Source organism: Polaribacter sp. HL-MS24 (assembly GCF_032758595.1).
Lineage (GTDB): Bacteria > Bacteroidota > Bacteroidia > Flavobacteriales > Flavobacteriaceae > Polaribacter.
Genome location: NZ_CP136415.1, coordinates 1,408,431 through 1,466,101 on the forward strand (window position 1 = coordinate 1,408,431; position 57,671 = coordinate 1,466,101).

The 57,671-nt window shown below is 36.6% G+C and carries 53 protein-coding genes, 1 tRNA gene and 3 pseudogenes (2 of these 57 cut by a window edge); 29 read left to right on the forward strand and 28 right to left on the reverse strand.

The window, feature by feature from the left end:
- On the reverse strand, nt 1-21 hold the 5' end (the start) of the coding sequence (locus RRF69_RS06640) for a hypothetical protein (RefSeq protein ID WP_316939060.1). Its footprint begins 648 nt before the window's first position; the window shows 21 of its 669 coding nt (coding positions 1-21); the start codon lies at nt 19-21; its stop codon lies beyond the left edge, outside the window.
- Nucleotides 22-568: 547 nt separating this feature from the next.
- Here RRF69_RS06640 and proS point away from each other — a divergent pair.
- The 3 genes and pseudogenes from proS (at nt 569) to rpsT (ending at nt 2,492) form a co-directional block, all read left to right on the forward strand.
- Nucleotides 569-2,046, forward strand: a pseudogene (gene proS / locus RRF69_RS06645) (proline--tRNA ligase).
- An 87-nt stretch (nt 2,047-2,133) separates the two neighbouring features.
- Nucleotides 2,134-2,205, forward strand: a tRNA-Glu gene (locus RRF69_RS06650).
- 35 nt (nt 2,206-2,240) lie between these two features.
- The gene (gene rpsT, locus RRF69_RS06655) at nt 2,241-2,492 is read left to right on the forward strand and encodes a 30S ribosomal protein S20 (RefSeq protein WP_316939061.1); all 252 of its coding nucleotides are present in this window, start codon (nt 2,241-2,243) and stop codon (nt 2,490-2,492) included.
- A 74-nt stretch (nt 2,493-2,566) separates the two neighbouring features.
- On the opposite strand, the gene rodA is transcribed toward rpsT, so the two are convergent.
- From rodA to RRF69_RS06690, 7 genes are all read right to left on the reverse strand, one after another.
- A complete protein-coding gene (rodA, locus tag RRF69_RS06660; RefSeq protein ID WP_316939062.1) occupies nt 2,567-3,847 on the reverse strand; it encodes a rod shape-determining protein RodA in 1,281 nt (426 codons plus the stop codon).
- Entirely contained in the window at nt 3,828-5,714 is a 1,887-nt protein-coding gene (gene mrdA / locus RRF69_RS06665; protein ID WP_316939063.1) for a penicillin-binding protein 2, read from the reverse strand. The genes rodA and mrdA overlap by 20 nt, the downstream gene beginning before the upstream one ends.
- Nucleotides 5,714-6,217, reverse strand: coding sequence for a hypothetical protein (locus tag RRF69_RS06670; RefSeq protein WP_316939064.1), 504 nt, complete (start codon nt 6,215-6,217; stop codon nt 5,714-5,716). Before RRF69_RS06670 ends, mrdA begins: the two co-directional genes overlap by 1 nt.
- Nucleotides 6,210-6,980, reverse strand: coding sequence for a rod shape-determining protein MreC (gene mreC, locus RRF69_RS06675; protein ID WP_316939065.1), 771 nt, complete (start codon nt 6,978-6,980; stop codon nt 6,210-6,212). The genes RRF69_RS06670 and mreC overlap by 8 nt, the downstream gene beginning before the upstream one ends.
- Before the next feature lie 75 nt (nt 6,981-7,055).
- Nucleotides 7,056-8,084, reverse strand: a complete 1,029-nt coding sequence (locus RRF69_RS06680; RefSeq protein ID WP_316939066.1) for a rod shape-determining protein — start codon at nt 8,082-8,084, stop codon at nt 7,056-7,058.
- Between the two features lie 82 nt (nt 8,085-8,166).
- A complete protein-coding gene (gene purH / locus RRF69_RS06685) occupies nt 8,167-9,693 on the reverse strand; it encodes a bifunctional phosphoribosylaminoimidazolecarboxamide formyltransferase/IMP cyclohydrolase (protein ID WP_316939067.1) in 1,527 nt (508 codons plus the stop codon).
- A gap of 159 nt (nt 9,694-9,852) precedes the next feature.
- Nucleotides 9,853-10,305 (reverse strand): GAF domain-containing protein, encoded by a 453-nt coding sequence (locus RRF69_RS06690; protein WP_316939068.1) that lies wholly within the window; start codon nt 10,303-10,305, stop codon nt 9,853-9,855.
- Between the two features lie 184 nt (nt 10,306-10,489).
- Between RRF69_RS06690 and RRF69_RS06695 the strand changes: the two genes are divergently transcribed.
- The 3 genes from RRF69_RS06695 to RRF69_RS06705 all read left to right on the forward strand — a co-directional run bounded on the left by RRF69_RS06695 (nt 10,490) and on the right by RRF69_RS06705 (nt 13,605).
- The gene (locus tag RRF69_RS06695) at nt 10,490-10,894 is read left to right on the forward strand and encodes an HYC_CC_PP family protein (RefSeq protein ID WP_316939069.1); all 405 of its coding nucleotides are present in this window, start codon (nt 10,490-10,492) and stop codon (nt 10,892-10,894) included.
- 68 nt (nt 10,895-10,962) lie between these two features.
- Complete coding sequence (locus tag RRF69_RS06700; RefSeq protein ID WP_316939070.1) at nt 10,963-13,206, forward strand: TonB-dependent receptor domain-containing protein; 2,244 nt, start codon at nt 10,963-10,965, stop codon at nt 13,204-13,206.
- Between the two features lie 3 nt (nt 13,207-13,209).
- Nucleotides 13,210-13,605 (forward strand): heavy-metal-associated domain-containing protein, encoded by a 396-nt coding sequence (locus tag RRF69_RS06705; protein ID WP_316939071.1) that lies wholly within the window; start codon nt 13,210-13,212, stop codon nt 13,603-13,605.
- 129 nt (nt 13,606-13,734) lie between these two features.
- Here RRF69_RS06705 and RRF69_RS06710 read toward each other — a convergent pair whose 3' ends face one another.
- Together RRF69_RS06710 and pruA are read right to left on the reverse strand one after the other, a co-directional pair.
- Complete coding sequence (locus tag RRF69_RS06710; RefSeq protein WP_316939072.1) at nt 13,735-16,227, reverse strand: zinc-dependent metalloprotease; 2,493 nt, start codon at nt 16,225-16,227, stop codon at nt 13,735-13,737.
- 185 nt (nt 16,228-16,412) lie between these two features.
- The gene (pruA, locus tag RRF69_RS06715; RefSeq protein ID WP_316939073.1) at nt 16,413-18,041 is read right to left on the reverse strand and encodes an L-glutamate gamma-semialdehyde dehydrogenase; all 1,629 of its coding nucleotides are present in this window, start codon (nt 18,039-18,041) and stop codon (nt 16,413-16,415) included.
- A 104-nt stretch (nt 18,042-18,145) separates the two neighbouring features.
- Here pruA and RRF69_RS06720 point away from each other — a divergent pair, with 104 nt between their 5' ends.
- Nucleotides 18,146-18,871, forward strand: coding sequence for an NRDE family protein (locus RRF69_RS06720; protein WP_316939074.1), 726 nt, complete (start codon nt 18,146-18,148; stop codon nt 18,869-18,871).
- Here RRF69_RS06720 and RRF69_RS06725 read toward each other — a convergent pair.
- The 3 genes from RRF69_RS06725 to RRF69_RS06735 all read right to left on the reverse strand — a co-directional run bounded on the left by RRF69_RS06725 (nt 18,849) and on the right by RRF69_RS06735 (nt 21,556).
- Complete coding sequence (locus tag RRF69_RS06725) at nt 18,849-19,757, reverse strand: DUF3667 domain-containing protein (protein WP_316939075.1); 909 nt, start codon at nt 19,755-19,757, stop codon at nt 18,849-18,851. The genes RRF69_RS06720 and RRF69_RS06725 overlap by 23 nt on opposite strands.
- Before the next feature lie 140 nt (nt 19,758-19,897).
- Complete coding sequence (gene apaG, locus RRF69_RS06730) at nt 19,898-20,284, reverse strand: Co2+/Mg2+ efflux protein ApaG (RefSeq protein WP_316939076.1); 387 nt, start codon at nt 20,282-20,284, stop codon at nt 19,898-19,900.
- 54 nt (nt 20,285-20,338) lie between these two features.
- Nucleotides 20,339-21,556, reverse strand: a complete 1,218-nt coding sequence (locus RRF69_RS06735; protein ID WP_316939077.1) for a DUF5103 domain-containing protein — start codon at nt 21,554-21,556, stop codon at nt 20,339-20,341.
- Between the two features lie 231 nt (nt 21,557-21,787).
- Between RRF69_RS06735 and RRF69_RS06740 the strand changes: the two genes are divergently transcribed.
- The 12 genes and pseudogenes from RRF69_RS06740 (at nt 21,788) to RRF69_RS06795 (ending at nt 31,954) form a co-directional block, all read left to right on the forward strand.
- On the forward strand, nt 21,788-23,137 hold the full coding sequence (locus RRF69_RS06740) for a Na(+)-translocating NADH-quinone reductase subunit A (RefSeq protein WP_316939078.1): 1,350 nt from the start codon (nt 21,788-21,790) through the stop codon (nt 23,135-23,137).
- 4 nt (nt 23,138-23,141) lie between these two features.
- Nucleotides 23,142-24,353 (forward strand): NADH:ubiquinone reductase (Na(+)-transporting) subunit B, encoded by a 1,212-nt coding sequence (locus tag RRF69_RS06745; protein WP_316939079.1) that lies wholly within the window; start codon nt 23,142-23,144, stop codon nt 24,351-24,353.
- Between the two features lie 2 nt (nt 24,354-24,355).
- Entirely contained in the window at nt 24,356-25,114 is a 759-nt protein-coding gene (locus RRF69_RS06750; RefSeq protein WP_316939080.1) for a Na(+)-translocating NADH-quinone reductase subunit C, read from the forward strand.
- Nucleotides 25,115-25,137: 23 nt separating this feature from the next.
- Complete coding sequence (locus RRF69_RS06755; protein ID WP_316939081.1) at nt 25,138-25,296, forward strand: hypothetical protein; 159 nt, start codon at nt 25,138-25,140, stop codon at nt 25,294-25,296.
- A gap of 103 nt (nt 25,297-25,399) precedes the next feature.
- The gene (locus tag RRF69_RS06760; RefSeq protein ID WP_316939082.1) at nt 25,400-26,053 is read left to right on the forward strand and encodes an NADH:ubiquinone reductase (Na(+)-transporting) subunit D; all 654 of its coding nucleotides are present in this window, start codon (nt 25,400-25,402) and stop codon (nt 26,051-26,053) included.
- 76 nt (nt 26,054-26,129) lie between these two features.
- Nucleotides 26,130-26,876, forward strand: coding sequence for an NADH:ubiquinone reductase (Na(+)-transporting) subunit E (gene nqrE / locus RRF69_RS06765; protein WP_316939083.1), 747 nt, complete (start codon nt 26,130-26,132; stop codon nt 26,874-26,876).
- 1 nt (nt 26,877) lies between these two features.
- The gene (nqrF, locus tag RRF69_RS06770; RefSeq protein WP_316939084.1) at nt 26,878-28,188 is read left to right on the forward strand and encodes an NADH:ubiquinone reductase (Na(+)-transporting) subunit F; all 1,311 of its coding nucleotides are present in this window, start codon (nt 26,878-26,880) and stop codon (nt 28,186-28,188) included.
- Between the two features lie 93 nt (nt 28,189-28,281).
- Nucleotides 28,282-29,076 (forward strand): alpha/beta hydrolase, encoded by a 795-nt coding sequence (locus tag RRF69_RS06775; protein ID WP_316939085.1) that lies wholly within the window; start codon nt 28,282-28,284, stop codon nt 29,074-29,076.
- A gap of 38 nt (nt 29,077-29,114) precedes the next feature.
- Nucleotides 29,115-29,629, forward strand: a pseudogene (locus RRF69_RS06780) (DEAD/DEAH box helicase); the annotation flags it as partial.
- A gap of 39 nt (nt 29,630-29,668) precedes the next feature.
- Nucleotides 29,669-30,466 (forward strand): helicase C-terminal domain-containing protein, encoded by a 798-nt coding sequence (locus tag RRF69_RS06785; protein WP_316941117.1) that lies wholly within the window; start codon nt 29,669-29,671, stop codon nt 30,464-30,466.
- Between the two features lie 3 nt (nt 30,467-30,469).
- Nucleotides 30,470-30,835 carry a Na(+)-translocating NADH-quinone reductase subunit F gene (locus RRF69_RS06790; RefSeq protein ID WP_316939086.1) on the forward strand — a complete coding sequence of 122 codons (366 nt, stop codon included), beginning with the start codon at nt 30,470-30,472 and terminating at the stop codon, nt 30,833-30,835.
- 48 nt (nt 30,836-30,883) lie between these two features.
- Nucleotides 30,884-31,954, forward strand: coding sequence for a methyltransferase (locus tag RRF69_RS06795; protein WP_316939087.1), 1,071 nt, complete (start codon nt 30,884-30,886; stop codon nt 31,952-31,954).
- Nucleotides 31,955-32,026: 72 nt separating this feature from the next.
- Here the strand turns inward: RRF69_RS06795 and RRF69_RS06800 are convergent, their stop codons facing one another.
- Nucleotides 32,027-32,872, reverse strand: coding sequence for a flagellar motor protein MotB (locus RRF69_RS06800; RefSeq protein ID WP_316939088.1), 846 nt, complete (start codon nt 32,870-32,872; stop codon nt 32,027-32,029).
- A 116-nt stretch (nt 32,873-32,988) separates the two neighbouring features.
- On the opposite strand from RRF69_RS06800, the gene RRF69_RS06805 reads away from it, so the two are divergent.
- Nucleotides 32,989-33,975: an FAD:protein FMN transferase gene (locus tag RRF69_RS06805; protein WP_316939089.1), complete on the forward strand. Its 987-nt coding sequence runs from the start codon at nt 32,989-32,991 to the stop codon at nt 33,973-33,975.
- On the opposite strand, the gene RRF69_RS06810 is transcribed toward RRF69_RS06805, so the two are convergent.
- The 4 genes and pseudogenes from RRF69_RS06810 to gpmI all read right to left on the reverse strand — a co-directional run bounded on the left by RRF69_RS06810 (nt 33,957) and on the right by gpmI (nt 37,945).
- Complete coding sequence (locus tag RRF69_RS06810) at nt 33,957-34,733, reverse strand: class I SAM-dependent methyltransferase (RefSeq protein WP_316939090.1); 777 nt, start codon at nt 34,731-34,733, stop codon at nt 33,957-33,959. The two genes, RRF69_RS06805 and RRF69_RS06810, sit on opposite strands and share 19 nt — an antisense overlap.
- A gap of 261 nt (nt 34,734-34,994) precedes the next feature.
- Nucleotides 34,995-35,798: pseudogene (gene map / locus RRF69_RS06815) on the reverse strand (type I methionyl aminopeptidase).
- 85 nt (nt 35,799-35,883) lie between these two features.
- On the reverse strand, nt 35,884-36,411 hold the full coding sequence (locus RRF69_RS06820; RefSeq protein WP_316939091.1) for a thioredoxin family protein: 528 nt from the start codon (nt 36,409-36,411) through the stop codon (nt 35,884-35,886).
- 16 nt (nt 36,412-36,427) lie between these two features.
- Complete coding sequence (gpmI, locus tag RRF69_RS06825) at nt 36,428-37,945, reverse strand: 2,3-bisphosphoglycerate-independent phosphoglycerate mutase (protein WP_316939092.1); 1,518 nt, start codon at nt 37,943-37,945, stop codon at nt 36,428-36,430.
- Nucleotides 37,946-38,259: 314 nt separating this feature from the next.
- Here gpmI and RRF69_RS06830 point away from each other — a divergent pair, with 314 nt between their 5' ends.
- Nucleotides 38,260-40,011 (forward strand): aromatic amino acid hydroxylase, encoded by a 1,752-nt coding sequence (locus RRF69_RS06830; RefSeq protein WP_316939093.1) that lies wholly within the window; start codon nt 38,260-38,262, stop codon nt 40,009-40,011.
- Nucleotides 40,012-40,023: 12 nt separating this feature from the next.
- Nucleotides 40,024-40,335 (forward strand): rhodanese-like domain-containing protein, encoded by a 312-nt coding sequence (locus tag RRF69_RS06835; protein WP_316939094.1) that lies wholly within the window; start codon nt 40,024-40,026, stop codon nt 40,333-40,335.
- Here the strand turns inward: RRF69_RS06835 and RRF69_RS06840 are convergent.
- Together RRF69_RS06840 and alaS are read right to left on the reverse strand one after the other, a co-directional pair.
- Complete coding sequence (locus tag RRF69_RS06840; RefSeq protein ID WP_316939095.1) at nt 40,332-41,330, reverse strand: GSCFA domain-containing protein; 999 nt, start codon at nt 41,328-41,330, stop codon at nt 40,332-40,334. The two genes, RRF69_RS06835 and RRF69_RS06840, sit on opposite strands and share 4 nt — an antisense overlap.
- A 6-nt stretch (nt 41,331-41,336) precedes the next feature.
- Nucleotides 41,337-43,955, reverse strand: coding sequence for an alanine--tRNA ligase (gene alaS / locus RRF69_RS06845; protein ID WP_316939096.1), 2,619 nt, complete (start codon nt 43,953-43,955; stop codon nt 41,337-41,339).
- Between the two features lie 149 nt (nt 43,956-44,104).
- Between alaS and RRF69_RS06850 the strand changes: the two genes are divergently transcribed.
- From RRF69_RS06850 to RRF69_RS06880, 7 genes are all read left to right on the forward strand, one after another.
- Entirely contained in the window at nt 44,105-45,073 is a 969-nt protein-coding gene (locus RRF69_RS06850) for a M23 family metallopeptidase (protein ID WP_316939097.1), read from the forward strand.
- A 9-nt stretch (nt 45,074-45,082) separates the two neighbouring features.
- Nucleotides 45,083-45,412, forward strand: coding sequence for a MerR family transcriptional regulator (locus RRF69_RS06855; protein WP_316939098.1), 330 nt, complete (start codon nt 45,083-45,085; stop codon nt 45,410-45,412).
- A gap of 11 nt (nt 45,413-45,423) precedes the next feature.
- The gene (locus RRF69_RS06860) at nt 45,424-47,238 is read left to right on the forward strand and encodes an acyl-CoA dehydrogenase (protein WP_316939099.1); all 1,815 of its coding nucleotides are present in this window, start codon (nt 45,424-45,426) and stop codon (nt 47,236-47,238) included.
- Nucleotides 47,238-48,014 (forward strand): glucose 1-dehydrogenase, encoded by a 777-nt coding sequence (locus RRF69_RS06865; RefSeq protein ID WP_316939100.1) that lies wholly within the window; start codon nt 47,238-47,240, stop codon nt 48,012-48,014. The genes RRF69_RS06860 and RRF69_RS06865 overlap by 1 nt, the downstream gene beginning before the upstream one ends.
- A 54-nt stretch (nt 48,015-48,068) precedes the next feature.
- Nucleotides 48,069-49,286 carry an acyl-CoA dehydrogenase family protein gene (locus RRF69_RS06870; protein WP_316939101.1) on the forward strand — a complete coding sequence of 406 codons (1,218 nt, stop codon included), beginning with the start codon at nt 48,069-48,071 and terminating at the stop codon, nt 49,284-49,286.
- A gap of 3 nt (nt 49,287-49,289) precedes the next feature.
- A complete protein-coding gene (locus RRF69_RS06875) occupies nt 49,290-50,348 on the forward strand; it encodes a phosphotransferase family protein (RefSeq protein ID WP_316939102.1) in 1,059 nt (352 codons plus the stop codon).
- 82 nt (nt 50,349-50,430) lie between these two features.
- Nucleotides 50,431-51,183: a glucose 1-dehydrogenase gene (locus RRF69_RS06880; RefSeq protein ID WP_316939103.1), complete on the forward strand. Its 753-nt coding sequence runs from the start codon at nt 50,431-50,433 to the stop codon at nt 51,181-51,183.
- Here RRF69_RS06880 and RRF69_RS06885 read toward each other — a convergent pair.
- From RRF69_RS06885 to era, 8 genes are all read right to left on the reverse strand, one after another.
- On the reverse strand, nt 51,180-51,566 hold the full coding sequence (locus tag RRF69_RS06885; RefSeq protein ID WP_316939104.1) for a DUF423 domain-containing protein: 387 nt from the start codon (nt 51,564-51,566) through the stop codon (nt 51,180-51,182). The genes RRF69_RS06880 and RRF69_RS06885 overlap by 4 nt on opposite strands.
- 65 nt (nt 51,567-51,631) lie before the next feature.
- Nucleotides 51,632-52,225 carry a nucleotidyltransferase family protein gene (locus RRF69_RS06890; protein WP_316939105.1) on the reverse strand — a complete coding sequence of 198 codons (594 nt, stop codon included), beginning with the start codon at nt 52,223-52,225 and terminating at the stop codon, nt 51,632-51,634.
- Nucleotides 52,226-52,231: 6 nt separating this feature from the next.
- Nucleotides 52,232-53,251 carry an XdhC family protein gene (locus RRF69_RS06895; RefSeq protein ID WP_316939106.1) on the reverse strand — a complete coding sequence of 340 codons (1,020 nt, stop codon included), beginning with the start codon at nt 53,249-53,251 and terminating at the stop codon, nt 52,232-52,234.
- A gap of 45 nt (nt 53,252-53,296) precedes the next feature.
- Nucleotides 53,297-54,853: a protein adenylyltransferase SelO gene (locus RRF69_RS06900; RefSeq protein WP_316939107.1), complete on the reverse strand. Its 1,557-nt coding sequence runs from the start codon at nt 54,851-54,853 to the stop codon at nt 53,297-53,299.
- 48 nt (nt 54,854-54,901) lie between these two features.
- Nucleotides 54,902-55,444 (reverse strand): peptide-methionine (S)-S-oxide reductase MsrA, encoded by a 543-nt coding sequence (gene msrA / locus RRF69_RS06905; protein WP_316939108.1) that lies wholly within the window; start codon nt 55,442-55,444, stop codon nt 54,902-54,904.
- A 1-nt stretch (nt 55,445) separates the two neighbouring features.
- The gene (msrB, locus tag RRF69_RS06910) at nt 55,446-55,892 is read right to left on the reverse strand and encodes a peptide-methionine (R)-S-oxide reductase MsrB (protein WP_316939109.1); all 447 of its coding nucleotides are present in this window, start codon (nt 55,890-55,892) and stop codon (nt 55,446-55,448) included.
- Between the two features lie 179 nt (nt 55,893-56,071).
- Nucleotides 56,072-57,385, reverse strand: coding sequence for a ribosome biogenesis GTPase Der (der, locus tag RRF69_RS06915; RefSeq protein ID WP_316939110.1), 1,314 nt, complete (start codon nt 57,383-57,385; stop codon nt 56,072-56,074).
- Nucleotides 57,386-57,499: 114 nt separating this feature from the next.
- Nucleotides 57,500-57,671, reverse strand: partial view of a GTPase Era gene (era, locus tag RRF69_RS06920; protein ID WP_316939111.1) — the 3' portion only. The gene runs 713 nt beyond the window's last position; only the last 172 of its 885 coding nucleotides appear in the window; its start codon lies beyond the right edge, outside the window; the stop codon is at nt 57,500-57,502.

Below are 57,671 nucleotides of genomic sequence, written 5' to 3' on the forward strand. Positions count from 1 at the left end.
CCAATAAGGATTTGGATTCATATTGATATTCACTACGACATCGTTGTTTTCACCACTTCCCAGGGTTGATTTGGAGAGTAGTCAATCATGTTTCCGTCTTCAACATATACGGTGTCTATAGAATTGTAATTATCTGCATCTAAAAAAATATCATCATTTTTGAGATCATCTACAAGGGCTAATTCCTCTGCAAAATAATCATTGTCATATTTTGAGTATTCTTTTTGGTTGAGAATGACTACTTTTTTAGTTCTCGAGGCTGTTGATTCATCTTCATAAATTCCATCACCATGAGAAACACCCTAGTAGGTTCCGCAAGAAATAAGAAATACACTACATCCTAAAAAAGTTAAAAATGGATTTAAATTCGATTTTGAATAGAGTGCTTTCATAATTCTATATATTAGGATGAATACTTATTTTCTGAGATTGTTTGGCAAAAAGTTGAAAACTATAACGGGTCTCTAACCATTTTATAGTAATTTTGTATCACTTTTTGAGAAGATCACTATTTGCAAAATTAAATCTCAAACTATAAACTTACAATATTTATGCCAAACTTTTCACTATGAGCAAGAAGTTAACAAAACGAGCAGAGGATTATTCTAAATGGTATAACGAGCTGGTTGTCAAAGCAGACTTAGCAGAAAACTCTGCGGTACGAGGCTGTATGGTGATCAAGCCTTATGGGTATGCGATTTGGGAAAATATGCAAGCAGAATTGGATCGCATGTTTAAAGAGACGGGTCATGAGAATGCATACTTCCCTTTATTTGTTCCAAAGAGTTTGTTTGAAGCCGAAGAGAAAAACGCAGAAGGTTTTGCCAAAGAATGTGCGGTAGTTACTCATTATCGTTTACAAAATGATCCAGATAGACTGGAAAATTGCGGGTAGACCCCGAAGCAAAACTAGAAGAAGAATTGGTGGTTCGGCCAACTTCTGAAGCCATTATATGGAATACCTATAAAGGTTGGATTGAGTCTTACAGAGATTTACCACTCCTAATCAATCAATGGGCAAACGTAGTTCGTTGGGAAATGAGAACCCGTTTATTTTTAAGAACTTCAGAATTTTTATGGCAAGAAGGTCATACTGCACATGCAACAGAATCAGAAGCAATTTTAGAAGCAAAACAAATGCAAGAAGTATATGCTACATTTGCTGAAGAATATATGGCAATGCCAGTAGTTAAAGGTGCAAAATCTGAAAGTGAGCGCTTTGCAGGGGCTATAGAGACTTATACGATTGAAGCATTGATGCAAGATGGAAAAGCCTTACAGGCTGGGACGAGTCATTTTTTAGGACAGAATTTTGCAAAAGCTTTTGATGTCAAATTCACTTCTAAAGAAGGAAAACAAGAACATGTGTGGGCAACTTCTTGGGGAGTATCTACACGCTTGATTGGTGGACTCATCATGACGCATTCCGATGATTTTGGCTTGGTTCTGCCTCCAAAATTAGCTCCAATTCAGGTGGCAATTATCCCAATTTACAAAGGAGATGAGCAATTGGAAGCAATTTCAGAAAAAGTAGATCTCATTGCAAAAGGGTTGCGTAAAAAAGGAATTTCGGTAAAGTATGACAATAGAGATACGTATAGACCTGGAGCTAAATTTGCAGAATATGAGCTAAAAGGAGTTCCTGTACGAATTGCGATTGGAAATAGAGATTTGGAAAATAATACTGTAGAGGTGGCCAGAAGAGATACCTTAACAAAAGAAACCGTCTCTCAAGATACTGTTGTCGATTTTATAGCAAATTTATTAGAGGAAATTCAAGAGCACTTATTTACAAAAGCAAGTAACTTTAGAAAGGAGCATACTACTGCAGTTTCGAATTTTGAAGAATTTAGAGAAGCATTAGAGAAAAAGGGTGGTTTTGTGTCTGCACATTGGGACGGAACCATTGAGACCGAAGAGAAAATAAAAGAATTGACAAAAGCAACCATACGATGCATTCCAAATGATGCAAAAGAAGAGGCTGGAACCTGTGTTTATTCTGGAAAGGCATCAACAAAAAGAGTCCTTTTTGCGAAGGCTTATTAAGTTTTTTAAATTTTTTTAAAAAAAGATTGCATGGTTTCAAAAACGTTGTATATTTGCACCCGCAATTGGAGATAATTTGATTGTTATGGTCCGTTCGTCTAGGGGTTAGGACGCATGGTTTTCATCCATGTAACACGGGTTCGATTCCCGTACGGACTACAAAGTTTTAATTAAAAACGAATAAATTAAGAATTATGGCAAATCATAAGTCAGCATTAAAGAGAATTAGAAGTAACGACGCTAAGAGATTGCGTAATAAATATCAGCACAAAACAACTCGTAATGCGTTGAGAGATATTCGTGCTATAGAAGATAAAACAGAAGCTGAAGGAAAGTTGGCAAATGTAATTTCTATGCTTGACAAATTAGCAAAGAAAAATATTATTCACAAGAATAAAGCTGCAAATTTAAAATCTAAATTAACAAAGCATATCGCTGCGTTATAGATTGTACTTTGTATACAATATAAAAGCTCTGAATGAAAATTCAGAGCTTTTTTTATGACTTATTTTTATGTGCTTTACCAGTCGTAATTTTTGTGTGCGTCCAAACGGATAAAGATAAAGAGGAGTATGGTAAAGCCCCAAAGCGAAGAGCCTCCGTAGCTAAAAAAAGGCAAGGGGATTCCAACCGTAGGCAGCAATCCAATCACCATGCCGATGTTTACAATCATGTGAAAAAATAGAATGGATGCCACTCCATAGCCATACACCCTTCCAAATTTATTATTATGGGTTTCAGCTAGATAAATGATTCTAAACAGCAATAGCATGAAAAGAATGATTACACAGCTGCTCCCAAGAAACCCCCATTCTTCTCCTACAATGCTAAAAATATAATCGGTGTGTTGCTCAGGGACAAAGTCTCCTTGTGTCAAATCTCCTTTCAGAAAACCTTTTCCATTGAAGCCTCCCGAACTGATGGTAAATTCCGATTGATACGAATTGTATCCAATTCCTGTGTTGTCTGTTTTGATTCCTAATAAAATATCAAATCGATCTTTTTGATGGGCGGGTAATACATTTTTGTACACATAATCTGTTCCGATGACAAAGAGCCCAAAAACGAGAAATGCGCACAATATTTTAAACCAATTGAAGCGCAAAAACCGAATTCCAGCTTTTCTTAAGATGACAATGAGATAGAAAGTAAGTAGTACGATTAGGATGGTTAGAATTGGTTTAGGTCCAAAATAGATGGTAAGGATAAAAACAAGAATTGTGATCGCTCCTAAAAGAATATAATTTAAGGTCAACCCTTCTCTATTCAATACAAAAAAGAATGCCAAATAGATTAAAGCAGAACCTGCATCAGGTTGTAGGATGATAAAAACGGAAGGAGTAAAAATAATGATGAATGCCTTGATTTGATTTTTGATCAGTTTAAAATTGTACAGCCGGTCACTAAGCAATTTTGCAATCGCCAATGCTGTAAATGCTTTTACAAATTCTGAGGGTTGTAATCCGATGCCTCCAAAATCATACCAAGAGGTTGCACCATTAATGGTTTTTCCAAAGAGAAAGAGCCCCAGTAGTGATAGCAGCGAGAGTAGGTACAAAATGCCCGAAAAGCGTTCATAAAATTTGGAATTGAAAAACAGAATAAAGATAATGAGTGGCAAAGTGAAACAGATAAATATGAGTTGTTTTCCATATTTTGTTGAAAAGCTGAGTAGGGCTACATCTTCTTCTGTACGAGTTGCTGCATAAATATTGAGCCATCCAAAACCAACTAGAAAGAGGTATAGAAAGACTAAAATCCAGTCGATTCCGGCAAAAATATTATTTCGTTCCTGACGCAAAGGTTTCTGGTTTTTGGATTTGTTGTTCGTAAATATCTTGTAAACTGAGTGCTAGCATTTGTTCTTCTACCCACGGTTTTGAAATTTCATTCCGAAGATATTTTTCAATAATCAAGCTCGATATGGGGGCTGCAATTGTTGAACCAAAGCCTCCGTTTTCCACAAAAACGGCAATGGCAATTTTAGGATTGTCTTTTGGAGCAAAAGCGACCAATAATGAATGATCGGGTGCCTGTGTCTTTATACCGTCAATAATTTTGATTGAATTTTCTATGGTTCCTGTTTTTCCACAAATTTCAATTCCTTTTATTTGACTCCATTTTCCAGTTCCGGATTTAAAAACTTCGTGCATGGCTTCTATAATAGGATCAAAATGTTGGGCATCGATGGTTGTTTTTTTAGGAACCGTGTATTTTGGGTTTTCAATAATAGCCCCATCTATTTTTTTAAGAATATGAGGAGTATAGAAAAACCCCTTGTTAGCAATAGCTGCTGTAAAATTTGCCAATTGGATAGGTGTCGTTTCAATATCACCTTGACCAATTGCATTGGAGATGATCGAGGAGGCATTCCAACGAAAGTTAATCCTCTGATCATAATAGTCACCCGTAGGGATTCTACCAGAAGCACCCGCAGGTAAGTCATATCCTAAGTAATTCCCCAAACCAAAACTTTTTACATGGGTACTCCACGTATTTAGACCGATTGAGGGCTCGTTATCTTTTTCAACAATGCGTTTAAACGTGTTGGAAAAATAACTATTGCACGACTTTGAAATCGCTGTTTTTAAATGAATGGGCTGTCCTACAATTCCGCAATGACAGCCCATAAATTCGTTTTTTCTACTTCCATAGCGAAATCCATTGTAACATTGAAAAGAGCTATTGACAGTGATGACTTTTTCTTGCAAACCAATTAAGGCATTCATAATTTTAAAAGGAGATCCTGGTGCATATTGTGCCATCAAAGCTCTGTCATATGCAGGTTTATCGGGGTTTTTAGGATCCATTAAAAAAACAGAGTTTTTAGAACGTTTCCGACCTACCAGCATATTTGGATCATAAGAAGGAGCAGTTACCAATGCTAAAATTTCTCCTGTTGAAGGTTCAATTGCTACAATGCCCCCCCGTTTTCCGCTCATTAATCGTTCTGCATACTGTTGCAATTCGATATCGATGGTTAGGGTCAAATCCTTTCCGTTGACCGGCAAGGTATCTAAGACTCCGTCTCTATAGGAACCTGTAACTTTATTGAATCGGTTTCTATGGAAGTACTTTTTTCCTTTGGTTCCTCTTAAGAAATTTTCATATTCTTTTTCGATACCTGCTTTTCCTATTAGTTCTCCTTGTTCATAATAAGAGCTATTCTTTGCTTTTTCTTCATCCACTTCGCTGATATAACCAAAGACATTAGCTGCAGCATTTATTGGGTATTCTCGAATGATTCTTTTTTGAATGTAAAAACCAGTAAAGTTGTGCAATTTTTCTTGCAGGTATGCATAGTCCTCTTTTGCCAATTGTTTTAAAAAAACGGAGGGGAGGTAGGAAGCATAGTTTTGCGCTCTTTGAAAACGGGTGATAAAACTATTTTTGTCAATTTTCAACAAAGTACAAAATTCAAGAGTGTCCAGGGGTTCAACTTTGTTGGGTTGAATCATTACATCGTAGGATAGCTGATTTGCGATCACCAGTTTTCCATTTCGATCGTACACATAGCCTCTTTCTGGGTAATCGTATGCTGTTTTTACTGCAGGATTATTTATTGGATCGTAGTTCTGTCCTCTAAGAATTTGAAGTTGAAACAAGCGGCCGATAAAAATAACACCAACGATGGTGATGAAAAAATACAATAAAAAACTTCTTTTCATTATGGTTTTTTTATAAAAATATAGTTTCCAATAAAGAAGAGACTCAGTGTAAAAATACTTGAATACAAAGTATTTAGCAAGATGTCAGAAAAATTTTGAAAGCTAAAGTTAGCCAAAGAAAATAAAAGAAGGTGATGAATTATTGTTAAAGTTACGGTGAAGTTAAAAATTTTGCCAAAAGGCTCTTTTTGAAGATTGAAAAAAGGGTAATCTACTGATGTTTTTCTAAAATACAGTTTGAGAAAGAAAAGGCGCGTGTATGCGATGCATACTGTTGAAAAGGTATGAATTCCTCCAGAATCAGAGAAAATATCAACAACGAATCCCAGTAGAAATGCAGTCCATAAAAAGTAAAAACGATCTTCTTTTATTGGGAAAATGAAAACAAAGGCAATGTAAAGGTAAGGGTTGATGTGTCCGAAAAAAAGAATATTATTGAGTACCAATACCTGTAATAAAACTAAGACCAAACCGATGAATGTATAGTAGATTGTTCTATTCATTTTCTAAAGTTTTTAGTTCGAGCTTGTGCAAGTTTTTTACAATATAAACATGTCTTAAATTACTCATATCGTTAAATAACTGAACACTAATTTGATTGTCAGTACTCGTTCTATTGTCAATTTTCAGAACGGTTCCAACCAAGATTCCTTCAGGAAAAATAGTCGATCTTCCACTGGTTACAATCGTGTCTCCCACCTTAACATTCGCTTGTCTAGGAATATCTGTCAGTTGGACCTGGCGGTAATCTTTACCGTCCCACAATAAGGGGCCGAAATAATTGGAACCATTTTTTAAACGGGCACTAATCCTAGTGTTTTTATTCAGAATAGATTGTACTCGGGTATAATTTTCGGTTGTTTTTTCGGTAATCCCAATGATTCCTTTATGATTAAAAACCGCCATTTCTTTTGAAATTCCACTGAGATTCCCTTTGTTTATGAGCAGGTAATTGAAAGGTTTATGATATTCATTTTTGATGATTTTCCCAGATGTATAGCTAAATTTTTGGTGATAGTGTATAGAATCTGTTTTGGTAATTTCAGGGAGACTATCTTTTTTGCTACTTAGGAATGCGATGTGATTTCGCAAGATTTGGTTTTCTTCAATTAGATCCTGATTTTGGGTAGTAAGTTTAAAGTAATTGGAAAGTTGAGCCGTCTTTTCATAGAGGCTTCCAGTAATAAAGTTGGTTGAATTTAGAAAGGTACTCTTATGAAAGTTGTTGTTTCGAATTGTTAAATGAATAGCAATCGATTGAAGCATTATAAAAAAAAGTAAGTATTTATACTTTTGTATAAACGATATCAGTTGCTGCATTCTTAGAACTCATTTGCGGGATTATTTCATTAAAATATTTTTGTATTTATCAAGTTCTTTTAAGGCAATTCCAGTTCCTCGAACTACCGCTTTCAAAGGGTCTTCTGCAATATAAACTGGTAAATCTGTTTTGCGCGACAAACGCTTGTCTAAACCACGCAACATTGATCCTCCTCCGGCTAAATAGATTCCCGTATTGTAGATGTCTGCAGCCAATTCTGGAGGTGTTTTAGACAATGTTTCCATCACGGCATCTTCAATTCGTAAAATAGATTTGTCCAAAGCTTTTGCAATTTCTCTATAAGAAACTTGAACTTGTTTTGGCTTTCCGCTCAATAAATCTCTTCCTTGCACTAACATATCCTCTGGTGGTGTATCCAAATCTTCCGTAGCAGCTCCGATGGTGATTTTAATTTTTTCAGCAGTGGTTTCTCCAACATGTAAATTGTGTTGGGTTCTCATATAGTACATGATGTCGTTGGTAAATAGATCACCCGCAACTTTTACTGATTGATCACATACTATACCCGCCAATGCAATTACTGCAATTTCTGTAGTACCTCCACCTATGTCAATTATCATGTTTCCTTTTGGTTCCATGATATCAATTCCGACACCAATTGCGGCAGCCATGGGTTCATAGATTAGATAAATTTCTTTGGCATTCATATGGCGAGCAGAATCTTGTACCGCTCGTTTTTCTACTTCTGTAATTCCAGAAGGAATGCAGATAACCATTCTTAATGCTGGTGGAAATAATCGCTTCTTAATAGAAGGAATTTGTTTTACAAATTCTTTGATCATTTCTTCAGAAGCCTGAAAATCTGCAATGACTCCATCTTTTAAGGGTCGAATTGTTTTGATATTTTCGTGTGTTTTTCCTTGCATTAAATTGGCTTGTTTGCCAATTGCAATAATTTTACCCGTAGTTCGATCCCTTGCTACTATAGAAGGACTGTCAATCACCACTTTTCCATTGTGGATAATAAGTGTATTTGCGGTCCCTAAATCGATCGCAATATCTTCGGTCATAAAATCAAAAAAACCCATATATTCTGTTGTTTCCTTTATTCTGGATAAAGTGTTCTTACAAAGCTACTAAAAAACGCTGTGTAAATTACATATTATTATTTTAATGTTTAAAATGCCTTGTACCTGTTAAGACCATAGAAACATTGTGTTGGTTACAGTATTCGATACTCAATTGATCTTTGATAGAACCTCCTGGTTGAATGACGCTTGTTATCCCTGCTTTTTCAGCAATTTCGACACAATCTGGGAATGGGAAAAAAGCATCACTTGCCATAACTGCTCCTTGAAGATCAAATCCAAAATTAGTTGCTTTTTCAATAGCTTGAGTCAAGGCATCAACTCTACTGGTTTGTCCAGTTCCACTTGCTAATAGCTGGTTGTTTTTTACAAATACAATGGTATTCGATTTGGTGTGCTTGCAAATTTTTGAAGCAAAAATCAAATCGACTAACTCACTGTCAGAGGGTTTTGTATTTGTCGCATAAGTAAAATCTTCTATGGCGTCGGTGATACTATCTTTGTCTTGAACTAGCAATCCGTTTAATGCAGTTCTTACATTTTGAATCGGTAAGCTAGTATTTTTTTGGATAAGTAGAACTCTATTTTTCTTCCCTTTTAAGATTGATAACGCTTCTTCACTAAAAGAAGGAGCAATGACTACTTCGCAAAAAAGTGTATGTATTTCTTCTGCAGTTGCTGCATCGATTTCTGTATTCGAGATTAAAACACCCCCAAAAGCAGAAACAGGGTCTCCAGCCAAAGCATCTACATAAGCTTGTTTGATGGTCGCTCTTTGAGCAAAACCACAGGCATTATTGTGTTTTAGAATTGCAAATGTTGGTGCCTCTCCGATGAATTCATTCATTAAGTTGACAGCTGCATCAACATCGAGTAGGTTGTTATAGCTCAATTCTTTCCCATGCAATTTGTCAAACATCGCGTCCAAATCTCCAAAGAAATATCCTTTTTGATGAGGATTCTCTCCATATCGCAAGGTTTTTGAAATGGTTTGGCTTACTTTATAAACAACTTCGTCTTCGTTAAAATAGTTAAAAATTGCGGTATCGTAATGAGATGAAATATTAAAAGATTTTGCAGCAAATTTCTTTCGTTGTTCAATTGAAGTAGTTCCATTATTTGCGGAAAGCACTTCTAAAAATTCTTCATATTGATCCATAGAAGACACCGTAAAAGTATCTTTAAAGTTTTTTGCGGAAGCTCTAATCAAAGAAATTCCACCGATATCTATCTTCTCAACAATATCTTGTTCTGGAGCTCCAGAGGCTACTGTTTTTTCAAACGGATAGAGGTCTACAATAACTAAGTCTATTTGTGGAATATTGTATTCTGCCAATTCTGCAACATCACTTTCGTTGTCTTGTCTGTTTAGGATTCCTCCAAAAACTTTGGGGTGTAGGGTTTTTACTCTTCCTCCAAGAATTGATGGGTACGAGGTGACTTCATCGACTGGGACAACGTCGATTCCTAATTCTTTAATGAATTTTTCTGTTCCTCCTGTAGAGTAGATGGTAACGTTTAATTCGTGAAGCTTTTTTACAATTGGTGCTAAACCATCTTTGTGAAATACCGAAATTAATGCGGATTTGATTGTCTTTGAAGTGCTCATTCTTTGTTGTGTTGTTAAGCTCACAAATTTAGTGAAACTCGGGCTTCATCACAATAAAAAGATAGTAACAAATACGGTAAGTAATTAACAACAAATCAAAAATAACCCGAAGATGAGTTTGATTAGAATTTCAGTGTTTTTGAAAACGGGAGGTGCTGTTTAAAAAAGTTTGGCAACCTCGTGACAGACAAACTCTAAAAGTACTTCATCATCTTTGGTAAAAGGATGTACTGTATGAGAATCAATGTCAATTTGCCCGATGTTTTCTCCATTCACAAAAATTGGAATCACAATTTCAGATTTCACTTTCCATCCACATGAAATGTAGTTTTCTTGCTCTGACACATCTTGAACGATAAAATTTTTGTTACTCAGAGCTACTTGTCCGCAAATTCCTTTACCAAAAGGAATAAGGGTATGCTCGGTTTCCTCCCCCGTATACTGGGCGAGTTTTAATTCTTCTTTATCACCGTTTTTAAAATAGAAGCCTACCCAGTCATAATAGGGTATTGAGGCGGCTAATAATGCAGTAATTTCTTGAAGTTTTGCTGCGATTTCTTGCTCTGATTTTAAAATCGTGAACAGGGCTTCTTTTAAAATGGGACTCTTCATACCTCGAATTTCTTTGGTGCAAAAATAACCTAAAATCGGTTTAAAATGATAAAAAGAGCGGTCATTTTAAGATTGTTTTCTTGCAGAACCATAGGTGTTCAAATACAGATTCATCACAGTTTATATCAATAGATGTTAAATACTATTCAGGTTTTACTAAGATGTTGTAAATTTGTACTTTACAATGAAAAAAACATTCCTACACATCACCTCAATGAGTTTAGCATTTTTAGTGCTATTTTCTACCTTTTCCTTCACGGTAGAAAAGCATTATTGTGGCGATTTTTTAATGGATGTTTCCTATTTGGGGCATGCAGACGGCTGCGGAATGGAAAAAAAGGCATCCTCAAAAATCAATAAAAAATCCTGTTGTAAAGACGAGGTACACCAGATTGAGGGGCAAGACCAATTGCAAAAAAGTGTTGCAGATGTCATCGACTTCAAAGCATTAAATTTACTGATTATTTCCAAAGGATTACTTAAAAAAAACTTTGTAGAAATCAGTTCAAAAAAACTACAATTTATCAATCCTTTTCCGCCAGATATTCGGTATGATTATCAGGTATTATTCCAAAGCTTTTTAATTTGATTTAGTTTTAATAATTCAATTCTAGCTTCTCTTACAGAAGAAATAATTAATTAGTAAATCTACAAATCATGAAAAAATATTTTACGGGTAGCATCTTGATGTTGCTTCCATTGATGCTCTTTTCTCAGAAAGAATTTCGAGGAATGATCATGGATCAGAACAATCCAAAAGATCAATTAGGGGTTTATGGTGTGAACGTTCGTTGGTTAGACACTAATGTTGGAACCACCACAAACGAAAAAGGTTGGTTTTCGATCCCATACAAATCTACATACACAAAACTTATTGTCAGTTATATTGGCTATCAAACTGATACGATTCGTATTCGAAGCTTAGCTCCAATTCATCATGTTTTAACTGAAACAACAGAAACTACAGAAGTGGTGATTCGAAGCAGAAAACGAGCAACTCAAAAGTCTTTTTTTGCTACGACCAATGTGTTTACAGTAAATTCCGATGAGCTTTTAAAAGCTGCCTGCTGTAATTTGGCAGAAAGTTTTGAAACAAATCCTTCCATAGACGTTAGTTTTTCAGACGCGCTTACGGGAACAAAACAAATTAGAATGCTGGGTTTGACCAGTCCATATTTATTGATTTCTCAAGAAAATATTCCTTCTGTAAGAGGAGCCGCTCAAGCTTTTGGTTTGACCTTCACTCCTGGAACTTGGGTTGAGAGTATTCAGATTACCAAAGGAGCAGGGAGTGTGGTCAACGGGTATGAAAGTATTTCTGGGCAAATCAATGCAGAGTTGGTAAAGCCTTTTTCTGACAATCCCTTTTTTTTTAACGCCTACACTTCTCTCAATGGTAGGATAGAAGTAAATACCCATATCAATCAAAGAGTTTCAGAAAAATGGCAAACAGGAGGGTATGTACATGGAAATTACAGAGGACAGAAATTTGACAATAACAAAGATAATTTTTTAGATGCACCCTTAGCGAATCAGATCAATGTGATGAACCGATGGCAGTACACAGATGCTGAAAAAGGCTGGGTAAGTTTCATCAATGTTCGTTATTTGAACGACGAAAAACAGACTGGAGAAATGAATTTTAATCCAGATATCGATAAAGGGACGACTCGCTTTTGGGGAAGCGAGATAGACACACAACGTTTTGAAACTTCGGCAAAGGTGGGGTATGTATTTCCTGAAATTCCCTACCAAAGTTTCGGATTTCAATTGGCGTATAGCAACCATCAACAAGACTCCTATTTTGGGTTGAACAGATATGACATACAGCATGAAAGTGTCTATTCCAACTTGTTATTCAATTCGATTATTGGCGATACAAGAAACAAGTTCAAAACGGGAATCAGTTTTACCTTTGATCGGTATGATGAATTGGTAAATACAACAAACTATGATCGAAAGGAAAAATCGGTGGGTGCTTTTTTTGAGTATGGATTTGACAATCTTGAAGACTTTAGTTTTACGGCGGGTTTGCGAGTAGATTCGCATAATTTATTAGGAAATTTCATCACACCGCGTTTGCATTTGCGTTATGCTCCTTGGGAAGATGGTGTGTTTAGAGCTTCTGCAGGAAGAGGAAAGAGAAGCGCTAATATTTTTGCAGAAAACCAACAGCTATTTGCAAGTTCTAGACAAATCAATATTGACAATTCTGGTGGAAATATTTATGGTTTGAATCCAGAAATTGCATGGAATTATGGAATTTCGTATTTGCATAAATTTAAGATTTTTGAGAACAAAGGAGATCTATCCTTCGATTTTTATAGAACCGATTTTAACAATCAGATAGTTGTAGATTGGGAGAATCCACAAGCAATTTCTTTTTACGATTTGAAAGGAGAAAGTATTGCTAACAGCTTTCAGTTAGAACTCAATTTTGATCTTGCTGAAGGCTTATCTTTTCGCTCAGCATATAAATATTTCGATATTTCAACCGATTATAAAAATGGAAATTTGCAGAAACCAATTCAGCCCAAAAACCGATTCTTTGCAAACCTTTCTTATGAAACGGTAGAAAGTGAAAAGGGATCTCAATGGAAATTTGACCTTACCTTTAATCAGATCGGAAAACAACGGTTACCCGATACGAGTAGGAATCCAACTGCCTACCAGCTCGCTGAATTTTCGAAGGCCTACCAATTGCTGAATTCACAAATTACCAGAGTATTTTCGAATCAATTTGAGATTTATTTTGGAGGTGAAAACCTAACCAATGTGCAACAAAAAAAACCTATTTTAGCAAGTGATGCCCCTTTTGGTGTGCACTTTGATACAACTATTGTGTATGCGCCCGTTTTTGGACGTGCATTGTATGCAGGAATTAGATATAAAATTCAATAAAAAATGAAAAAAATAATCCTTGGAATGAGTTTGTTATTGATGGGAATTTCAACACAAGCACAAACAGTACAAAAGAGTAAAAATGCAAAGATATCTTTTGAAGTAGACGGTATCTGTGGAATGTGTAAAAAGCGAATTGAGACAGCTGCCTTGAAAACAAAAGGGGTGAAGTTTGCGCTCTGGAATGTGAAAACGCATCAACTGAGTTTAATTCTCGATGAACATAAAACAACTGTCACCACGGTTCAAAGAAATATTTTAAAAGTTGGGCACGATGTTATTGGGGTTAAGGCCACAGACGAAGCCTACAATTCGGTTCATCCTTGCTGTAAATATAGAGATGATGAAATTGTTATGGACCACGAAGGAGGGGTCGTAAAGCAACAAAAAAAAGACTAGTTGAGAAGAAATCATTTCTTATCCAAGATGGAACGAAAGAAGTTGAACCACTCAAAGAGCGTGGTAGAAGTTAAAAAATTAAGGCTCCCTGAAAAGGGAGCCTTAATTAATTGTACTAATAAAATTACTTTATTTAGGATTTAAAATTTCTTCAATTCTATCAACAACATCTTGGTAGTGATAGCGAGTAATGGTATTAGGGGCTTTAGCTGCTGCGCTTTTAGCACTGCGTTGTAATCGCTTTAACTCTCCTCTTGCAACCGATTTTATATCCGATTGATTTACATTGATACCACTTTTCTTCAAGTATCCAGCATTGGTTCCTTTTTGATTTTTGGCTTCATGGATTAAGAAATCCAATCGATCCAAATAAGCTCTTTGAAGATTTCTTCTGTAGGTATCTGCTGTTCTTCCGTTGTATACTTCTGTCCAAACACCTTTGCGTAAGTCGCGCATCATTTGAATCAAAGAATAGGCTTTAGCGCCATTCATGGTCTCATTTTCAATCATTCTCGCCATTCTGCCAGCATCCAAAATAGTATTTAATGTTCGGGCCTGTAAACCGCGAACTCTTTCCACAGAACCTGAAAATTCGGTTTTACTAAAGATGTTTTGATCGAGCATCCACTTTGGGGTTTTGAACAGCTCATTGATCACAAATTTTAAAGCTTGCTTTTGAGTTGCTTTGTCTACATGGGTGTACACCGCACCTTCTTGATCGGATGTTTTGTAATATTCATAGACACCACCAATATTAGAAGTTACATGTCCCATATACCTGTTGAACTGACTTAAAAGTTGCCCATACATGGTAGATAATTCACTGTAATTTTCTCCTTTTTCTGAGGTCCATTCTTCCAGTTTTGGTAAAATTCGTTTCAAGTTTTTTATACCGTAGGTCGATGCTTTCATGGCATCATCTCCAAGGTCTTCAGTTTGCGAACTCGGATCTACCACTCCACCTGCTTGCTGGTGACCAAATCGGTACATTGGATCGCCAGCATGTTCCATAATCCAAGAGTCTAAGATTGGCTTTTCAGCTTTTGCATCTTTATCTAAAATAGGTTTGTATCCCCAAGAAATGGCATATGTATCATAGATTCCAATATTTGGCATCAATGCAACTCCTTTGTCTTCGGGTTGTGCAATATAATTGAAACGAGCATAATCCATAATAGAAGGAGCTGTTCCGTATTTTGAAGTAAATGAAGCTGAACGAAGAGAATCTACAGGATAGGCTACAGAACTTCCCATATTGTGAGGCAGTCCAATTGTATGTCCAACTTCATGGGAAGAGACAAATTGCACCAATCGGCCCATGGTTTCTGTTTTGAATTCATTTCCCCTAGCGTCTGGATTGATTGCAGCCGTTTGAATAAAATACCAGTTGTGCAGCAAGGTCATTACATTGTGATACCAATTGATATCTGATTCTAGAATTTCTCCAGATCGTGGATCACTTACATGAGGACCATTGGCATTGGGGATTGGAGACGCTAAATAACGGACTACAGAATACCGCACATCTTCTGGAGACCAATCTGGATCTTCTTCTTTGGTAGGTGGATCTTTAGCAATAATTGCATTCTTAAATCCAGCAGCTTCAAAGGCAACTTGCCAATCGTTAATTCCTTGTTTGATATATGGAACCCATTCTTTAGGTGTCGCTCGATCTACATAATATACAATCTGTTTTTTTGGCTCAACCAATTCTCCTCGTTGAAACTTTTCGAGATCTTCTTCTTTGACTTCTAATCTCCATCGATCTAAATAGGTTAGGGTTTTACTTTTTTGAGCATCTAAGCCATAATCGGTTTGACTCCTTGCAAACCATCCAACACGTTCGTCAAAATAACGACGTTTCATGGGTACTTTGGGAAGTAAGATCATCGAGTTGCTCATTTCAACAGTAATTGAACCGAGTGCCGCATTTGAAGGAGCATTGTTTGCTAAATAGGTTTTTACATGTCTGATTTCTATGTTCTGGGGGTAACTACTGATTCTGTCTATATAGGAGCGATCTTTGTCCATTCGACTAATTTTATAGGTTTTTCTTCTGCGTTCTGGAAATCCTAAAGGCTTCACATCGGTAGTGAAAAGTTCTGTTGCATCGATTACCGTAGCCGTAGAATCGGTGCTAAATGCTTTGATTGGAAACGAAAACAAAATGGGTTCTAAGTTGGAGTTTACCACAGCCTCATGTACGGGTAAAATAGTATCTGCTACCACATCATAAGAAACAACTCTCAACAAAATGTGTTTATTATTTTTCTCCCAGCGCAATACTTGTGTGTTGGTTTTCCCACCTCCAAAACCGATTCCAGCGGCCGTTTTGGCAATTCGAGTTACCATTAATAACTCTCTATTTAGAATAGAATCTGGAATTTCGAAAAGATAAGTATTGTCTTTAGAATGTACTTTAAACAGCCCTTCGTCTGTTAGGTGTTCTTTGGTTACTACTTTATCGTAGGCTTTGATTGCTCCTTTTTTGGGTTTTGGTTTCGAAACAGTATCTACTGGGGTATCTTTCTTTTTCTTTTTCCAGAATTGTGCATTTGCTTCTACGGAATATCCAAAAATTAATGCAAGCAATACTAGTCTTGATAGAATTTTTTTAGTCATTTGAAATGGTTTAATTAAACAGTCATCTAAGTTATGAAAATATCTCTTAAAAGCAACACGGAATGTCAATTTGTAAAAAAAGAAGCAGGGCCTTTGTAGTTTGAAAAAGTTTTCAAAAAAGAGCAAATAAAACGCCACATCATTAGTAGATGTGGCGTTTATAAAAATTGAGAATCGAATTTCGATTATCCTAAGAAAGGATATTTGTAATCTGTAGGAGTTACAAAGGTTTCTTTGATCATTCGAACGGATGTCCAGCGCAATAAATTTTGAGCAGAACCCGCTTTGTCATTGGTTCCTGAAGCACGTGCACCTCCAAAAGGTTGTTGGCCAACCACCGCTCCCGTTGGCTTGTCGTTGATGTAGAAGTTTCCAGCAGCATTTTCCAATGCTTTAGAAGCTTTCTCAACAATGTATCTATCTGTAGAGAAAATTGCTCCCGTTAACGCATATTCGGTAGATTGATCTACTAATTGTAAGGAAGCTTCCCATTCAGCATCTTCGTATACAAAAATGGTCATTACCGGACCAAATAATTCGGTAGTCATTGTTGAATAGGTAGGTGTTTTTGCTAAAATTACAGTAGGTTCAATAAAGTATCCTACGGATTTGTCGTGTCCACCTCCAATAATAATTTCAGCATCTGGGTCTGCTTTTGCAGCATCAATAAAACTTGCAATTTTATCAAAAGAACCTTCGTGAATCACTGCATTTACAAAATTTGAAGGATCTTCTGGAGAGCCTATTTTGATTTCGTTAGATTGTGCTATCAAGTGTCCTTTTACATCTTCCCACATTGAAGCAGGAATATAAGCCCGAGAGGATGCAGAACATTTTTGTCCTTGATATTCAAAAGAACCTCTTGTGATTGCCGTTGCAACTTGTAGCGCATTTGAAGAGTTGTGAGCCCAAATAAAATCTTTTCCACCAGTTTCTCCAACAATTCTTGGATATGTTTTATAGTGATGAATATTGTTTCCGATTTGTTTCCATAAACTTTTGAAAATGTGAGTCGACCCTGTAAAGTGCAATCCAGAGAAATCTGGAGAAGCCAATACCCTATCGGAAATCATTACTGGATCTCCATAAATTACATTAATTACACCGTCTGGTAAACCAGCTTCTTTAAATAGGTCTACAATTACTTGTGCAGAATACGCTTGATGATCGGAAGGTTTCCAAACCACAACATTTCCCATTAAAGCTGCTGCTGCTGGTAAGTTTGCTGCAATAGAAGTAAAGTTGAATGGAGAAATTGCATACACAAATCCTTCTAAAGGTCTATACTCTACTCGGTTCCAGATGCCATAAGGTGCAGAAGCGGGCTGGTCTTTAAAGATGTCGGTCATGTACTCTACGTTGAATCGAAAGAAATCGATCATTTCACAAGCAGCATCAATTTCTGCTTGATATACATTTTTAGATTGAGCAAGCATGGTTGCGGCATTCATTCTCGCTCTATAAGGTCCTGCTAATAATTCTGCAGCTTTTAAAAAGATAGAAGCACGCTCCATCCAGCTTACACTAGACCAAGCCTCTCTAGCTGCTAACGCAGTAGAGATTGCTGCATCTACATGAGCGATATCTGCTGTATGATATTGTCCCACAACATGTTGGTGATCATGAGGAGGGGTGATGTTTTTAGTGTTGCCTGTTCTAACTTCTTCACCATTAATGTGCATGGGCACATCTACATTTCCGTTATACATTTCTTTGTAAGTTGCCAATACCTCTGCTCTTTCTGGAGATCCAGGAGCATATCCTTTTACAGGTTCGTTTACTGCTTTTGGAACATTAAAAAATCCTCTTGCCATTATGTCTATTGTTTAATTTTATTCTATTAATTTTGACAACAAAGTTACAATTTTTAATCAAAGGATTTCTGTGTTGTTGCTTTAAAGAATATAAATTCAAAAGAATGTGTACTGTTACCTATCTTCCTGTTGGAAACAATCAATTTATTTTAACATCCAATCGAGATGAGACTCCGTTGCGAAAAACAATTCCCCCTGCGAATTATGACGAGCATGGTGTTGCATTGATGTATCCTAAAGATGAAATTGCTGGGGGTACTTGGATTGGTTTAAGCGAGAAAAATAGGTTGGTTTGTTTGTTGAATGGTGGATTTGATCTTCATCAAAGAAAAGGGCCTTATACAATGAGTCGCGGATTGATTGTAAAAAAGATTTTATCGGTAGAAAATGCGGTCTCATTTATTAACGATTTTGATTTTGAAAACATTGAGCCTTTTACCCTGATTTTGGTAGATTGGAACCTTCAATTAGCAACTTATGAGTTGGTTTGGGATGGACTTGAAAAGCATTTTCAAGAAATCCCTCAAGAACCTAGAATTTGGTCTTCTTCCACCTTATATACCCAAGAGATGAAGCAATTAAGAAAGAACTGGTTTAGAACATGGTTAAGTGCGAACAACCCGTTTCAGCAAGAGCATATTATCGATTTTCATAGCACTTCAGACAAAGGGACTCCAGAGGTTTCTTTAAAGATGAAACGTAATTTTGTAGAAACCGTAAGCATAACCTCCGTAAAAAAGGAAGACGATATCTCCATGGTCTATCACGACTTTTTAAACGGAAAGACTTATGCAGAAACCCTTTTTTTTAATACAAGGCAAAAGAAATAGCTCCCACAATTACTATTCCAACCATGCTCATAAACAGATAGACGAGGTTTAGGATCATAAATTTAATAGCGGTTTTGAAGTATCCTTGATCGTAGCACTTTTTTAGGGCTAAAAATAAGTAGATCAAAAAGAGGATGAGAAAGATAACGGGTTCAATTCTATTTGTAAAAAAGGAGATTAGATATAGTAAAGAGAGTAGCATAAAAAAGACGGTTTGTGTATGGAACACAAAGATCAAGTGATCGACATAGGTGTGTTTTTTTCGAAAATAAAAGAGTCGTAAAAAAAGAGTAAAAAGCGGGAGAAACACAAATAGTGAAACCGATCCATAAGATAAAAGTTGATTGATGAATTGTTCTTGAGCTCCTTTTTCGCTTCCAATAGCACTAATAGCTTTTGCTCTACTATAAAAAAAACGATTTAAAATTGTTTTTTCTAATTGTAAGCTATCCAAAGCATCGTCAATTTTTGAGTTTGGATACTTTTGGGTGTATTGGATGAATTCTTCTAAATTGACTCCCAAAAATTTAACGCTTCTTATGTTAATCTTGGGTATTGAGTCTTTGTGAAGTACTGGAATAGAATCCGTTTTTGAAGAATCTGGAGGGGTTGTTATTTCTTCAATTTCTTTAAAAAGAGAAATGTTTAGCGTTTCCCTGTCCTCTCCATTTTTGAAGGATTTAAATTTTTCAATATTGTTTGAGACCCCTAATATTAAAAAAAAGAAAATTGAGATGGTTAGATAGAATCGGAAAGGATTCGAATAGCGACTTCGTTTGCCTTCAATATAGTCTTTTGTTACTTTTCCAGGGTTGATTAAAAGCGGAATAATGGTTCTCCAAAATTTGGCATCAAAAGAGAAAAAGCCATTGAAAAGTTCGTACATGAAATTTCCAAAAGTAATTCGATTTCCTTTGTTTGCTTGCCCGCAGTCTGGGCAAAATTTTTCATTCCCAAAAAAGGGATGGCCACAATTTAGGCAAGAGGCATCTTTAACCTGAAGCTTCTTTTTTTTATTTCTATCGATTAGTTTAATAACAACGGAGTTGTGAGTTGAAATGTGGGAATGGCCACTTTGATTTCCTCTAAGGTCTCTTGGTTGACCATGGTATAAAAACCGCTCATGGCCCCAATGCTAGAGTGTAAAAAGCATCCAGAGCTATAGGTATAAGTGTCGTTTGGATGCAGGGTTGGTGTTTGACCAACAACTCCTTCTCCGTCTACAATTTCTGTTTTGTGTAGGGAGTCAAGAATTTTCCAATGTCTATTGGTGAGACGCACCGTTTCATCCGAATTATTTTCGATAGTAATACTATAGGAATAGGCATAATAGAAATGATGGTGACTATGACTAGTACCATTGAAAGTCGTTTTTACAGAAACCTTTATTCCTTTTGTGATTTGGTGAATCATAACCTAGTAAAAGTAACGAAAAGGATTAAAAACCACAACTTTTTTTGTTTTTATCTATCTGTTCTGATCTAAAAAACCGGTGCCCATTCCAATCACTCTTTGGTAAACGGCTCCAAAAGCTTTGTAGTAGACCAATACCGTATATTGGTTTTCGGTCTCATCAAATGAACCGTTCACCTCTCTTAAATTCACCTTATGGTCTTTGCCTACAGTCGCGTAGCTATAATTATAGAACCCTTGTTTTAGTAAAAAATGGGTTTTGTAAGTACTGCTTTCAGGATCAAAATACATTTTGTTTTCATCGGTGATTTCGAAGTTGTTAAATCCTCCAAACACATACACTTCTTTTTCCTCAAAGGGTTGATTCACCGCCAATGTAAAATGCATCATCGCATAATCGGCTTCGGTGTTCGCGTCATTTCCTTCCAGAGTACGAATTAAAAATTGACCATTTATATCTGGAAAATAGGTGTATTTTTTATATGGATTATAGCTTGTTGGGTAAATAAAATGATGGTATACCTCCTTTTTTTGGATGCTTTGAATTCCTAAACTCCTATTTCGAAGGAATTTTGTGTCAAAATTATAATATTCATTGTCTCCCCAAAAATTGGTTTGATTGGTATAGGTATATAAGAGCTGGTTTTGCTTAAAAAATGTAGGTTGTAGGTTGGTGATTTTCTCATTCCAATTTTCGTTTTTTAGAAGAACTATCTGGATTTCTTGTCTGGGATTGTTGATTTGCAAATTGGGATGGCTGACAGAAAACTGAATGGTTTGTTGAGAGTTTACTGTCTTTGTATCTCTGCTTCTTTCCACAGAAACCCCCACAATTGCGTTGTTTTCATAAAGGACAAATTTTCTAGAAAAAATAACGGCATCCATGTCATCTAGAACAGAGAGCAGGTAGTTTCCACTTTTGGTTATGACCGAATTGATATTGGGGATTTGCACACTATAATGTGTATAGCTTTGTAGGGTATTGAAAGAATTGGTCACCTCTAAAATCGTGTTTTGATCAAATCCATCTATATACTGACTGGTAAGCATGCGGCTTTTTTTCCAGTCATGGGTCATGTGTTCAATTTTGTATTGATAGTTTTTGCTGTCAGCCTCCAAATCGTCAAAAGACAGTTCCAATACAGTTCCTAGTGGTACAATTGAAGTAAAAACATTCTCTTGTAAAGGTTTTAATTGAATGGATTTGATTTGCTGAGCCTGCAATGCTGTCGCAATAAAAATGAAAAAGAAGCTTATTTTCAGCTTTGTCATACTCTATGAGTGTTTTGTCAAAAGTAAAAAAAATATATTCAACTCATTGTTGCAAATAGCATGCCCTTTTCGAGGAGATTTCTATAAAGGATTGAGACTTTTGTTTTATTATTTAGAACGCGTATAAATAATAATATTTAACGAATATATAGCAGCTATTATATCCAAAATAAGCTGTAAAACCATTAAATTTGCATGATTTTTTTAGATAACTAAAATTAACAAAAACCTATGTCAAAAGACATCCGTATAAAAAAGGGCTTAAATATTAGCCTTGTAGGCGATGCAAAACAAACGACCACTCAACTTACTACCGGTGGTATGTATGCAATAAAGCCTGCAGATTTTCACGGAATAATCGTTAAACTTATTGCCAAAGAAGGAGCAGAGGTAAAAGCCGGAGATCCACTTTTTTATTCTAAAAGTGATGAACGTGTTTTATTTCCAAGTCCTGTAAGTGGTAAGGTTGTCGAAGTTATTCGTGGAGAAAGAAGAAAAGTTTTGGCGATTCACATTGCCGCAAACGACACACAAGAACACCAAGATTTTGGAGCTAAAGATGCAGCGAATATGTCTGCCGAAGAAGTGAAAAATCACTTGTTAGCTTCAGGTTGTTGGCCATTTGTAAAACAACGTCCTTATGATGTTATTGCAAATCCAGATCAAGCACCCAAAGCAATTTTTGTTTCCGCATATGCAAGTGCACCACTTGCAACCAATTTAGAGTATACTTTAAAAGGGAAAGAAGCAGAATTACAAGCTGCTTTGACAGCTATTGGGAAATTGACTGAAGGGAAACTACATGTTTCTGTTGGGAAAAATGCAGATTCACCATTCAATACTTTAAAAGGAATTGAATTACACAAAGTTTCTGGACCACATCCAATTGGAAACGTTGGAACACAAATTGCACAGATTGATCCAATCAATAAAGGGGAAGTAGTTTGGGTAGTGACTCCTCAAGACGTTTTGGTGATTGGTGAATTGTTGTTGACTGGAAAGTTAAATCTTTCAAGAACCATTGCTTTAACAGGATCTAAATTCAATAATCCTCAGTATGTAACTGCCATAGCAGGGGCTCAGATTGCTGCGATTGTTCAAGACAATTTAGTGAACGATAATACAAGAATCATTAGTGGAAATGTGTTGACTGGTAGTCAGGTAAAAACGGAAGGTTTTATTGGGTATTACGACAATCAAATTACTGCGATTCCTGAAGGGGATGATTATGAATTCTTTGGCTGGAACAAGCCTGTTTTTAATAAAATTTCTACTTCAAGAGCCCTCACTTTTTCTTGGCTTACCCCAAAGAAAAAATATGATTTAAATACGAATACAAACGGAGAACACAGGGCTTTTGTTGTGACGGGTTCTTACGAGAAAGTATTTCCTTTAGACTTGTATCCAATGCAGTTATTAAAAGCCTGTATGTACAAAGATCTAGATGAAATGGAAGCTTTGGGAGCCTATGAAGTTGCTCCAGAAGATTTTGCACTAACGGAATTTATTTGTGTATCTAAACAGCCTCACCAGAAAATAATTCGTGAAGGTTTGGATTTAATGAGAGAAGAATTAGGATAAGATTATGAGCTTAAAACAAAAATTACATACTTTAAAAGAGAAATATAGAGGAACTAAAATGGCACCTGCGTTTAACGCAATCCATACCTTCTTATATTTACCAAACGAAGTGACCCACAACGGAACTCACATCAAAGCAGCAGATGACTTAAAGCGTACAATGAATATTGTTATTATGGCTTTAATACCCTGTTTGCTTTTTGGAATGTTTAATGCAGGATATCAGCATTATGCAGCAATTGACGCAGCAAAAGGAATCGCATCAGAATTTACCGTATTGGGTTCTTTCTTAACGATGGATAATTTTTGGATTGGAATTATTAAAGTGTTACCACTGGTAATCGTTTCTTATGGAGTAGGACTTTTAGTGGAATTTATTTTCGCAGTAATCAAAGGACACGAAGTAGAAGAAGGATATTTGGTAACTGGAATGTTAGTGCCACTTATTGTACCTGTAGATACTCCCTTGTGGATGTTGTCTGTAGCTGTTGTCTTTGGAGTCGTGATCGGAAAAGAAGTGTTTGGAGGTACTGGAATGAATATCTTAAACCCTGCATTAACGATTAGAGCTTTTTTATTCTTTGCATATCCAACATGGATGTCTGGAGATAAAGTTTGGGTGTACGATGCTGTTAACAGAGCAGGAACTGCAGATGCTATTTCTGGTGAAACCATGCTTGGTACCTATGCACAAAATCAGCCAGCAAATTACGATTTATGGGAGGCCTTTTTTGGGTTTATTCCTGGATCTGTAGGAGAAACTTCTGCGTTTTTGATATTGGTTGGTGCTGCAATCTTAATTTTTACAAAAATTGGAAGTTGGAGAATTATTCTTTCTACGTTTATTGGAGCTGCTGTAATGGGCTTTATTTTTAATCAAATTGTCGCTGCAGATATTATTTCAGAATCAAGCAAATTTTATGGCTTGATGAGTACCGATTGGTATGAGCATTTAATCATTGGAGGTTTGGCATTTGGAGCTGTGTTTATGGCAACCGATCCTGTAACAGCATCACAAACAAATAAAGGAAAATGGATATACGGTTTCTTAATTGGTTTTATATCCATTATGATCCGTGTCTTCAACCCTGCCTATCCAGAAGGAGTGTTTTTAGCCATTCTATTAATGAATGTATTTGCTCCAACTATTGACCATTATGTGGTACAAGGAAATGTAAAGAAAAGATTATCACGTACTAAAGTTAAAACTGCCTAATTATGAGTAAGAGAACAGATAGTAATAGTTATACAATGATTTTCGCCATCATTATGGTGTTGGTTGTTGGATCAATATTAGCCTTTTTTGCTTCGTCTTTAAAACCAAACATCGACGAGAACAAAAGAATTGAGAAACAACAGAATATTTTGTATGCATTGGGCATCAACGAAAATGAAGGGACTAGTGCTAAATTTGTATCAACAAATGTTGCTGGAACTGCTTTTTCAGAGTACATCACAAAGCAAATTGAAGTTCAAGGAGGCGGTGCAACTGAGAATTCGAACGCTTACTTAATAGACATCAAAAAAGAACAAACCCTAGCCAAGCAAGGAAAGCAAAGAAGATTGCCTTTGTTTGTAGGAAAAAATAAAACAGGAGACACGCTATATGTTGCACCAATTCGAGGAAAAGGACTTTGGGATGCTATTTGGGGATATGTTGCTATGGATAGAAACATGGTCGTGCAAGGGGCTTATTTTGACCACAAAGGAGAAACACCAGGTTTGGGAGCAAACATCAAGCAGCGTTATTTTATGGACGACTTTATTGGTGAGCACTTATTAGACGAAGCTGGAGATTTTAAAGGAATCAAAGTAGCTAAAGGAAACAACGATCCAAAAAATCTAGAAAAGACAGACTATGAAGTAGATGCAATAGCAGGTGCTACTATTACAGGAGATGGTGTGTCTGCAATGATTAAGAATGACTTGGCTCTCTATGTGCCTTATTTTAAATCATTAAAAACCAAAAGGAATTAAAGTAGAAAGTACTTAGATTTAAAATGCCTTGGACAATTGAAGATTTTACAGAACAATTCGAAAAAAGAACATGGCCTTTTGCAATCGAAACCGATTTTTGGTTAGAAAGAATAGAGTTATTAGATTGGGTAAGTCTAGAAAATAAATCGCTACTATTAGAAAGGAAGCCAAAGATTTACTAGCAATTTTACATCAATAGCAGATAAAATAAATTAATAAAAAAATGTATTCAAAGTTTAATTTTAGACACTTTAAGTACTTAAAAACTATAGACATTTAAAAACTATGAGACTTTTATCAAAAAAAGACGCAGCATTATTAACCGACCCCTTAGCTGATAACAACCCAATTACGATTCAAGTATTAGGAATTTGTTCTGCTTTGGCAATTACAGCTGAGCTTGAAGCTTCTATTGTAATGTCTGTTTCTGTGATGTTTGTATTGGGATTAGGAAATGTGGTAATTTCTTTAATGAGAAATATCATTCCATCAAAAATTAGAATTATTGTACAGCTGATTGTAGTTGCAACTTTGGTAATCATAGTAGATTTAGTGCTAAAAGCATTTGCATACGAACTTAGCAAGACGCTCTCTGTTTTTGTGGGGTTAATTATTACCAACTGTATCATCATGGGGCGCTTTGAAGCATTTGCTTTAGGAAACGGACCTTGGAGAGCTTTCCTAGATGGTATTGGGAATTCTGTAGGATATGGTGTGATTTTAATCTTAGTTGGTTTCTTCAGAGAACTTTTAGGAGCTGGAACTTTATTAGGATATCCTGTTTTAGGAAATCCCATACCAGGAGAATTATCAGGCTTGTACGCTTATGGGTATGAAAACAACGGATTCATGTTATTGTCACCAATGGCTTTAATTGTCGTTGGAATTATTATCTGGATACAACGAAGTAGAAATACATCATTAATAGAAGAAAATTAAAATTTAGGTTGTAGTTGATCGTTGTTCGAAATAAGTTCTAACAACTAAAGACGAATTACTAAAAACAATAAAAAAAATGGAACATATAGAATTATTTTTCAAATCGATATTTATTGACAACATGGTCTTCGCAACCTTCTTAGGAATGTGTTCTTACCTTGCGGTTTCTAAAAAAGTATCTACGGCTGTTGGTTTAGGTGCTGCAGTGATTTTTGTACTAGCAGTAACCGTACCTTTAAACTGGTTGTTAGATCAGTATATTTTACAAGAAGGTGCTTTAGTGTGGTTGGATCCAGCCTATGGTGTTGACGGAGCTGAAACAATTGACTTGAGTTTCCTATCCTTTATCATGTTTATTGCAACGATTGCGACCATGGTGCAGCTAGTAGAAATTGTGGTTGAAAAATTTTCACCTTCATTGTACAATTCATTAGGAATTTTCTTGCCCTTAATTGCAGTAAACTGTGCTATTTTAGGAGGAAGTTTATTCATGCAATCTCGTGAGATTCCCACCTTAGGATTGTCATTAACGTATGGAGTTGGTTCTGGAATCGGATGGTTCTTAGCCATTTTAGCCATTGCAGCAATTCGTGAAAAAATTCGATATTCAAGTGTGCCTCCAGCCCTAAGAGGTTTAGGAATTACTTTTATTATTACTGGATTAATGGCGATTGGGTTTATGAGTTTTGGAGGAATGCTGACCGGTGGAGATGAAGAAAAGAAAGACACTCCAGAAGTAGCAACTCAGATTGAAAAGGAAGAAGTAAAAAAAGAAGACGCTAAAGAAATTGTAGCCGATAACACAAATACAAACAAGCAGTAATATGATATTAGCAGCAGGTACTTCAGGAACTATTTTAGCAACAGTAGCAGCTTTTTTAGCGATAGTGTTGTTATTAGTAACTTTATTATTATTTGTCAAACAAAAATTATCTCCGTCTGGACCCGTATTTATTACGATCAACGGAGAAAAGAAAATTGAAGTGGCCTCTGGAAGTACACTTTTAACGACCTTGAGTTCGGAAAAAATATTTTTACCATCTGCCTGTGGTGGTGGAGGTTCTTGTGTACAATGTGAGTGTCACGTTAATTCTGGTGGAGGGGAAGCCTTGCCTACTGAAACACCGCACTTTACCCGTAAAGAATTAAAGCAGGGTGTTCGTTTGGCTTGTCAGGTAAAAGTAAAACAAGACATGGATATTTCTATTCCTGAAGAAATTTTTGGAATTAAGAAATGGGATGCTACTGTGGTTCGTAACTACAATGTCGCTTCTTTTATTAAAGAGTTTGTGGTAGAAATTCCAGAAGACATGGGCTACAAAGCAGGAGGGTATATTCAAATTGAAATTCCACCTTGTGAAGTAAAGTTTGCAGACATGGATATTACTGCACACCCAGAAGAGCACGATGCACCAGATAAATTTGAGGCAGAATGGGAAAAGTTCAAACTGAGACCCTTAGTGATGAAAAACAATGAAGTTGTGGAGAGAGCCTATTCAATGGCTTCTTACCCAGCCGAAGGTAGAGAAATCATGTTGAATGTGCGTATTGCAACTCCACCCTTTGATAGAGCAAAAGGAGGATGGATGGATGTAAATCCAGGTGTTGCCTCTTCGTATATTTTCGGTTTAAAAAAAGGAGATAAATGTGTGATTTCGGGACCTTACGGTGAATTCTTCATCAACGAATCGGATGCAGAAATGCTATATGTTGGTGGTGGAGCTGGAATGGCACCTATGCGTTCTCACTTGTACCAATTATTTAGAACCTTAAAGACGGGCAGAAAAGTAACCTATTGGTATGGAGGTCGTTCGAAAGCAGAATTATTCTATATCGAGCACTTTAGAGCCTTAGAAAAAGATTTCCCGAATTTTAAATTTTTCATTGCATTATCAGATCCTTTAGAGTCGGATAATTGGAAAGTTAAAAAAGATATTAATGATACTGAAGGTGACGGTTTTGTAGGATTTATTCACAACTGTGTAATCGAAAACTACTTGAACCATCATGAAGCACCAGAAGACATGGAATTGTATTTCTGTGGTCCCCCTTTAATGAACAAAGCAGTTCAAAAAATGGGAGAAGATTTTGGAATGCCAGATGAAAACATCCGTTTTGATGATTTTGGAGGATAGTTTCCCTTCAAACGATACTCAAAAAACCGATTTAGAAATAAATCGGTTTTTTATATTTAACACCTTTAGTAGGTCCTTAAAAAGAAAGAAGAGATGATCCTGAAAATAGCCCTCCTTGTCACTTTTGTATTGCTAATTGGTTTAGGGTACTTCTATTTTTTTCAGGAACGGTTTATTTTCTTACAGGGTAAAAAATTAAAGAGAAACTACCTCTTTCATTTCGATACCGATTTTGAAGAGATTTTTTTAGCAACTAGTGACCAACAAGAAATCAATGCAATTCATTTAAAATTATCCAACCCTAAAGGTGTTGTTTTGTATTTTCATGGAGCTAGTGGAAACCTCCAAAAATGGGGAAAAAGAGCGTCTTATTTCCTCTCAGATGGATATGAAGTGTTTTGTATCGACTACAGAAAGTATGGGAAAAGCACTGGGAATTTTTCCGAAGCAAAAATGTACGATGATGCTTTGCTAGCCTATTCATACTTAAAAAAGACCTTTCAAGAGGCTAACATAGTGATCTATGGTTTTTCTTTGGGATGTACTTTTGCGACGAAAGTAGCCTCAGAAAACAAGCCACAAGCTCTTATTTTAGAAGCCCCTTTTTACAATTTAAGAAAAGTTGTCCAATACCGGTTCCGATTTGCTCCCACCTTTTTGTTAAAGTATTCATTTTCGTCGGAGAAATACATTCCTATGGTGACCTCGCCCATTACCATTTTTCATGGAGATCAGGATCAAACGACTTCATTGGCAGGGGCTAGAGAATTATTCAATTGCAATAAGGCTTCTACCAATGAGTTTATAGAACTTTCTACTGCTACGCATCACAACATTTCTACTTTTCCACAATACAAGCAGAAGTTAAAAGAAATATTAGAAAGGTAAGATTTTTAGAAAGTGTACCTTTGCAAAAAATTAAGAGTATGAGTACGTTCGAAGAATTAGATTTATCCAACCAACTTCAGTATGCAATTGAAGATTTAGGTTTTGTAAATCCAACCCCGATTCAAGTAGAGGCTTTCCCAGTGGTAAGGTCTGGAAAAGATGTGGTCGGAATTGCACAAACTGGAACTGGAAAAACATTTGCATATATGTTGCCAATTCTTCGAGATTTGAAATTCATCAAAACAGATCATCCTCGTGTGCTGGTATTAGTACCCACAAGAGAATTGGTCTTGCAAGTAGTTGAAGAAATTGAGAAATTGTCAAAATACATCAATGTTCGTGTTTTGGGGGTTTATGGGGGAGCAAATATCAATACTCAAAAACAATCCATTGCACAAGGGCAAGACATCATTGTTGCAACCCAGGACGTTTGTACGATTTAGGTCTTAGCAATGTGTTAAAACTCAAAACAATTCAAAAATTGGTGATTGACGAAGTAGATGTCATGCTCGATTTAGGATTCCGTTTTCAGCTCCTAAATATCTTTGACTTGTTGCCACCACGGAGACAAAACATTATGTTTTCGGCAACGATGACAAAAGAAGTAGATGCCTTAATTCTTGACTTCTTTAAGAAACCAGAAAAAATATCAGTCGCTGTCAGTGGAACACCGCTAGACAATATTGTACAAGAAAGTTATCATGTACCCAATTTTTACACAAAAGTAAACTTGCTGAATGGCTTTTTAAAAGACAAAGAAACCTTTCATAAAGTTTTAATTTTCGTGGCTTTCAAAAGAACAGCAGATTTGCTTTTTAAGCATCTAGAAGAAGTCTTTGGAAGTGAAACCTGTGTCATACATTCCAATAAAACCCAGAACTATAGAATCCGTTCTATCCGTCAATTTGATGAAGGGAACAACCGAATATTAGTGGCTACCGATGTCATGGCTCGTGGATTGGATTTTGAAAACGTATCGCATGTGATCAATTTTGACACACCTGATTTTCCGGAAAACTATATGCACCGAATCGGGAGGACTGGTAGGGCTGAGAAAGAAGGAAAAACGATTTTGTTTTCAACACCGAAAGAACAAGAAGCCAAAGCAGAAATTGAAGCCTTAATGGACTTTACTATTCCATTGGTGGCCCTACCTGAAGAATTGGAAATATCGACCTTATTGACAGAAGACGAACGCCCTAGAGAAGATCAAGGGATTTCTAAAAATAGAAGTAGTTTAGAATATGTTCCGGGGCCTGCGTTTCACGAAAAAAGTGAAAAAAACAGCAAAACCAATCAAGGAGGTTCTTACCGAAGAGAAATTGCTCAAAAGTACAAGAAGCCAAAAACACGCGGCGATAAAAATTATAACAAACGCAATAAGAAGTAATCCATGCAGGTTTTAACAGCACAAGAATTGCATCATCTTGCCATGAATATTGTTGGTAAGAAATTACAAAAAATGGGCTATGAGTTTCAGGCAATCAACAGCAAACTGAAACGACATCCACAATTTGTCTTGTTTAAAAAAGGATCTCCAACTATTTTTGTTTTGGTGAAAGCAACGAACAATATTCAGAACCCTCAAGAGTATGATGTATTATGGATGGAAACCTTCAAGGAACATGCTAAAAAACAAAATGCCAAAGTTTGGTTTGCAGGTGTTGGGATTGCCAATGCAGAAAGCGTAGAAAATCCTGTTTTTAAAGATCAACCCTATTATGTGGCTTTCGATGATTTTATAAAGATTTTAGAGTAAGCGCTTTAAAGACCACATTCATAATTCCCTTATAAAATCAAATATTTCATGAATACAGACATACAGATACATAAACCAGTGCCCTATGACGTTTCTGGAATCCAAATTGCAACCTTTCGTAAAACTTCGGATATCAAGAGTACCATTAAAGGATTGGTAGCTGGAAAGCCTGTATTGGTAACAGCGTACTATAGTGACGGATTGTTGTTGCTCAATGAAGTAAAAAAACATCTAAAGAAAAAATTACCTACCAAGACTTTTCAAGAACAACGCGCATATCGTGCAGCCTATCATCAGTTGTCCAATCTCATTTTAGTTAAAATAGAAGGACACCAGTTGAGTTTAAAAAAATCACCTTCCATTGGTTGGTTAGAAAAGTTATACCCAGAAATGGACTCGTTTGTCTTGTCTTTCCCGAAAGTTCAAGGACTGAACAGTGCTTGGCAATGGTATCAAAATGGAATTTCTGTCCCTGTACTTCGGAATAAAATTCATCCGTATTATGGAACCTATTTCCCTACTCGTTTTGATCATTTAATTCTTTTTGACAATTGGCTGAAACGCTATGAAGGACCAAAAAAATCTGCCATAGATGTCGGTATAGGGAGTGGCGTACTGTCTTTGCAGATGATCAAGCATGGTTTTCAAAGCGTTTATGGAACTGACACTAACCCTAATGCAATTGTTGGACTTAAAGAATCTATGGGGGATACCAAACTCTCTCGAAAAATAACACTGGATTATGGGTCTCTTTTTGGTGCAATAACACATCAAACAGAGTTGATTGTTTTCAATCCGCCTTGGTTGCCAAAAGCACACGATTTAGATAAAAATGATGAAGCGATTTATTATCCGAAAAATTTATTTTCAGACTTTTTTAAAGCAGCTACTGATCGATTAGTACCTGATGGGAAATTAGCAATCGTCTTTTCTAATATGGCTCAAATAACCAATTTAACTGAAGGGCACCCAATAGAGAAGGAACTTGCTCAAGGGGGTCGGTTTCAACTTGAAAAGTGTTTGAAGAAATCTGTAAAACAAGCTTCAGATAAAACCAAAAGAATTCAAGATTGGCGTTCTTCCGAAGAAGTAGAACTGTGGATTTTGACAAAAAAATAAATCAGATTCTCTAATATTATAGCACAAAAAAACCACCCAAAAGGTGGTTTTTTTGTATGTAGAACTGAAAGCTTAGTCCGCTTTTTGCTCTAACAAATCAAAGAACTGTTGTAATCTTGGTAAGATGATAATTTTTGTTCTTCTATTTTTTGCTTTGTTTGCAGGAGTATCGTTCGGAGCTACGGGTACATAGCTACTTCTACCTGTAGCAGACAATCTTTCAGGTTTTACACCATATTTATATTGTAAAATTCGGGTAATTGAAGTGGCGCGTTTTGCAGATAAATCCCAGTTGTCTTGTAGAAAATCTGTTTTAATTGGAGTCGAATCGGTATGACCTTCAACCATTACATCCATTTGAGGTTGGTCATTGATTACCTTTGCGATTTTTTCTAAAACGGTATAAGCTTTTTCAGTAACATTGTAACTCCCGCTTCTAAATAATAATTTATCAGCGATAGAAATAAACACAACTGTTTTTTCTACATTAACTTCAATATCTTCGTCTTGGATACCGTCTGTTAAGTTTTTTGTCAAATGGTATTTGATTGCTAAATTAATAGAATCTTTCTGCGTCATTGCTTTTCTAATCCCATTTATAAATTTATCTTTTTCACTCAATTGAGAAATTACTGTTTTGATATTATCTGAAGAGGATTGGGTCAGTACAGTTAAATTTTCAACTTGTCGTAAGGCTGTTTTTTTATCTTCTTTCAAAGATTTAACTTGCTCCGACAAGGCAAAGGCTTTTGCGTCTTCATTGCTTTTTTCAATAAGACACTTTTGTAAATCCGCCTTAATATCTACCAATTGTGCTGTAGCAGAATCGTGCTTATCTTGTAAGGCAACAAACTCTTTTTTTGAAACACAGGCACTCAATAGAATACCAGTGAAAAGAAATAGGATGATTTTTTTCATTTTTTTGAGAATTAAATTTCTAATGCAAATTTAACAAAATCCACTTACAAATAGTGATGTAATGGCTATTTTATGAAAATTTTATGTACTATTTTTGTTGTTAAATTCAATTTTTGATGAAACGTTTTATACTGTTGCTATTTTTGGCAACCTTATTGGGTTCTTGTGAATCAAAATCGACACAAAAAGACATTCGGTTACAAGGGTTGGTTTTTGGGACAAGCTACTCAATTGTCTGTTTGAATACGGATGTGAATTACCAAAAATCAATTGACAGTTTGTTCCATTTGGTTAACAGAGCTACGTCTACCTATATCCCTACATCTATTATTTCTCGAATAAACAACGGAGATACTACAGTAGTTGCAGACGAAATTTTACTTGAATTGTTAGAGAAATCAAAAAATATTTATCAAAAAACAGGAGGTTATTTTGATCCGACCGTCGGAAATTTGGTGAATGCATGGGGTTTTGGTCCTAAAGAGGGGAAGAGAAATTTAGATTCCATAGAGGTCACTCAACAAATGAAATGGGTTGGTTTTGATAAAATTCAAGTTCGACAGAATAAGGTTTTAAAAAAGTATCCTCAGATGTATTTAGATTTTAATGCCATTGGAAAAGGTTTTGGAATCGACATCATTGCTCGTTTTTTAGACCGTAAAAATGTGGAGAATTATTTGATTGAAATTGGTGGAGAGATTCGAGCAAAAGGATTTAAAGACAATGGAAAACCTTGGAGAATACAGATAGAGGATCCTACCAAAATAAACAGAGAAGGCTTTACTGTCCTAAATGTGTCCAATAGATCTATGGCTACTTCTGGGAATTATCGAAAATTTAGAATTGCAGACAATGGACAGAAATATGTTCATACTGTAAATCCGAAAACAGGTTTTGCTACTGAAAGTAATTTGTTGAGTGTTTCGGTCATTGCTCCATTGGATTGTGCAGATGTAGATGCTTATGCAACAGCATTTATGGCGATGGGTGTTGATAAAACTAAAGATTTTTTAGAAAGGAATACCGAGCTGCAGGCAATTTTAATTTATTTGGATGCCCAGCAAAATCTCACGAGTTTTTCTAATTATGTGGACGGTTTGTAACACACTGGCAAGATTTCGCCTTTCATCAAACAAAATCGGTCTATTGCTTCTGGAGTAATTTTTTGGGTATAATCGATTTCATCGACCTTAAATCCTACTGCGCGCAACTTCTCAAAATAATCTCGACCATAGACTCTTACGTGATCGTATTGTCCAAAGATCTTAGTGCGTTCTTTTTTGTCGGTTATGCTGTTGTCTTCAAATGTTTTTTCTCTAGAAAGTTCCTGTGGAATTTGAAAAATCCCCATTCCATTGGGTTTTAGTACACGATACAATTCTTGCATGGCCTTAGTATCATCGGGGATATGTTCTAAGACATGATTGCAAAAAACAACATCAAAAGAATTTTCCTCAAAAGGAAGATTGCAAATATCTGCTTTAATATCTGCAATGGGCGATTCCAAGTCGCAGGTAATGTAGCTCAGATTTTCTTGTTTCCGAAAGAGGTCTAAAAAACATTGTTCGGGTGCAATATGCAATACTTTTTGCTTCTTTTTGGACGTGAAAAATGAAGTTTCATCTCTTAAAAACAACCACATTAGTCGATGTCTTTCAAGGGATAAAGTCGAAGGTGATAGTGCGTTTTGGCGCTGTGTTCCATATCCATACGGGAGGAGCTTTCGAAAATTACTTCCATCGATTGGGTCGGTATACTTTGAGCCCCTCAGATAAAAACGAACGAAAGGTCTGACCCAATAGCTAGCTTTGATCAATATAGGCCGAGGGATGGTGTTAAGTATCGTTTTAAATATTTTCATATGTAGTACACAGAGATTCACAGAGCATCTCAAAGCGTTTTATGCTGTATGTAAAAAATGTTTGAATCCGTTTTTTAATAATTTCATTTGAAAATGGACCACTAATATTTCAGATAATTTTCAAGCTTCATAGAAGTTAGAATTTGATCATGGTGGACTCCAGTATATGGGCATTGGTTTGTTGTCTTTATGAGTATTCTAAAATACATACTTCAATATTGAAGACAACTTCTTGGAAAACTTCTCCAGTACAACTATAAATTATTGTCTAAACTCCTCCTCTTCATCACTCACAATACCTAAGGCTTCGTTTATATACTTAAACGTAGAAAGCAGTTCGGGTTTGCCGTTTACTATAGCGACATCGTGTTCAAAATGGGCAGAGGGTTTGTTGTCTAGAGTTGTAATCGTCCAGCCATCTGAATGCTGTCTAATTTTATGAGTTCCTAAATTGGTCATTGGTTCTATTGCAACCACCATTCCCTCTACAAACTTTTTTCCTCTTCCTCTTTTTCCATAATTGGGCATTTCTGGATCCTCGTGCATTTCACGTCCTAGTCCGTGTCCTACCAACTCTCGTACTACACCGTAGCCATGGTCTTCTGTAAATTTTTGGATGGCATAACCCACATCTCCAACCCGGTTTCCTACTCTGAATTCACGAATTCCTACATACAAACTTTCTTTGGTGATGTCTAATAATTTTTGAACATCAGATGCAATTTCACCGACCCCGAATGTATAGGCGTGGTCACCATAAAAGCCATTTTTCAAAGCACCACAATCTATTGAAATGATTTCTCCTTCTTTCAAAGGAGTTTTGTTCGGGATTCCATGCACAACTTGTGAATTTGGGCTCATACACAATGTATTTGGAAAATCATACAAGCCTAAAAAACTAGGGATAGCGCCCTCAGCTCTGATAAAATCTTCTGCTAATTTGTCTAAATATAAGGTTGTCACACCTTACTTTACTTCACTGGCCAGCATGCCCAATGTTCTAGAAACCACCAATGCACTTTCGCGCATTATTTCAATTTCCTCTTTTGTTTTTACGTGAATCATCTTCAAAAATTATAGGGCAAAGTTAATTTAATTTAAAGGAACAAAAGGATTGTCCTGCAATTTGTAAAATAGACAATTCAACACCTTAATTATTATCGTACGAATGTTTGTAAGGTTTCCCAGAAACAATCTTTAAAATATCTTTTTCTAAAGATTCTCTTGCATATTCTACATAGCGCCCAATTTCTTTTCCTTTCTTATAGAAAATAAAAGTAGGAACTTTAAAGACATTCAGGCCTTCTTGTAAGTTATCGGGAGTTTTTTTAGCTCGATTTACGGTAACCAATTCGAAATTTTTCATGTCAAAATCCACCAATTCTAAAACTTTAAATAATTGAGGAGTTTCACGTTTGCTATCCCCGCACCAAGTTCCCATAAAGCCTTTAATGCGAACACTTTTTAAGGACTTCTTTAAGGATTTGATAGTCGCTGAATCTGGATCATAGGTTTCGAAATTATAATCAAACCAATCTTTATAAGGGATTTGATTAAATGATTCTTTGTTGGCAAAACCGACTAAATCTCCTGATTGATTTTTTATTGCAGTTCCTTTTTGTTGTGCATTACAGGACAGTAAAATTCCGATAAATGCAATTACAATGATTTTTCGCATACCTGTTTTTTGAAAATTATAAAAGTGATTTTTGTGTCATTTCTGCAGGTTGGGGAACTCCAATTAATTCTAAAATAGTTGGAGCAATATCGCCTAATACCCCATCTTTTATGGTTTTTAACTCTTGATCAATAAGGATAAAAGGTACTGGGTTTGTGGTATGTGCGGTGTGTGGACTTCCATCGGGATTCATCATGGTTTCACAGTTTCCGTGGTCTGCAATCAAAAGGGTTGTATATCCATTTTTCAATCCAGTTTCAATCACTTCCTTTGCACAGACATCAACTGTTTCACATGCCTTAATGGCAGCTTCCATTATTCCAGTATGTCCTACCATATCGCCATTTGCAAAATTTAAACAAACAAAATCAGCCTCTCCTTTTTCCAAATCGCTACACAAGGCTTCTGTCAATTCATAGGCACTCATTTCGGGTTTTAAATCGTAAGTAGCAACTTTTGGGGAGTCTCTTAAAATACGAGATTCTCCTTCAAAAGGACTTTCTTGTCCGCCAGAAAAGAAGAACGTAACGTGAGGATACTTCTCTGTTTCTGCAATCCTAATTTGCTTTTTCCCTGCCTTGGATAAAACTTCTCCCAAGGTGTTTTTTAAATTATCACTTTCATAAATGACATTAATGTTTTCAAAACTTTCGTCATACAAAGTGATGGTGGTAAAGTGTAGGTTTAGTTTTTTCATTCCAAACTCTGGGAAATCTTTTTGTGATAAGACATTTGTCAATTCTCTACCTCGATCGGTTCTATAGTTAAAGAAGAGTACTGCATCGCCTTCTTTAATTTGCCCTTTCGGTTGATCATTTTCGTCATTGAGCAATATGGGTTTGTGAAATTCATCGGTCAACCCTGCAGTATAATTTTCTTGAATGGATTCAATGACATCGTTGGTTTTTGTTCCCACTCCGTTCACCAAACCATCGTAAGCAATTTTGATGCGTTCCCATCGATTGTCTCTGTCCATCGCATAATAACGTCCTGTTACAGAAGCCAACTCTCCAGTGGTTTCTTTCATGTATTCTTGAATGTCTTGAATGAAATCTGCCCCAGATTTTGGATCACAATCACGCCCATCTGAAAAAGCATGTAAAAACACATTGTCTACTGCATTTTCTTTGGCAACATCCAATATTCCTTTCAAATGATTTATGTGTGAATGAATTCCACCATCAGAAACCAGTCCTAATAAATGTACGCTTTTATTGTTTTCTTTTGCGTAGTTAAAAGCATTCAATAAGGCTTTTTCAGTCCCTAAGGTCTTTTCTCTTACAGCTTTGTTGATTCGTGCTAAGTTTTGATATACAATTCTTCCAGCCCCAAGATTCATGTGTCCCACTTCAGAATTTCCCATCTGACCCTCAGGAAGCCCAACATGCTCTCCATCCGTTCTTAGCGAAGCATGAGCGTACTTGGTATATAGGGAGTTGATATATGGTGTTTTTGCCTTGTATATTGCAGATACTTTTGGGTCTTGGGTGATGCCCCAACCGTCCAAGATCATTAAGATTACTTTTTTGTTCATTTTGATATTTTAAAAGGTAAAAATAAGAAAGATTTTGTATTGATTTGTCATATTTCTACGAAACCGATAGCGTAAGTATAAAGAGTAATTAGAACTTTCAAAAGGATTTCGATACAACAAACTAAATATTGGGTTTTGCTAAAAAGGTGGAATCATTTTCAGCAATTTTCGTTTTTAGATTTCGCGTATCGCTTTGTTGAGTGATCTAAGGCCAAGGACTATTTTTTACGAAGGATTTGAAGCCTTTAAAAACTGTTAAATTCAGAAATTGTATCTTAAAAAAGATGTAAATTTACATAGCTAAATTGAAGAATATGAAACCTCATTTTGAGCTCAATAAGGTTACGAGCAAATTGCCAAAACACCTGCACAAGTTTATTGTGAATCAGCCCTACAACGAATATACTCCTCAAAATCATTCGGTGTGGCGATATGTAATGCGAATGAATGTTGATTATTTAACAAAAGTGGCACACAAGTCTTATATAAAAGGACTTGCACTTACGGGGATTTCTACAGAAGAAATTCCGAGAATGGATGGCATGAATCGGATTCTGAAAGAAATTGGATGGGCTGCTGTTTCTGTAGATGGTTTTATTCCTCCAAACGCTTTTATGGAGTTTCAGGCCTACAATGTTTTGGTCATTGCCTCCGACATGAGAACCCTTAATCATATTGAATACACCCCTGCACCCGATATTATTCATGAAGCTGCAGGACATGCGCCAATTATTGCAAATCCAGAATATGCTGAATATTTAAGACGTTTTGGAGAAATTGGGAGCAAAGCAATTTCTTCAGCCAAAGATTTTGAAATCTATGAAGCCATTCGGATGTTGTCTATTTTAAAAGAGCATCCAAATTCCTCGGAAAAAGAGATTGAGCACGCTCAGAAAACAGTGGAATATTTGCAAGAGAATATGGGCGAATTGTCTGAGATGGCTCAGATTCGAAACCTTCATTGGTGGACCGTTGAATACGGATTGATTGGGACTGTCGAAAATCCAAAAATATATGGTGCAGGCTTACTTTCTTCTATTGGTGAGAGTGAGTGGTGCATGCAAGACAAGGTGACTAAACTTCCTTATTCTATTGCCGCTGCCAATTTGAATTTTGACATTACCCAACCCCAACCCCAGTTGTTTGTGACTCCAGATTTTGCTTATTTAAGTCTGGTCTTAGAAGAGTTTGCAAATACCATGGCTATTAGAACTGGAGGTTTAAAAGGAGTCCATAAAATCATAGATTCCAAAAATTTAGGAACGATTGAACTGAGTACTGGAATTCAAATTTCAGGAATTTTCACCAATGTTATTCAGTATAAAAACAACAAAGTCGCTTATTTTCAAACAACAGGGCCTACTGCACTTTCTTCGAGAAACAAAGAGTTAATTGGTCATGGTATAGCACAGCATCCAACAGGTTTTGGAAGCCCTATTGGAAAGTTAAAAGGGATCAATCTGCATATTGAAGATATGAGTCCTAGAGACTTAAAAGCCTATGGAATATACGAAGGCGAGTTTATCGATTTAGAGTTTGAAAGTGGCGTTAAAGTTCAAGGGAAAGCCATCACAGGAACACGGGACTTAAAAGGGAAAATTTTATTAATTTCGCTGACAGATTGTACGGTTAGGTATCAAGACCAAATTTTGTTTCAACCCTCATGGGGTATTTATGACATGGCAATTGGGAAAGAAGTGGTTTCTGCCTATGCAGGTTCGGCAGACAATAGTTCTTTTGAAGATGTATCTAGAGTTTCTGAAGTAAAAACTCAAAAAATAAAATACACCGCAAAGGAAGAAGAATTGTATGAGATGTATGCAAAAGTTCGCGAAATGAGAACTTCTGGTGCCATCGACCCTAATAAGTTGAAAATTATTTTTGAGTTTTTGAAGAAAGAACACCCTTTAGACTGGTTATTACCTCTGGAAATCTATGAAATAGCTATAGTGCAGGGAGGTGACTTTTCAGATGAAGTCTATCACTATTTAAGAAAATTACAAGAGCAATCCTCTTTTCAAAAATTAATTGAAAACGGATTGCAATTAATAAAAGTTAAAAATTAGGAAATATAAGGTATGGGAATATTTGGAATGTTTAGTCAGAAAAAAGAAACAATGGAAGTACAAGAATACTTAAAAAAGGGAGCGGTTATCCTCGATGTCAGAACCAAAGAAGAATGGGATGAAGCCCACGGTAAAAACGCAACACATATTGTATTAACAACAGTGCCTTTACAGTTAGAAGAAATAAGAGCTTGGGGCAAACCAATTATTGCAGTGTGTAGAAGTGGAGCAAGAAGCTCTCAAGCCACACAGTTTTTAAAAAACAACGGACTGGACGCGATTAATGGTGGTCCTTGGCAGAATGTAGATCAATTTGTTGATTAATCGATCGGAGCTTTGCGTTCGAATTTCATGAATGAAAATTCACTTGTTACTTGTGTAATTTTTTCAGATAAATTTTGCAGGAATTTTTGATGTTGTTCTGCGTCCGCATGAAAAGGTCTGTGAGATAATCCTTTTTGGATTTGATCCACTTTTTGCATGGTTGCGGTGGTGTTTTTTTCAATCCATGTTGCAGAAAAACGTTCCCATATATACTGAATTGCCGTTGCATTGGGATGGATCATGTCTGCTTCATAAAAACGATAATCCCGTAATTCATCCATCATAATTTCATAGCTTGGAAAATAGTCAATCCCCCCTTTGGTATTGGGTTTTGGTGTAAGAGTTTCCTCCTCAAGAAGCTTGTGAATTGCAGCGATTAAATGAGATTTACTTCGAGTATTTTCAACAAAACCGTCTTTTAAATGCCGAACAGGAGAGACTGTAAAAAGGATTTGTATGCCGGAATTTACCTTCCGTATTTCGGTGATTATTTTTCTTAAACTTTTGGTGATTTCAGCAACAGAAAGGAGTGTTTTAGTGAATTTTTTTTGTGGAATTTTATGGCAATTGGCAACGATGGTATTGGTTTCTGCATAGCGATATACCCAAGCCGTTCCGAGGGTAATGATTAGGTGGTTGGCTTCTTTTAAAGCGGTATCTGTTGTTTTAATTGCAGTGTTTATCTGTTTCACAACTTCTTGCTGATCCACAGAACTTAATGAAGAATGTGCATCCAAACAATGCCAACGTTCATTTTGAAAAACCAACTCTTCTTCGGTATAGACTTTTTGTTGTGTTGCATTGACGATACAGTTCTCAATTGCTTTGGGATGAAATACAATTCCAAACGGATTTTGAACCGTTTGAAATTGATAGTAGTCCAATTTCTTTCCAATATTTTCTGAAAAGCAAGAACCTAAAAGCAGTATTTTAGAAGAGTACGAAATTGGGTTTCGAACCTCTTTTTGCAATACTATTTTTGTTTGTAGGTGCATGCGTTTCTATACGAGATATTCTGTTGCTTTTGATAATGCTTCTGGGATTCCAGCAGGATTTTTCCCTCCAGCAGTTGCGTAAAAGTTTTGTCCACCACCACCACCTTGAATGTATTTACCCAATTCACGCACTACTTTACCCGCATCATAGTTTCGTGTCGCTACCAATTCTTTAGAGATATAGCATGTCAACATCGCTTTGTTTTTCGCAGGAGCGCTACCAAAAACTAAAAATAAATTTTTGTGAGCATTTCCTAAGTCAAACGCAAGGGTTTTAATTCCGTTGGCATCCAAGTTTACTTCAATGGCTAAAAACAAAACACCATTGATTTCTTGTAATTGATTTTGAATTTCACCCGATACATTTTGCGCTTTTTCCTTCAGTAATTGTGCAAGTTGCTTTTGGAGAGTGCTATTCTCTTCTTGTATTTTTTGAACTGCTTTTACAGGTTCTTTGGTGTTGTTTAAAAGTTCTTTAATTTCGATCAATTCTCTGCTATTTTCATCGAATACTTTTTTTACTGCCTGATTTGTAATCGCTTCAATTCGTCTAATTCCAGCAGCAACAGCACCTTCTGATTTAATTTTAAAGTGCCACAAATCGCCAGTATTGTGCACATGGGTTCCACCACACAATTCAATCGCAGCTCCAAACTTGATTGCGCGAACCGTATCTCCATATTTTTCACCGAACAAGGCCATAGCACCATCGGCAATCGCTTTTTCCATGGAAATGGTTCTTTGTTCTTCCAAAGGAAGTTTTTCAGAGATTCGTGCATTCACAAAATCTTCTACTTCTTGTAATTCCTCTGGAGTGACTTTTGAAAAATGTGAAAAGTCAAAGCGCAAATAATTTGCATTTACAGCAGATCCTTTTTGTGTTACATGTGTTCCCAAAATTGTTCTCAATGCTTGATGTAAGAGGTGGGTTGCAGTATGATTGCAATTGGTTAAACTTCGTTTTTTTGCATCAACAACCGCAGTAAAATGATCAGAAAGATTGCTTGGAAGTTTTTTAGTAAAATGAATAATGAGATTATTCTCTTTTTTAGTATCTGCAATAGAAACCGTATTTCCGTGGGTGTCTTTTAGAAAGCCTTTGTCACCAATTTGGCCACCACCTTCTGGATAAAAAGGGGTTGTATTGAAAACCAGTTGATACATTTCGCCCTCTTTTTTAGAAACTACTTTTCGGTATCGAGTGATTTTAACCTTCGCCTCTAGCGAGTCATAACCAATAAATGCTTCCTCAGCATCTTCTATCAAAATAGTCCAATCATCAGTAGACATTTCGCTTGCAGCTCTCGATCTGTTTTTTTGTTTTTGTAATTCTTCGTTAAATCCTTTTTCGTCTAAAGTGTACCCTTTTTCAGAAAGAATTAAAGCCGTTAAATCAACAGGAAATCCAAAAGTATCATACAATTCAAAAACTTTGTCCCCAGGGATTTCTTTAGTTTTCGAAGTTTCAATGATTCTATCCAATAAAACCAATCCCTGGTCTAAGGCTCTTAAAAAAGAGTTTTCTTCCTCTTTGATGACGTTTTCAATAAATACTTGTTGCGCCTTTAATTCTGGAAAGGAGTCTCCCATGTTTTTAGAGAGTACCGCAACTAATTGATAAATAAAAGGTTCTTTTTTGTCTAAAAAAGTAAAGCCATACCGAACAGCTCTTCTAAGAATTCTTCGAATGACATACCCAGCACCTGTATTGCTTGGCAATTGTCCATCGGCAATTGAAAAAGCGACAGCTCTTAAATGATCAGAAATGACTCGGGTTGCAATATCTTGCTGCTCGTTGTTACCATAGCTTGTATTGGTAATGGTTCCAATCTCCTGAATGATGGGCATAAACACATCGGTATCATAATTTGATTTTACTCCTTGCAAAACCATGCACAGACGTTCAAAGCCCATCCCGGTATCGATGTGTTTGTTGGGTAAGTTTTCTAAAGAACCATTTGCTTTTCTGTTGTATTGCATAAAAACAAGGTTCCATATTTCAACCACATGAGGGTGATCCATATTGACAAGATCTATTCCAGGAGTTGTTGCTTTTTCCTCTTCAGATCGAAGATCTACGTGAATTTCAGAACAGGGTCCACAAGGTCCTTGTTCTCCCATTTCCCAGAAATTATCCTTTTTACTTCCCATTAAAATTTGATTTTCCGGAATCAATTCTTTCCATAAATCATAGGCTTCTTGATCCATTTTTAAGGCATCAGCGTCTTTACTACCCTCAAAAACACTCACATATAGAATGTTTGGATCTATTTTATACACTTTGGTCAGCAGTTCCCATGCCCATGAAATTGCTTCTTTTTTGAAGTAATCGCCAAAAGACCAGTTTCCCAGCATCTCAAATAAAGTGTGGTGATAGGTGTCGTATCCTACCTCTTCTAAATCGTTGTGCTTACCAGAAACACGCAAACATTTTTGAGAATCTGCCAAACGATTGCTTTTAGGTTGACCGTTACCTAAGAAAAATTCTTTAAAAGGAGCCATCCCCGAATTGACAAATAGCAATGTAGGATCGTCTTTTGTAACCATCGGAGCCGAAGGCACAATGGTGTGTGATTTCTCTTTAAAAAAATCTAAAAACTGAGCGCGAATATCTTGAGATTTCATAAAAAATGAAGGTTTCTATTTGGGAGAATTATGTTAATTTATTTTTAAATATAGCAACTAAAAAATGAAGTTGTAAAACATTTCGTAAATTTGAGGAGTTTTCTATTAGAAAATCTCTTGAAAAGCACAAAAATAGGATATTTAAGATTATGGCAAAAGTAAAATATTTTTATGATGCAGACACGCTGTCTTACAGAAAAATAGAGAAGAAAAAAAGCGATTATTTGATGCGATCTTTTTTTTTAATCTTCGGAGTACTCCTTATCATGTTTATCGGTTTTATTGGGTTGAGTCAGGTTTTAATTACTCCTGCACATCGAGCAGATAGAATGGAGTTAGAAAATTTAAAGCTTCATTACAAACTCATCAACAGGCGGTTGGATGAAAGTTCTACAATTTTAGCACAATTACAAGAACGAGACAATACAATCTATCGAACATATTTTGAAGCAAATCCAATTTCTGATGATGTTCGGAAAGCAGGTTTTGGAGGTGTCAATCGATACAAAGCATTGGATGGGTTTGACAATTCAGAAATGATCAAAGAGCTGACCAAAAATGTAGATGTTCTTACCAAACAGATCGCTGTTCAGTCAAAGTCTTTGGACGAGATTGTTGCATTGGCCAAAGAAAAAGAAAAAATGTTGGCTGCAATTCCTGCCATTTTACCCGTTAAAATTCAAGATTTAACACGAATGGCCTCAGGGTATAAATGGAGAATGCATCCTATTTTAAAGATTCGAAAGTTTCATAAGGGAATGGATTTTACAGCTCCAGTAGGAACCCCCATTTACGCTTCTGGAAGTGGTAAAGTAATAAGAGCTTCAAGGAGTTCCACTTTTGGAAAAGTAGTTTATATTGATCATGGATATGGATATCAAACGATATACGCACACATGAGTAAAATAAAAGCGAGAAGAAATCAAAAAGTGAATCGAGGTGATTTGATCGGTTATGTTGGGAACACTGGAAGATCCGTTTCTGCTCATTTGCACTATGAAGTGCACAAAAATGGAAGAGCCCTTAATCCGATCAGTTTTTATTATGGAGATTTATCTCCAGAAGAATTCTTAGCAATGCAAAAAGCATCAGAAGAAGAAGGTCAATCCTACGATTAAAACGCTCGTATGCATATAGAACTCCCTGAAAAAAGATATTATAAAATTGGCGAAGTTGCCACCGCTTTCAATGTAAATACTTCATTGATCCGTTTTTGGGAAAAAGAATTCTCTATCATTAAGCCCAAAAAAAATGCAAAAGGAAATCGTCTTTTTACACAAGAAGACATTCAAAACTTCCAATTAATTTTCAATCTTGTAAAGGAAAGAGGCTTTACCCTAGAAGGCGCCAAGCAAAAGTTGAAGAAAAATCCTGAAGGAATCATCAAAAATCATGAAATTATTAGTAGATTAGAAGCAGTGAAAGCAGCACTGAATAAAATAAAAAATCAACTATAAATTTCAAGAAAATGCCAAAAAAGTATATTGACTTAGACACTTTAAAATATATACTTTATGATGTTCAGAAATTAGAAAATCTATTGGTAAGAGAACGATTCCAAGACCATGATATGGAGTCTTTGGATTTATTTATAGAATCGGTAAAAGAATTTTCTGATAGAGAGTTGTATCCCTATCTTCAAGAAATGGATGAGACTCCAGCACATTATAAGGATGGAACAGTAATGGTGCATCAGCAAGTTCCAGTGATGATGAAAAAAGGAGGGGAGCTGGGAATTATTTCTGCTTCTTTCAATTATGAAGATGGAGGCTTACAAATTCCTTTTATGGCACATCAAGCTGCCGCTTACATCATGGATGCTGCCAACAATCATTTGCCAGGTTATGCGGGACTGACCCAGGGTGCTGCAGAATTAATCATCGAATTTGGAAGTGAAATTTTAAAGGAAACCTATGTTCCAAAAATGAATAGCGGAACTTGGGGCGGGACCATGTGTCTTACAGAGCCACAAGCGGGGAGTTCTTTGTCGGATATCGTCACCAAAGCAACACCAACCGATAATGGTTTTTATAAAATAGCAGGACAGAAAATATTTATTTCTGGAGGAGATCACCAATATGCAGAAAATATTGTCCATTTGGTATTGGCAAGAATTGAAGGGGCACCAAAAGGGACCAAAGGAATTTCATTATTTGTAGTTCCAAAACATAGACCTACTTCAGACGGATCTTTAGAATATAATGATGTAATGACAGTTGCCGATTTTCAAAAAATGGGGCAACGAGGATATTGTACTACTCACTTGGGCTTTGGAGATGCCGACGATTGTAGAGGTTGGCTGGTTGGTGAAGAAAACAAAGGTTTGGCGCAGATGTTTTTAATGATGAACAGTGCAAGAATTGCTGTAGGAAGAGGTGCGGCTGCTATTGCAATGGCGGCCTACCGAACTTCATTGCAATATGCAAATGAAAGACCTCAAGGAAGAAAACTAACCAGTACAGGAAAGAAAAATCCTTCCGAAAAACAGAGTTTGATTATCGAGCATCCTGATGTGAGAAGAATGCTCCTATTGCAGAAATCCATTGTAGAAGGTTCTTTAAGTTTGGTTTTATTAGCCGCAAAATACTATGATTTGGTTCATTCTTCAGTAGATTTAGCAGAGAAAGAAAAGTATCATCTGTTGTTAGAAATGATCATTCCTATTGTAAAAACATTCCCATCAGAAGCCGGAGCCATGTCCGTTAACAATGGATTACAAGTGCTCGGAGGCTACGGTTTTTGTACAGATTTTACTTTACAACAATATTACAGAGACATTCGAATTTCTGCTTTATATGAAGGGACAACCGGAATTCAATCACAAGATTTACTGGGAAGAAAAGTACCAATGCAAAATGGAAAAGCATTGGAATTGTTAGCTGCAGAAGTGATGCAAACAATTGCGCAGGCATCTGAACATCCCGATTTAGTACCTTATGCAAAACAATTGACCACAGCTGTTCAATTGTCTCAACAAATACTTCAAAAATTAATGCCGTTTGCGCTGAAGGGCAATTATGAACGATATTTATCAGATGCCAATCTGTTTATGGAATACATGAGTCACCTTAGCATCAGTTGGCTATGGCTAGAAATGGCTGTTCATTCAAAGGAAACTTTGATTGCTGAAAAACTTATCTATGATACAGATTTCTATGAAAGTAAAATTCATACTATGAAATTTTATTTTACATATGAACTTCCAAAAACAACTTCATTAGCAGCTTCTTTGATGAGTGATGAGGTACTAACCATAAAGCAAGACAAAGAATACATTCTCTAATGACACAGATTTCAAAACAATTTAATTTAGAAGGTAAAGTAGCTATTGTAACGGGTTCAAGTAAAGGAATTGGAAAGGCAATTGCGAAAGGTTTGGCGGAAAACGGTGCGCAAGTTGTAATTTCGAGCAGAGACCAAATAGCCTGTGATGAGGTAGTGCTTGAATTTGAAAATGAAGGGCTGAAGGCGATCAGTATTGCGTGCCATATTGGAAAAGAAGCACAACGAAAACACCTTGTCGAAGCAACCATTGCTGCCTTTGGGCGTATTGATATTTTAGTCAACAATGCTGCAATCAATCCGGTTTTTGGACCCATAGAAACGGTAGACCCGGTCATTTTTGATAAAATTATGGAGGTAAACGTAAAGGCTCCGTGGAGTTTGTCAAACTTAGTTTTACCGCATCTGCAAGTCAATAAAAAGGGGAGTATTATCAACATTGCCTCTGTTGAGGCATTGACTCCTGGTTTCGGTTTGGGCATCTACAGTACTAGCAAAGCGGCCATCGTAATGCTGTCTAAAAATCAGGCAAAAGAATGGGGAACCCATGGAATACGTGTCAATTCGATTTGTCCTGGTTTGATCAAAACAAAATTTAGTGCAGCACTTTGGCAGAATGAACAAATTATGAGTAAAATTGAAAAAACACTTCCAAGTGGTAGAATGGGACAACCAGAAGAAATGGTTGGATTGGCGTGTTTGTTAGCATCCGATGCGGGTGCATATATGACAGGAGGCGTCTATACTGCAGATGGAGGCTATCTCATTGCTGGATGATTTCGAAGTCCATCGAATCCTTTATAACGAATGTAACATCACAAAATCACATCTATGAATTTTGAATATTCAACGACCTCCATCACACTTCAACAAAAATTGGCAGCATTTATTGAGGAGCACATTGTTCCGATAGAAGCTGAATACATTGCCTTTCAGTCAGATACAACAAAGATGTGGCAACGTTTTCCAAAGATTGAACTCTTGAAACAAAAAGCAAAAGAGGTAGGTCTTTGGAACTTGTTCTTGCCTAAAGACTACGGAGCGTTGAGTCCTGGGCTTTCCAATTTAGAATATGCACCTTTGGCAGAAATCATGGGAAAAAAAATTTGGATTTCAGAGATTTTTAACTGTTCTGCTCCAGATACTGGAAACATGGAGGTACTCGCAAAATATGGCAACACAGCTCAACAAAAAAAATGGCTACAACCGCTGTTAAAGGGTGAAATTCGTTCTGCTTTTTTAATGACAGAGCCCGATGTTGCTTCTTCTGATGCAACCAATATTCAAACGTCTATTGTTTTAGAAGGAGATGAATACGTGATCAACGGAAGAAAATGGTGGTCTTCAGGAGCTATGGACCCTCATTGTAAAGTCGCTATTGTGATGGGAAAAACAGACCCAAACAAACCGAGACATGAACAACAAAGTATGATATTGGTTCCGATGGATACTCCTGGAGTAGAAATTGTAAGACCCCTATCTGTTTTTGGCTATTTTGATTCTCCAGAAGGGCATGCTGAAATTCAGTTGACCAATGTTCGTGTCCCTAAAGAAAATTTAATTTTAGGACAAGGCAGGGGATTCGAAATTGCACAAGGACGTCTGGGGCCTGGACGCATTCATCATTGTATGCGTTTGGTGGGTATGGCGCAATATGCAGTTGAATTGATGTCGCAAAGAACCTTAGAAAGAGAAGCTTTTGGAAAAAAGTTTTATGATTATAGTAGCATTCGACAAGAAATTGCCACTTCACAATGCGAAATTGAGCAGGCACGATTGTTAACCCTTTCTGCTGCTGATAAAATGGATAAATTGGGAAATAAAGCGGCCAAAGATATCATTGCAATGATCAAAATTGTAGCTCCTACTATGGCCCTAAAAGTCATCGATCGTGCGATGCAAATTCTTGGTGGAAAAGGGGTTGGCCCAGACACTTATTTGGCACATTATTTTGCGATTTCAAGAATGCTGCGTTTGGCAGATGGTCCCGATGAGGTTCATCAATATCAATTGGGGAAAAGCTGTATCAAAAAATACGGAAAACGTTAAACCATGGAAGCACAAAAAGTTAGAAAAGGGGAAGACTTGAACACTGTCTTGTTGAAAAAATACTTACGAGAAAATTCGTTGATCGATTCTCTTGAAAGTGATTTGCTTGTTCAGCAATTTACCCATGGTTTTTCTAATTTAACCTACCTATTGCAGATCGAAGATAAAGAATATGTTCTCCGAAAACCTCCCATAGGAGCCATCAAAAGAGGACATGATATGGGTCGTGAATTTAAAGTGCAAAGTGCTTTGCCAACTGCTTTTTTGAAAGTGCCCAAAATGTTGGCAATGTGCAAAGACGAAACTATTTTGGGAAGTCAGTTCTATTTAATGCAAAAAGTAGCGGGGATCATCTTAAACTATACAGAAGCCTCTCAAAGAAATATTTCTGCTTTAGATTATAACACCATTGCACATTCGTGGTTAGATACTTTGGTTGAATTGCATGAAGTTCCCTATAAAGAAATCGGTTTGTCCGATTTAGGAAAGCCAGAAGGTTATGTACAACGGCAAGTAATGAATTGGGGAAAACAGTATGTAAAAGCCAAAACTGACGAATATCCAGAAGCAGAATTTGTGATGCAATGGATGGAAGAGAATCAACCAAAGACCTACGAACATTGTTTGATTCACAATGATTATAAGTACGACAATATTGTTTTTAAAGACGATTCATGGCAAGAGGTGACAGCCGTTTTAGACTGGGAAATGGCAACTTTAGGTGATCCGTTGATGGATTTAGGAACTTCTCTTGGTTATTGGACCATTGCGTCCGATCACGATTTTGTAAAGCAAGGAATTCCCTCACCAACCATTTTTGAAGGAAATCCAAAGCGAAGTGAAATTGCTAATAGCTATGCAGAAAAGTCGGGAAGATCTCTAGATCATTTGGTATTTTATTATGTTTTTGGACTGTTTAAAATAGCAGTCATAGCTCAGCAAATTTATTATCGATATCAACAAGGATGGACTACAGACCCACGTTTTGCACATTTGAACAAAGCAGCCGAATTGTGTTGTAAATTGGCATTCAAGGCCATAAAAACAAAGAAAATTGATTGAAATTCGTTAATGGAACAAGTGTCATTTGGCGTTTTTAGCGCAGTTACTTTATTAAACTTTAAACGAATATTTGTAAATAACTATGGAAGTAAAAAATAAAATTGTCATTGTTACTGGGGCAGGGTCAGGCATTGGGAAAGCAACAGCAATTCACTTTGCAAAACATGGAGCGACTGTGGTGGTTTCCGATCGAGAAATGGCTACTGCAACAGAAGTTATGACTCATATTTTGACAAGTGGGGGGAAGGCCCTTGCTATTGCTGCGGATGTCTCTAATTTTGAAGCGGTAGAAAATTTGGTGGCTCAAACGGTAAAAGAATATGGGCGGTTGGATGTGATCGTTAACAATGCAGGAATTGGACCGAATTTATTAAGAACCCATGAATCTTCTTTACATGATTGGGACAAGGTCATTGCTGTTAATCAAACAGGTGTTTTTTATTGTATGAAGGTTGCCTTGGTGCAATTTCTAAAACAAGGAGGCGGAAATATTGTCAATATTGCTTCGTTGGCAGGATTGAAAGCCTCGCCAAATAACATCAGTTATAGTGCAAGTAAATTTGCGGTAGTGGGAATGACAAAATCGGCAGCAATGGAGTATGCGACCAAAAATATTCGAGTTAATGCAGTATGTCCAGGATATACCCAGTCGGCGCTATTGGATCAACTCATCGCGGCAAAACCAGAAATGGATGCAATATTAAAAAGTGTAATTCCTATGAAACGGTATGGTAAAGCTGCTGAAATTGCAGAAGCTGTGGTTTGGTTGGCCTCTGACAATACCCAATTCATCACGGGTCAAACCATTACCTTAGACGGAGGGACTTCTCTTTAGGCAAGAGTGCTGATAAATTCATAGAGTAATAAACTCCAGTCCATCACTAAAAACAACCCACCCAAGGGTGTTACGGGACCTAAAAACCGAAGTTTTTTATTTTTGGCATCCGAAAGAACCAAGCCATAAATTGAGAAAGAAAATAAGAGAGTACCTATGATGAAGGCAAGAAAGATAGACGTATTCAATGGACTTTCTAGATGTAATTGAAAGCCTAAAATCAAGAGGACAAGGGCATGATACATTTGGTATTTGACTCCTGTTTCGAAACTATACAGTTGATCTGTAGTCAATTTTTTCTTTAATAGATGCGCTCCAAAAGCACCGAAAATAACAGCAGTTGCGCCCAAAAAAGCAGCAACGACCAATGCAATTTCATTCATAATTTTACTATTTATTTTGAATTAGAGTATAAAATTAAACTTTATTTTGTTCCATAAAAACATTCTTATTTGCGAGTCTTTAGGTACGAATCGTAGTCTTCAGGGGTGTCAAGATCGAATAAATTGACGGATATTTCTGGGGTTACAATTTTTTGTTTGTTTTGTTGAAGAAAACCTTGCGCTCCTTTATCGCCCTGTATTAGCATGATTTCGTTAAGAACTTCTTTAGGGAAAATGGCAGGAACTCCCATTTTAGTCCCATAGGAAGACGCGACGATCTGCTCAGGGTTTTCAGAAAAAAGCCTTGCCATATCCTGATAATACTGCATTTCAATAGCGGGTTGATCTGCTAAGAGAATTAAAACTCCTTCAAAAGGGTGGTTATGTGTTTGTAAATATGTTATTCCGGATTGAATACTCGTACTCAATCCTAAGGCATATTCGTTGTTGATGACAAAGTCAACACCCTCAAAGTTGATTTGTTTTTTGATTACTTCAGCATGTGCTCCTAAAACACACACAATTCGGGTATTTCTTATCTTTTTTGAAGTTTCTATCGCCTTTTCTAAAAGGGTTTTTCCATCAATTTTTAGCAATTGTTTGATACTTCCCATTCGAGAAGAACTTCCTGCAGCCATGATAAGGATTGCCAATTTCATTGGTTATTAGTGATGGATTTTTCCAGTTGTATGCTTTAGTGAATTCGGTTTTTTATTGTGTACTGTCGCCATAATCTCTGCCAAAATAGAGAGGGCAATTTCCTCGGGAGTTTGTGCGCCTATGTCCAATCCAGCAGGAGTACAAATTCCTTCTAAAAAGGCTTCTGAGATTTCGGGATTGTATTCAAAAAGCGCTGAAAATAAGGTATCACGTCTTTTTGCTGCTCCTAAAATACCTAGGTACGCTGGTGAGTGATCTGCCAGTTTTAAAAGGTATTTTAAATCTTGAACATAGCTGTGATTCATCAGAACGATTCCCGTATTGGTATTAACAGAAGAGAAATCAATGCTTTCGGGATCACTTCCAATGACTGTATTTGCGCCTGGAAAATCTGCCTTAGTTTTAGGATCTTTGATGGAGGTGGTCACATCTACTTGCCAGCCGAGTAAAGAGGCCATTTGGCACAATTTTACAGCATCGTGTTCTGCGCCAATAATTTGCAATTGAAAGGCAGGTTTTAAGCGTTGTTGAAATGAGTGAGAAAGGTTGGGGTCCTTAGGATTAAAGTGTTTGGAAAAACAATAGGATTGCGAATTGTGAAAGTGAATGCAGGTTCCAAAATTTCCTCTTGCATCGTCTTCTTTTGTAAAAAAACTCTCTGTTTTTATTATTGTTCTCTCTAAAATGGCCTTGGAAAAACAGGTGTACAATTCGTCAGAAATGGTAAAGGGTTCTATCAAAATATATAAAATTCCTTCGCATCCTAAACGATAGCGTCCATCATAGGTCATTATTTTGGCTTCTTTTTTTTGAAAAACAGAAGCACTTCTGTGTACAATTTCTTTTTCTACACAGCCCCCACTAATCGCTCCAGTCATTCGCCCATCTTCAGTAATGAGCATTCGAACTCCAGGTTTCCTGTAGGAAGATCCTTCTAAATCAACTACTGTAACCAAGACGCTTTTTTTCTTTTGTTCTTGATTGATCTTTGCTTGTTCAATGATTTCCTTGAGCTCGTGAATCATAAATGGGATCTTCTATTTTGGTCTAAAATACTACTTTTTTACATATTAAGAGCTGCAAGATAGCATGGAGCAGCCTATTTTTTCATGAGCCCAATCGGGTCTTTTTGCAAACCATTTGTGATTTTTGGGTTGATCAGCATAGGGTTTTTTTAGCAATTCAAATAAATTGTCAATTAGGGCATATTCTCCTTTGTCGGCGTCTTCAATGGCCAGTTGTGCCATGTAATTTCGCAATACATATTTTGGATTTACCCCATCCATTTGTTGTTTTCTCTCGGAGTGAGAACGGGATTCCATTTGCAGTCGTTGTTCGTATTTTTCAAACCAAGTTTGCCAGCGCATCGTTACAGTTTCTGTAAGTTCGTCGATATTGTAAAAGGCACTTTCAAGATTTTTCAATCCCAATGAATGATTTTTAAAATCACTCAACAGCCGAAAGAAAATCGTCATATCAGTTGGGATGAGTTGTAAGTTATCTTCCAATTCTTGCACTAATTTTAAATCATTGGTATCGATGGTAACGAAGCCTAATTTGGATCGCATCATTTGGAGCGATTTGTGTTCAAAATCAATTGGGTATTGGGTTAAAATTTCCTCAAGGGGTTTCGCATCTTCTATAAGTGGGTACAAGGCATTTGCCAATTGATATAAATTCCACAAGCCCATGTTGGGTTGATTGCCGTAGCGATAGCGTTTGTGTTGACGGTCTGTTGTGTTGGGTGTCCAGCCAAAATCAAAATCTTCCAACCATCCATAAGGACCGTAATCGATGGTCAATCCTAAGATGGACATATTATCGGTGTTCATTACTCCGTGAACAAAGCCTACTCGTTGCCAATGTAAAATCGTGTCTAAGGTACGTGTAGCGACCTCTTTAAAAAATTGAAGATAGCTCTTTTTTGAGGGTCTTCCTAAATGGGGAAAATGGTTTTTTAAGGTATAATCTACAAGGGTTTTTAAATTTTTCACATCATTTCTAGCGGCAAAAATTTCATAATTTCCAAAGCGTAGAAAAGAAGGAGCCGTTCTGCAAACAATTGCCCCTTTTTCATAGGCAGGATTTCCGTCGTACATGACATCTCGGAGCACTTGATCTCCCGACAAACTCAACGAGAGTGCACGTGTAGTTGGAACCCCTAAATGAAACATGGCTTCACTGCATAGGTATTCTCGGATTGACGAGCGTAAAACCGCCAATCCGTCAGCAGTTCTAGAGTAGGGGGTTTCGCCAGCACCTTTCAATTGTACTTTCCAGTTTTTAGAATTTTGCTCAATTTCAAAGATATTGATTGCACGTCCATCGCCTAGTTGTCCTGCCCAATTTCCAAATTGATGGCCTGCATAACACATGGCAAAAGGTTGGGTTTTGGGAAAAATTTCATTTCCAGTAACGATATTTTTGAAGAATTCGCTACGAGTTTCTTCTTCAGAAATTCCTAATTCGAATGCCATCTCTTTCGAAACATGAAGTACTTCTGGGTGGGAAGTTTTCTTTGGGCTTACAAAAGAGTATACTGCATTTTCTACTTGCCTTCGGGTATTTTCTAGGATGGGATCTGCGGGTAATTCGTTGATAAAAGTATTTTTAATTTGCAGTTTCATGCGATTTCCTAGGAATTTAAAAGGTTTTGAGAGCTATAAGAGACGAAGCTAGTGTTTTTTTAATTTGTCAGCGTGTAAACTTCTCAATTTGGATAACTTGGGTTCGATGACAAAAGTACAATATCCTTGCCCACTGTTGTTTTTATAAAAATTTTGATGTTCTAGTTCTGCATCATAAAAAACACTGAGTTCGCTAATTTCCGTTACAATGGGGTCTTCAAAATAGGCCTGCAATTGCTGTAGGACTTTTTGCGCGATTTTTTGTTGAAGCGCATTGTGATAGAAAATCACAGATCGGTATTGGGTGCCTCTATCTGCTCCCTGACGGTTTAAGGTTGTGGGGTCATGTGTAGTCATAAAAATGACCAAAAGATCTTCAAAAGAAATGGTCTGAGCGTCGAAAGTGACCTGAATGACTTCGGCAGCACCGGTTAATCCCGAGCAAATTTCTCGGTAGGTAGGTCTGCCAGGGACATTTCCTCCAGAATAGCCAGAAACTACTTTTTGAACTCCTTTTACTTCTTCAAAAACCGCTTCTGTACACCAAAAGCATCCCCCTCCAAAAGTGGCAGTTTGTATGGAATCGCTCATATTATTCAGGGGTTAAAATCATTGCTTCAGAATTCATACAATAACGCAATCCACTTGGTTTGGGACCGTCTGGAAACACATGGCCTAAGTGAGCGTCACAGGTATTGCAGAGTGCTTCTATTCGAATCATACCAAAAGAAATGTCTTTGTGGTATTTGATTGCATTTTCTGTAATGGGTTGTGTAAAACTCGGCCATCCAGAATTGGAATCGAATTTTATAGTCGCATCAAATAAAGGGGTATTGCAACAAACACAGCTGTACTTTCCTTGATCGAAACTGCTACAAAGCGCTCCAGAATGTGGGCGTTCTGTTCCCTTTTGACGGGTAATTCGATATTGCTCGGGAGTTAAAATTTCTTGCCATTCGGAATCAGATTTTTCGACTCTATGATTGGGTTCTAAATTTCCTTTTGAGGTCAAATGAAGGATGGTTTTCCATTGAATCATGCCGTTCTATTTTCGATTTTTAGTTTTTATAATTTGGGGTGTTGCTTATCATCAAAATGATTGAAATCATTAATGTGTATTGCCCTCTAAATTTACAACATAATGCAGAAATTTTACATAAAAAAAACACCAAAATTCTAGTAGAACTTTTGATGTTTGAATGAATGCAGCAACGCTGCTTATTTTTGTCTAAAGTAGATGGTAATAGGGACCCCAGAAAAATCGTATATATCACGAAGTTTGTTTTCTACAAAACGTCTGTAGGGGTCTCTAACATATTGAGGCAAATTACAGAAAAAGACAAACTGAGGTGTTTGTGTTGGTAATTGCATACAATATTTAATTTTCACATATTTTCCTTTAATTGCGGGTGGTGGGAAGCTTTTAACGATTTCGAGCATGGTCTCGTTAAATTTACTGGTTTGTATTTTGGTTTTTCTTTTTTGAAAAACTTCAACAGCGGTTTCGATTGCCTTAAAAAGACGTTGTTTAGTAAGTGCCGAAATAAAAACAATAGGCACGTCAGTAAACGGTGCGATTTGCTCTCTGATATTTGCTTCGTAATCACGTAATGTATTGGTTTCTTTGTCGACCAAATCCCATTTGTTGACCAAGATAACAACTCCTTTTCTGTTTTTTTCTGCCAACCAAAAAATATTTTGATCTTGACTTTCAAACCCACGAGTTGCATCGACGATTAGGACAACGACATCTGAATGTTCAATAGTTCGAACCGCACGCATAACAGAATAAAATTCAAGATCTTCTTTTACTCTCGATTTTTTCCGGATTCCTGCAGTATCTACCAAATTAAAATCGAAACCAAAACGATTGTATTTGGTGTCAATTGCGTCTCTTGTAGTTCCTGCGATATCGGTAACGATATTTCTATCAATTCCAATTAACGAATTGATAAAAGATGATTTTCCTGCATTGGGTCTTCCAACGACGGCAAATCTTGGCAATTCTTCTTCGGTTGAATCGGCTTCTTCAGGATCTGGAATTTCTTCAACAATGGCATCCAATAAATCTCCTGTTCCGCTTCCGTTGATAGAAGAAATGGTATGGTATTCGCCCAGTCCTAAGTTGTAAAACTCTACGGCATCGGTCTCACGCATTGCGTTGTCTACTTTGTTGACGGCAGTAAAGATGGGTTTTTTTACCTTTCGAAGCAATTTTGCAACTTCTGCATCCATCGGAGTAATGCCTTCTTCAACGTCTACCACCATGATGATGATGTCTGCTTCTTCGATGGCTAAATTTACTTGCTTTCTGATTTCTGCCTCAAAAATATCATCAGAACCTATGATGTATCCTCCGGTATCAATGACAGAAAATTCTTTTCCATTCCAATCCGATTTCCCATAATGTCTATCACGAGTTACACCGCTTACAGAGTCTACAATTGCATCTCTTCTTTGTGTCAAACGATTAAATAAAGTAGATTTACCTACATTAGGTCTCCCTACAATTGCTATGATACTGTTACTCATCTTGGTTGAAAATTTTTTGCAAAGATACAATATCCCTCAATGATACCTTGTTGTAAAAGTGATTAGTTATTGGGGCTTTTTTTAAGACGGAAAATAGGGGGATGTTGCCGCCAATTATTTTTGATTATAACCGAAACGTTTGAGTTGTATTTTGTCGCTTCGCCAGTTTTTATTTACTTTGACGTAAAGTTCAATAAATACTTTTTTCTCGAAAAACTTTTCTAAATCTTTTCGAGATTCTGCGCCCACTCTTTTTATTGCAGCGCCTTTATGGCCAATAATGATT

Excerpts from the sequence above, each read along its gene's own strand:
- pruA (WP_316939073.1), bottom strand. The coding sequence starts at position 18,041 with ATGGCAAGAGGATTTTTTAATGTTCCAAAAGCAGTAAACGAACCTGTA.
- RRF69_RS06690 (WP_316939068.1), bottom strand. The coding sequence starts at position 10,305 with ATGAAGAGTCCCATTTTAAAAGAAGCCCTGTTCACGATTTTAAAATCA.
- RRF69_RS06875 (WP_316939102.1), top strand. The coding sequence starts at position 49,290 with ATGGAAGCACAAAAAGTTAGAAAAGGGGAAGACTTGAACACTGTCTTG.
- apaG (WP_316939076.1), bottom strand. The coding sequence starts at position 20,284 with ATGATTCACCAAATCACAAAAGGAATAAAGGTTTCTGTAAAAACGACT.
- RRF69_RS06740 (WP_316939078.1), top strand. The coding sequence starts at position 21,788 with ATGTCAAAAGACATCCGTATAAAAAAGGGCTTAAATATTAGCCTTGTA.
- der (WP_316939110.1), bottom strand. The coding sequence starts at position 57,385 with ATGAGTAACAGTATCATAGCAATTGTAGGGAGACCTAATGTAGGTAAA.
- msrA (WP_316939108.1), bottom strand. The coding sequence starts at position 55,444 with ATGAGCGATTCCATACAAACTGCCACTTTTGGAGGGGGATGCTTTTGG.
- RRF69_RS06865 (WP_316939100.1), top strand. The coding sequence starts at position 47,238 with ATGACACAGATTTCAAAACAATTTAATTTAGAAGGTAAAGTAGCTATT.
- RRF69_RS06795 (WP_316939087.1), top strand. The coding sequence starts at position 30,884 with ATGAATACAGACATACAGATACATAAACCAGTGCCCTATGACGTTTCT.
- RRF69_RS06695 (WP_316939069.1), top strand. The coding sequence starts at position 10,490 with ATGAAAAAAACATTCCTACACATCACCTCAATGAGTTTAGCATTTTTA.
- RRF69_RS06900 (WP_316939107.1), bottom strand. The coding sequence starts at position 54,853 with ATGAAACTGCAAATTAAAAATACTTTTATCAACGAATTACCCGCAGAT.
- RRF69_RS06855 (WP_316939098.1), top strand. The coding sequence starts at position 45,083 with ATGCATATAGAACTCCCTGAAAAAAGATATTATAAAATTGGCGAAGTT.
- RRF69_RS06760 (WP_316939082.1), top strand. The coding sequence starts at position 25,400 with ATGAGACTTTTATCAAAAAAAGACGCAGCATTATTAACCGACCCCTTA.
- RRF69_RS06775 (WP_316939085.1), top strand. The coding sequence starts at position 28,282 with ATGATCCTGAAAATAGCCCTCCTTGTCACTTTTGTATTGCTAATTGGT.
- mrdA (WP_316939063.1), bottom strand. The coding sequence starts at position 5,714 with ATGAAAAGAAGTTTTTTATTGTATTTTTTCATCACCATCGTTGGTGTT.
- rpsT (WP_316939061.1), top strand. The coding sequence starts at position 2,241 with ATGGCAAATCATAAGTCAGCATTAAAGAGAATTAGAAGTAACGACGCT.
- RRF69_RS06860 (WP_316939099.1), top strand. The coding sequence starts at position 45,424 with ATGCCAAAAAAGTATATTGACTTAGACACTTTAAAATATATACTTTAT.
- RRF69_RS06680 (WP_316939066.1), bottom strand. The coding sequence starts at position 8,084 with ATGGGTTTTTTTGATTTTATGACCGAAGATATTGCGATCGATTTAGGG.
- RRF69_RS06835 (WP_316939094.1), top strand. The coding sequence starts at position 40,024 with ATGGGAATATTTGGAATGTTTAGTCAGAAAAAAGAAACAATGGAAGTA.
- RRF69_RS06700 (WP_316939070.1), top strand. The coding sequence starts at position 10,963 with ATGAAAAAATATTTTACGGGTAGCATCTTGATGTTGCTTCCATTGATG.
- mreC (WP_316939065.1), bottom strand. The coding sequence starts at position 6,980 with ATGCTTCAATCGATTGCTATTCATTTAACAATTCGAAACAACAACTTT.
- RRF69_RS06750 (WP_316939080.1), top strand. The coding sequence starts at position 24,356 with ATGAGTAAGAGAACAGATAGTAATAGTTATACAATGATTTTCGCCATC.
- msrB (WP_316939109.1), bottom strand. The coding sequence starts at position 55,892 with ATGATTCAATGGAAAACCATCCTTCATTTGACCTCAAAAGGAAATTTA.
- RRF69_RS06870 (WP_316939101.1), top strand. The coding sequence starts at position 48,069 with ATGAATTTTGAATATTCAACGACCTCCATCACACTTCAACAAAAATTG.
- RRF69_RS06800 (WP_316939088.1), bottom strand. The coding sequence starts at position 32,872 with ATGAAAAAAATCATCCTATTTCTTTTCACTGGTATTCTATTGAGTGCC.
- alaS (WP_316939096.1), bottom strand. The coding sequence starts at position 43,955 with ATGAAATCTCAAGATATTCGCGCTCAGTTTTTAGATTTTTTTAAAGAG.
- RRF69_RS06850 (WP_316939097.1), top strand. The coding sequence starts at position 44,105 with ATGGCAAAAGTAAAATATTTTTATGATGCAGACACGCTGTCTTACAGA.
- RRF69_RS06755 (WP_316939081.1), top strand. The coding sequence starts at position 25,138 with ATGCCTTGGACAATTGAAGATTTTACAGAACAATTCGAAAAAAGAACA.
- RRF69_RS06890 (WP_316939105.1), bottom strand. The coding sequence starts at position 52,225 with ATGAAATTGGCAATCCTTATCATGGCTGCAGGAAGTTCTTCTCGAATG.
- RRF69_RS06840 (WP_316939095.1), bottom strand. The coding sequence starts at position 41,330 with ATGCACCTACAAACAAAAATAGTATTGCAAAAAGAGGTTCGAAACCCA.
- RRF69_RS06880 (WP_316939103.1), top strand. The coding sequence starts at position 50,431 with ATGGAAGTAAAAAATAAAATTGTCATTGTTACTGGGGCAGGGTCAGGC.
- RRF69_RS06830 (WP_316939093.1), top strand. The coding sequence starts at position 38,260 with ATGAAACCTCATTTTGAGCTCAATAAGGTTACGAGCAAATTGCCAAAA.
- gpmI (WP_316939092.1), bottom strand. The coding sequence starts at position 37,945 with ATGAACAAAAAAGTAATCTTAATGATCTTGGACGGTTGGGGCATCACC.
- RRF69_RS06805 (WP_316939089.1), top strand. The coding sequence starts at position 32,989 with ATGAAACGTTTTATACTGTTGCTATTTTTGGCAACCTTATTGGGTTCT.
- RRF69_RS06735 (WP_316939077.1), bottom strand. The coding sequence starts at position 21,556 with ATGACAAAGCTGAAAATAAGCTTCTTTTTCATTTTTATTGCGACAGCA.
- RRF69_RS06710 (WP_316939072.1), bottom strand. The coding sequence starts at position 16,227 with ATGACTAAAAAAATTCTATCAAGACTAGTATTGCTTGCATTAATTTTT.
- RRF69_RS06725 (WP_316939075.1), bottom strand. The coding sequence starts at position 19,757 with ATGTACGAACTTTTCAATGGCTTTTTCTCTTTTGATGCCAAATTTTGG.
- RRF69_RS06670 (WP_316939064.1), bottom strand. The coding sequence starts at position 6,217 with ATGAATAGAACAATCTACTATACATTCATCGGTTTGGTCTTAGTTTTA.
- RRF69_RS06790 (WP_316939086.1), top strand. The coding sequence starts at position 30,470 with ATGCAGGTTTTAACAGCACAAGAATTGCATCATCTTGCCATGAATATT.
- RRF69_RS06720 (WP_316939074.1), top strand. The coding sequence starts at position 18,146 with ATGTGTACTGTTACCTATCTTCCTGTTGGAAACAATCAATTTATTTTA.
- nqrE (WP_316939083.1), top strand. The coding sequence starts at position 26,130 with ATGGAACATATAGAATTATTTTTCAAATCGATATTTATTGACAACATG.
- nqrF (WP_316939084.1), top strand. The coding sequence starts at position 26,878 with ATGATATTAGCAGCAGGTACTTCAGGAACTATTTTAGCAACAGTAGCA.
- RRF69_RS06895 (WP_316939106.1), bottom strand. The coding sequence starts at position 53,251 with ATGATTCACGAGCTCAAGGAAATCATTGAACAAGCAAAGATCAATCAA.
- RRF69_RS06745 (WP_316939079.1), top strand. The coding sequence starts at position 23,142 with ATGAGCTTAAAACAAAAATTACATACTTTAAAAGAGAAATATAGAGGA.
- RRF69_RS06705 (WP_316939071.1), top strand. The coding sequence starts at position 13,210 with ATGAAAAAAATAATCCTTGGAATGAGTTTGTTATTGATGGGAATTTCA.
- RRF69_RS06810 (WP_316939090.1), bottom strand. The coding sequence starts at position 34,733 with ATGAAAATATTTAAAACGATACTTAACACCATCCCTCGGCCTATATTG.
- RRF69_RS06885 (WP_316939104.1), bottom strand. The coding sequence starts at position 51,566 with ATGAATGAAATTGCATTGGTCGTTGCTGCTTTTTTGGGCGCAACTGCT.
- purH (WP_316939067.1), bottom strand. The coding sequence starts at position 9,693 with ATGAGCACTTCAAAGACAATCAAATCCGCATTAATTTCGGTATTTCAC.
- RRF69_RS06820 (WP_316939091.1), bottom strand. The coding sequence starts at position 36,411 with ATGCGAAAAATCATTGTAATTGCATTTATCGGAATTTTACTGTCCTGT.
- RRF69_RS06785 (WP_316941117.1), top strand. The coding sequence starts at position 29,669 with ATGACAAAAGAAGTAGATGCCTTAATTCTTGACTTCTTTAAGAAACCA.